This is a genomic window from Neisseria wadsworthii 9715 (genome assembly GCF_000227765.1).
In the GTDB taxonomy this organism is placed as follows: Bacteria; Pseudomonadota; Gammaproteobacteria; order Burkholderiales; family Neisseriaceae; genus Neisseria; species Neisseria wadsworthii.
Window position 1 is genome coordinate 366,091 of the sequence record NZ_JH165159.1, and the last position, 57,259, is coordinate 423,349.

The 57,259-nt window shown below is 51.4% G+C and carries 52 protein-coding genes and 1 CRISPR repeat array (1 of these 53 cut by a window edge); of the genes, 28 read left to right on the plus strand and 24 right to left on the minus strand.

What is annotated here, in order from left to right:
• Positions 1–36: 36 nt before the first annotated feature.
• Entirely contained in the window at positions 37–321 is a 285-nt protein-coding gene (locus HMPREF9370_RS01565; protein WP_040666768.1) for a hypothetical protein, read from the minus strand.
• 64 nt (positions 322–385) lie between these two features.
• Between HMPREF9370_RS01565 and HMPREF9370_RS01570 the strand changes: the two genes are divergently transcribed.
• The 4 genes from HMPREF9370_RS01570 (at position 386) to HMPREF9370_RS01585 (ending at position 7,134) form a co-directional block, all read left to right on the plus strand.
• Positions 386–1,921 carry a type I restriction-modification system subunit M gene (locus tag HMPREF9370_RS01570; protein ID WP_009115504.1) on the plus strand — a complete coding sequence of 512 codons (1,536 nt, stop codon included), beginning with the start codon at positions 386–388 and terminating at the stop codon, positions 1,919–1,921.
• Position 1,922: 1 nt separating this feature from the next.
• Positions 1,923–2,468 (plus strand): protein adenylyltransferase Fic, encoded by a 546-nt coding sequence (fic, locus tag HMPREF9370_RS01575; RefSeq protein WP_009115505.1) that lies wholly within the window; start codon positions 1,923–1,925, stop codon positions 2,466–2,468.
• 113 nt (positions 2,469–2,581) lie between these two features.
• Complete coding sequence (locus HMPREF9370_RS01580; protein ID WP_009115506.1) at positions 2,582–3,817, plus strand: restriction endonuclease subunit S; 1,236 nt, start codon at positions 2,582–2,584, stop codon at positions 3,815–3,817.
• 209 nt (positions 3,818–4,026) lie between these two features.
• Positions 4,027–7,134: a type I restriction endonuclease subunit R gene (locus tag HMPREF9370_RS01585; protein ID WP_009115507.1), complete on the plus strand. Its 3,108-nt coding sequence runs from the start codon at positions 4,027–4,029 to the stop codon at positions 7,132–7,134.
• A 73-nt stretch (positions 7,135–7,207) separates the two neighbouring features.
• Here HMPREF9370_RS01585 and HMPREF9370_RS01590 read toward each other — a convergent pair whose 3' ends face one another.
• From HMPREF9370_RS01590 to HMPREF9370_RS01605, 4 genes are all read right to left on the minus strand, one after another.
• Positions 7,208–7,492: a hypothetical protein gene (locus HMPREF9370_RS01590; protein WP_009115508.1), complete on the minus strand. Its 285-nt coding sequence runs from the start codon at positions 7,490–7,492 to the stop codon at positions 7,208–7,210.
• 101 nt (positions 7,493–7,593) lie between these two features.
• On the minus strand, positions 7,594–8,220 hold the full coding sequence (locus tag HMPREF9370_RS01595; RefSeq protein WP_009115509.1) for an FMN-dependent NADH-azoreductase: 627 nt from the start codon (positions 8,218–8,220) through the stop codon (positions 7,594–7,596).
• Between the two features lie 198 nt (positions 8,221–8,418).
• On the minus strand, positions 8,419–9,303 hold the full coding sequence (locus tag HMPREF9370_RS01600) for a polysaccharide deacetylase family protein (protein ID WP_009115510.1): 885 nt from the start codon (positions 9,301–9,303) through the stop codon (positions 8,419–8,421).
• 176 nt (positions 9,304–9,479) lie between these two features.
• Positions 9,480–10,847, minus strand: a complete 1,368-nt coding sequence (locus HMPREF9370_RS01605) for an amidase family protein (RefSeq protein ID WP_009115512.1) — start codon at positions 10,845–10,847, stop codon at positions 9,480–9,482.
• A gap of 277 nt (positions 10,848–11,124) precedes the next feature.
• On the opposite strand from HMPREF9370_RS01605, the gene HMPREF9370_RS01610 reads away from it, so the two are divergent.
• The 10 genes from HMPREF9370_RS01610 to HMPREF9370_RS01650 all read left to right on the plus strand — a co-directional run bounded on the left by HMPREF9370_RS01610 (position 11,125) and on the right by HMPREF9370_RS01650 (position 21,364).
• Entirely contained in the window at positions 11,125–12,180 is a 1,056-nt protein-coding gene (locus HMPREF9370_RS01610) for an NAD(P)H-dependent flavin oxidoreductase (protein WP_009115514.1), read from the plus strand.
• A gap of 191 nt (positions 12,181–12,371) precedes the next feature.
• Complete coding sequence (locus HMPREF9370_RS11915; RefSeq protein ID WP_156792951.1) at positions 12,372–12,539, plus strand: hypothetical protein; 168 nt, start codon at positions 12,372–12,374, stop codon at positions 12,537–12,539.
• Positions 12,540–12,868: 329 nt separating this feature from the next.
• Positions 12,869–13,498: a TetR/AcrR family transcriptional regulator gene (locus HMPREF9370_RS11535; protein WP_009115516.1), complete on the plus strand. Its 630-nt coding sequence runs from the start codon at positions 12,869–12,871 to the stop codon at positions 13,496–13,498.
• Positions 13,495–14,466: an HlyD family secretion protein gene (locus HMPREF9370_RS01620; protein ID WP_009115517.1), complete on the plus strand. Its 972-nt coding sequence runs from the start codon at positions 13,495–13,497 to the stop codon at positions 14,464–14,466. Before HMPREF9370_RS11535 ends, HMPREF9370_RS01620 begins: the two co-directional genes overlap by 4 nt.
• A gap of 54 nt (positions 14,467–14,520) precedes the next feature.
• Complete coding sequence (locus HMPREF9370_RS01625) at positions 14,521–14,865, plus strand: DUF4298 domain-containing protein (protein WP_009115518.1); 345 nt, start codon at positions 14,521–14,523, stop codon at positions 14,863–14,865.
• Between the two features lie 181 nt (positions 14,866–15,046).
• Entirely contained in the window at positions 15,047–17,266 is a 2,220-nt protein-coding gene (locus tag HMPREF9370_RS01630) for a TonB-dependent siderophore receptor (RefSeq protein WP_009115520.1), read from the plus strand.
• A 157-nt stretch (positions 17,267–17,423) separates the two neighbouring features.
• Positions 17,424–19,190: an ABC transporter ATP-binding protein/permease gene (locus HMPREF9370_RS01635; protein WP_009115522.1), complete on the plus strand. Its 1,767-nt coding sequence runs from the start codon at positions 17,424–17,426 to the stop codon at positions 19,188–19,190.
• A gap of 116 nt (positions 19,191–19,306) precedes the next feature.
• Positions 19,307–20,173 carry an ABC transporter six-transmembrane domain-containing protein gene (locus HMPREF9370_RS01640; protein ID WP_009115523.1) on the plus strand — a complete coding sequence of 289 codons (867 nt, stop codon included), beginning with the start codon at positions 19,307–19,309 and terminating at the stop codon, positions 20,171–20,173.
• 171 nt (positions 20,174–20,344) lie between these two features.
• Complete coding sequence (locus HMPREF9370_RS01645) at positions 20,345–20,665, plus strand: TfoX/Sxy family protein (protein WP_040666773.1); 321 nt, start codon at positions 20,345–20,347, stop codon at positions 20,663–20,665.
• 33 nt (positions 20,666–20,698) lie between these two features.
• Positions 20,699–21,364, plus strand: a complete 666-nt coding sequence (locus tag HMPREF9370_RS01650) for a glutathione S-transferase (RefSeq protein ID WP_009115525.1) — start codon at positions 20,699–20,701, stop codon at positions 21,362–21,364.
• 140 nt (positions 21,365–21,504) lie between these two features.
• Here HMPREF9370_RS01650 and HMPREF9370_RS01655 read toward each other — a convergent pair whose 3' ends face one another.
• From HMPREF9370_RS01655 to HMPREF9370_RS11925, 3 genes are all read right to left on the minus strand, one after another.
• Entirely contained in the window at positions 21,505–21,756 is a 252-nt protein-coding gene (locus tag HMPREF9370_RS01655) for a hypothetical protein (protein ID WP_040666775.1), read from the minus strand.
• A gap of 154 nt (positions 21,757–21,910) precedes the next feature.
• Positions 21,911–22,240, minus strand: a complete 330-nt coding sequence (locus HMPREF9370_RS11920) for a hypothetical protein (RefSeq protein ID WP_156792952.1) — start codon at positions 22,238–22,240, stop codon at positions 21,911–21,913.
• A complete protein-coding gene (locus HMPREF9370_RS11925) occupies positions 22,237–22,425 on the minus strand; it encodes a hypothetical protein (RefSeq protein WP_156792953.1) in 189 nt (62 codons plus the stop codon). Before HMPREF9370_RS11925 ends, HMPREF9370_RS11920 begins: the two co-directional genes overlap by 4 nt.
• Positions 22,426–22,484: 59 nt before the next feature.
• Here HMPREF9370_RS11925 and HMPREF9370_RS01660 point away from each other — a divergent pair, with 59 nt between their 5' ends.
• From HMPREF9370_RS01660 to HMPREF9370_RS01695, 8 genes are all read left to right on the plus strand, one after another.
• Entirely contained in the window at positions 22,485–23,330 is an 846-nt protein-coding gene (locus HMPREF9370_RS01660; protein ID WP_009115528.1) for a CPBP family intramembrane glutamic endopeptidase, read from the plus strand.
• Positions 23,331–23,382: 52 nt separating this feature from the next.
• The gene (locus HMPREF9370_RS01665) at positions 23,383–23,685 is read left to right on the plus strand and encodes a DUF6968 family protein (protein ID WP_009115529.1); all 303 of its coding nucleotides are present in this window, start codon (positions 23,383–23,385) and stop codon (positions 23,683–23,685) included.
• A 232-nt stretch (positions 23,686–23,917) separates the two neighbouring features.
• Complete coding sequence (locus HMPREF9370_RS01670) at positions 23,918–24,307, plus strand: VOC family protein (protein WP_009115530.1); 390 nt, start codon at positions 23,918–23,920, stop codon at positions 24,305–24,307.
• A gap of 88 nt (positions 24,308–24,395) precedes the next feature.
• A complete protein-coding gene (locus HMPREF9370_RS01675) occupies positions 24,396–27,527 on the plus strand; it encodes an ATP-binding cassette domain-containing protein (protein ID WP_040667325.1) in 3,132 nt (1,043 codons plus the stop codon).
• A 35-nt stretch (positions 27,528–27,562) separates the two neighbouring features.
• Complete coding sequence (locus HMPREF9370_RS01680) at positions 27,563–28,015, plus strand: methyltransferase family protein (RefSeq protein ID WP_009115532.1); 453 nt, start codon at positions 27,563–27,565, stop codon at positions 28,013–28,015.
• Between the two features lie 122 nt (positions 28,016–28,137).
• Positions 28,138–29,004 (plus strand): alpha/beta fold hydrolase, encoded by an 867-nt coding sequence (locus tag HMPREF9370_RS01685; protein ID WP_009115534.1) that lies wholly within the window; start codon positions 28,138–28,140, stop codon positions 29,002–29,004.
• A gap of 31 nt (positions 29,005–29,035) precedes the next feature.
• Positions 29,036–30,157, plus strand: coding sequence for an ABC transporter permease (locus HMPREF9370_RS01690; RefSeq protein ID WP_009115535.1), 1,122 nt, complete (start codon positions 29,036–29,038; stop codon positions 30,155–30,157).
• 64 nt (positions 30,158–30,221) lie between these two features.
• Positions 30,222–31,262 (plus strand): ACP S-malonyltransferase, encoded by a 1,041-nt coding sequence (locus tag HMPREF9370_RS01695; RefSeq protein ID WP_009115536.1) that lies wholly within the window; start codon positions 30,222–30,224, stop codon positions 31,260–31,262.
• A gap of 77 nt (positions 31,263–31,339) precedes the next feature.
• Here HMPREF9370_RS01695 and HMPREF9370_RS01700 read toward each other — a convergent pair whose 3' ends face one another.
• Entirely contained in the window at positions 31,340–31,960 is a 621-nt protein-coding gene (locus tag HMPREF9370_RS01700) for a LysE family translocator (protein WP_009115537.1), read from the minus strand.
• Positions 31,961–32,202: 242 nt separating this feature from the next.
• On the opposite strand from HMPREF9370_RS01700, the gene HMPREF9370_RS01705 reads away from it, so the two are divergent.
• Positions 32,203–32,955: a methylated-DNA--[protein]-cysteine S-methyltransferase gene (locus tag HMPREF9370_RS01705; protein ID WP_009115539.1), complete on the plus strand. Its 753-nt coding sequence runs from the start codon at positions 32,203–32,205 to the stop codon at positions 32,953–32,955.
• A 67-nt stretch (positions 32,956–33,022) separates the two neighbouring features.
• Positions 33,023–34,908: a CRISPR direct-repeat array (repeat unit 36 nt; unit sequence GTTGTAGCTTCCTCTCTCATCTCGTAGTGCTACAAT).
• Positions 34,909–34,971: 63 nt separating this feature from the next.
• Here HMPREF9370_RS01705 and cas2 read toward each other — a convergent pair.
• From cas2 to cas9, 3 genes are all read right to left on the minus strand, one after another.
• On the minus strand, positions 34,972–35,298 hold the full coding sequence (gene cas2, locus HMPREF9370_RS01710; protein WP_040666777.1) for a CRISPR-associated endonuclease Cas2: 327 nt from the start codon (positions 35,296–35,298) through the stop codon (positions 34,972–34,974).
• Positions 35,291–36,202, minus strand: coding sequence for a type II CRISPR-associated endonuclease Cas1 (gene cas1, locus HMPREF9370_RS01715; protein ID WP_009115544.1), 912 nt, complete (start codon positions 36,200–36,202; stop codon positions 35,291–35,293). The genes cas2 and cas1 overlap by 8 nt, the downstream gene beginning before the upstream one ends.
• A gap of 81 nt (positions 36,203–36,283) precedes the next feature.
• Complete coding sequence (gene cas9 / locus HMPREF9370_RS01720) at positions 36,284–39,577, minus strand: type II CRISPR RNA-guided endonuclease Cas9 (protein WP_009115545.1); 3,294 nt, start codon at positions 39,575–39,577, stop codon at positions 36,284–36,286.
• Between the two features lie 534 nt (positions 39,578–40,111).
• Between cas9 and HMPREF9370_RS01725 the strand changes: the two genes are divergently transcribed.
• The 3 genes from HMPREF9370_RS01725 to HMPREF9370_RS01735 all read left to right on the plus strand — a co-directional run bounded on the left by HMPREF9370_RS01725 (position 40,112) and on the right by HMPREF9370_RS01735 (position 42,719).
• Positions 40,112–40,456, plus strand: coding sequence for a VOC family protein (locus tag HMPREF9370_RS01725; protein WP_009115546.1), 345 nt, complete (start codon positions 40,112–40,114; stop codon positions 40,454–40,456).
• Between the two features lie 48 nt (positions 40,457–40,504).
• Entirely contained in the window at positions 40,505–41,158 is a 654-nt protein-coding gene (locus HMPREF9370_RS01730) for a DNA alkylation repair protein (RefSeq protein ID WP_009115547.1), read from the plus strand.
• A 103-nt stretch (positions 41,159–41,261) separates the two neighbouring features.
• Entirely contained in the window at positions 41,262–42,719 is a 1,458-nt protein-coding gene (locus HMPREF9370_RS01735; RefSeq protein WP_009115548.1) for an efflux transporter outer membrane subunit, read from the plus strand.
• Between the two features lie 256 nt (positions 42,720–42,975).
• Here the strand turns inward: HMPREF9370_RS01735 and HMPREF9370_RS01740 are convergent, their stop codons facing one another.
• The 6 genes from HMPREF9370_RS01740 to HMPREF9370_RS01765 form a co-directional block, all read right to left on the minus strand.
• Entirely contained in the window at positions 42,976–43,602 is a 627-nt protein-coding gene (locus HMPREF9370_RS01740) for an opacity family porin (protein WP_156792954.1), read from the minus strand.
• Between the two features lie 287 nt (positions 43,603–43,889).
• Positions 43,890–44,672, minus strand: coding sequence for an acetoin reductase (locus HMPREF9370_RS01745; RefSeq protein WP_009115550.1), 783 nt, complete (start codon positions 44,670–44,672; stop codon positions 43,890–43,892).
• Between the two features lie 87 nt (positions 44,673–44,759).
• Positions 44,760–45,077 carry a biotin/lipoyl-containing protein gene (locus tag HMPREF9370_RS01750; RefSeq protein ID WP_009115551.1) on the minus strand — a complete coding sequence of 106 codons (318 nt, stop codon included), beginning with the start codon at positions 45,075–45,077 and terminating at the stop codon, positions 44,760–44,762.
• Positions 45,078–45,187: 110 nt separating this feature from the next.
• Positions 45,188–46,207 carry an alpha-ketoacid dehydrogenase subunit beta gene (locus HMPREF9370_RS01755; protein ID WP_009115552.1) on the minus strand — a complete coding sequence of 340 codons (1,020 nt, stop codon included), beginning with the start codon at positions 46,205–46,207 and terminating at the stop codon, positions 45,188–45,190.
• A gap of 26 nt (positions 46,208–46,233) precedes the next feature.
• Entirely contained in the window at positions 46,234–47,214 is a 981-nt protein-coding gene (locus tag HMPREF9370_RS01760) for a thiamine pyrophosphate-dependent dehydrogenase E1 component subunit alpha (RefSeq protein WP_009115553.1), read from the minus strand.
• A gap of 201 nt (positions 47,215–47,415) precedes the next feature.
• Entirely contained in the window at positions 47,416–48,471 is a 1,056-nt protein-coding gene (locus HMPREF9370_RS01765) for an NAD(+)/NADH kinase (RefSeq protein ID WP_009115555.1), read from the minus strand.
• 324 nt (positions 48,472–48,795) lie between these two features.
• Between HMPREF9370_RS01765 and HMPREF9370_RS01770 the strand changes: the two genes are divergently transcribed.
• Complete coding sequence (locus tag HMPREF9370_RS01770; protein WP_009115556.1) at positions 48,796–50,067, plus strand: O-acetylhomoserine aminocarboxypropyltransferase/cysteine synthase family protein; 1,272 nt, start codon at positions 48,796–48,798, stop codon at positions 50,065–50,067.
• 122 nt (positions 50,068–50,189) lie between these two features.
• Here the strand turns inward: HMPREF9370_RS01770 and glmS are convergent, their stop codons facing one another.
• The 4 genes from glmS to HMPREF9370_RS01790 all read right to left on the minus strand — a co-directional run bounded on the left by glmS (position 50,190) and on the right by HMPREF9370_RS01790 (position 54,609).
• Positions 50,190–52,028: a glutamine--fructose-6-phosphate transaminase (isomerizing) gene (gene glmS / locus HMPREF9370_RS01775; RefSeq protein WP_009115557.1), complete on the minus strand. Its 1,839-nt coding sequence runs from the start codon at positions 52,026–52,028 to the stop codon at positions 50,190–50,192.
• A gap of 147 nt (positions 52,029–52,175) precedes the next feature.
• The gene (gene glmU / locus HMPREF9370_RS01780; protein WP_009115558.1) at positions 52,176–53,549 is read right to left on the minus strand and encodes a bifunctional UDP-N-acetylglucosamine diphosphorylase/glucosamine-1-phosphate N-acetyltransferase GlmU; all 1,374 of its coding nucleotides are present in this window, start codon (positions 53,547–53,549) and stop codon (positions 52,176–52,178) included.
• Positions 53,550–53,610: 61 nt separating this feature from the next.
• Entirely contained in the window at positions 53,611–53,862 is a 252-nt protein-coding gene (locus tag HMPREF9370_RS01785) for a hypothetical protein (protein WP_009115559.1), read from the minus strand.
• Positions 53,863–53,940: 78 nt separating this feature from the next.
• Positions 53,941–54,609, minus strand: coding sequence for a pyrimidine 5'-nucleotidase (locus tag HMPREF9370_RS01790; protein WP_370992368.1), 669 nt, complete (start codon positions 54,607–54,609; stop codon positions 53,941–53,943).
• 268 nt (positions 54,610–54,877) lie between these two features.
• On the opposite strand from HMPREF9370_RS01790, the gene HMPREF9370_RS01795 reads away from it, so the two are divergent.
• Complete coding sequence (locus tag HMPREF9370_RS01795) at positions 54,878–55,306, plus strand: TOBE domain-containing protein (protein ID WP_009115561.1); 429 nt, start codon at positions 54,878–54,880, stop codon at positions 55,304–55,306.
• Between the two features lie 209 nt (positions 55,307–55,515).
• Here the strand turns inward: HMPREF9370_RS01795 and HMPREF9370_RS11930 are convergent, their stop codons facing one another.
• Together HMPREF9370_RS11930 and metG are read right to left on the minus strand one after the other, a co-directional pair.
• The gene (locus tag HMPREF9370_RS11930; RefSeq protein WP_009115562.1) at positions 55,516–55,848 is read right to left on the minus strand and encodes a DUF3800 domain-containing protein; all 333 of its coding nucleotides are present in this window, start codon (positions 55,846–55,848) and stop codon (positions 55,516–55,518) included.
• 625 nt (positions 55,849–56,473) lie between these two features.
• On the minus strand, positions 56,474–57,259 hold the 3' end of the coding sequence (gene metG / locus HMPREF9370_RS01805; protein WP_009115564.1) for a methionine--tRNA ligase. The gene runs 1,287 nt beyond the window's last position; only the last 786 of its 2,073 coding nucleotides appear in the window; the start codon falls outside the window, past its right edge; the stop codon is at positions 56,474–56,476.

Consider the following 57,259-nt stretch of genomic DNA (forward strand, 5'->3'; position numbering starts at 1 on the left):
GGCATTCTCTTCATTCCGACTCCTTTGAAATCAGATTTACGATAAAGGATCAAACGGCCTGCCGCTGATGCTTTCCACCGCCGGCCAAATCTGGTTCAGATTTTCAGCCAATGCGGTTTTGCCCGTAGCGCCGTAAAGCTGGTATTGCACGCCCTGCCAATCGCTGACTTTAATATGGTGCGATTCAAGCAGGCGGTTGATGATGGCGATGCGCCGCGCCCGTAATTGGCGCCGTTGCGCGCTGACGCTGCTTTGGCCGCTACTTTCAAGGCGGGTGGCCCAGTGAGCTTCTTCGCCGAATATGCCGCATAGTCCGCACATTATTATTTCCAGGTATAATTTTGCCTCATTTGACACTATTCTTATTCTATAGGATCACATCACTATGACAAGCACTCAACAGCGAGCCGAATTGCAACGTAAAATTTGGCAGATTGCTAACGATGTACGAGGCTCCGTCGACGGTTGGGATTTCAAACAATACGTTTTAGGTACCCTATTTTACCGTTTTATCAGTGAAAACTTTGCTGCCTTTTTCAATGACGAAGATACCGACTATGCCACTCTGTCCGATAACGTTATCACAGATGAAATCAAAGAAGATGCAGTTAAAACAAAAGGTTATTTTATTTATCCCAGCCAACTTTTTCAAAATGTGGCGGCTAATGCCAATAACAATGAAAGCCTAAACACTGATTTGGCAAACATTTTTTCTGAAATTGAAAACTCAGCCAACGGCTATCCTTCCGAGCAAGACATCAAAGGTCTGTTTGCCGATTTTGACACCACCAGCAACCGTTTAGGCAATACCGTAGCAGAAAAAAACAAACGTTTGGCTGCTGTGCTTAAGGGCGTGGCAGAATTAAGTTTCGGCGATTTCCAAAACAACCAAATCGACCTTTTTGGTGATGCCTACGAATTTTTGATTTCAAATTACGCCGCCAATGCAGGGAAATCCGGCGGTGAGTTCTTTACCCCGCAACATGTATCCAAACTGATTGCCAAGTTAGCCACCCACGGGCAAAGCACCATCAACAAAATTTATGATCCGGCCTGCGGTTCCGGCTCTCTGTTGCTGCAAGCCAAAAAGCAGTTTGACGAGCATCTGATTGAAGAAGGTTTTTTCGGGCAGGAAATTAACCACACTACCTACAACCTCGCCCGTATGAACATGTTTTTGCACAACATCAATTACGACAAATTCCATATCGAATTGGGCGATACCCTGCTGAATCCCAAATTGAAAGACGACAAACCTTTTGATGCCATTGTTTCCAATCCCCCTTATTCCGTTAAATGGATAGGCAGCGACGACCCCACATTAATCAATGATGAACGCTTTGCTCCGGCCGGCATTTTACCGCCCAAATCCAAAGCCGATTTTGCCTTTATCTTACATGCCTTAAACTACTTATCCGGCAAAGGGCGCGCCGCCATTGTTTCGTTTCCCGGCATTTTTTACCGTGGCGGAGCAGAGCAGAAAATCCGCCAATATCTGGTAGACAACAACTACGTTGAAACTGTGATTGCTCTTGCACCCAACCTCTTTTACGGTACCTCCATCGCCGTAAATATCCTTGTGTTGTCCAAACATAAAAACGACCACAAAACCCAATTTATTGATGCCGGCAAACTGTTTAAAAAAGAAACCAATAACAATATTCTTACCGATGAACATATCGATCAAATCATCCAACTCTTTGCCGATAAAACCGATGTGCCGCATCGTGCCAAATCAGTAGACAACACTGCCATCGAAGACAACGACTACAATCTGGCCGTCAGCTCCTATGTGGAAGCGGAAGATACCCGCGAAGTGATTGATATTGCCGCGCTCAATGCCGAAATCAAAACCACCGTGGAAAAAATCGACCGCCTGCGTGCCGAAATTGATGCCGTTATCGCCAAGATTGAGGGATAAAATGAAACACATTGACCAACAAAGCCTGCAAAAAGCCTATCAATTGTTCGATAGCGGCGACATCAACAAAATAGAAGTCGGCACTACCGCAGGTTTGCAGGCCATACACCTTTATCTGTTTGGCGGACTTTATGAGTTTGCAGGAGAAATACGCGAGCAAAACATTTCAAAAGGCCATTTCCGCTTTGCCAACAGCCTTTACCTCAAAGAAGCATTGGCCAAAATCGAGCAAATGCCTGAAACCAATTTTGAGCAGATTATCGAAAAATACGTTGAAATGAACATCGCCCACCCGTTTTTAGAAGGCAACGGCCGCAGCACACGCATTTGGTTGGATATGATACTCAAAAAGAACCTCGGCAAAGTCGTGAATTGGCAGCATGTCGATAAAACGCTTTATCTGCAAGCGATGGAACGCAGCCCCGTAAACGATTTGGAAATCCGTTTCCTCTTGCAGGCTCATTTAACCGACGAAGTGGATAATCGCGAAATCATCTTCAAAGGTATAGAGCAATCCTATTACTACGAAGGCTATGAAAAGCCTTAACGCATAGAAATGCTTGTGTAAAGCAGCCATTTTTACCGGCATAGCTTAAGGCCGTCTGAAAAACGGCAAGACGACATTTAAATATCAGCAAAACAACAAATAGAAAGCAGCAGATGAACAAAAATCCGATATTGGAAAGAATGTTTCAGACGGCCTCTGTGGAGTGGAAGGCTTTGGGGGAGATTACAGAAATCCAGCGTGGAAAAAGATTAACAAAAAATCAACTTTCAGAAACAGGTAATTATCCTGTTTATCATGGAGGGTTGGAGCCTTTAGGGTATTACACATCATGTAATAGATCCGCGGATACTGTGATGATCATAAATGTTGGGGCCTCTGCTGGAACAGTTGGGTATTGTGATACAGATTTTTGGTCATCAGATGGCTGTTTTTGCATAAAACATACTGGATTATTTACGAATAAATACCTATATTATTTTTTAGTTGAACAAGAACATTTTTTACGTTCAAAAGTGAGGGTTGCTGGGATCCCAACACTAGACGCTAATGTTATCAATAAAATTCAAATCCCCATCCCACCACTAGAAGTACAACGTGAAATTGTCAGCTTGCTAGACAATTTCACGGAGCTTACAGCGGAGCTTACAGCGGAGCTTACAGCGGAGCTTACAGCGCGGAAAAAGCAATATGAGTATTACCGCAACCTTCTTTTAGATTTTAACAATGACTTCGGGGGGGGGATAGCTAAATACTATTCACTCAGCCTCAATAGCAATACCTCCACCTGTCAAGGCTTGAGGCCGTCTGAATTTCAGCGGGTGGAATGGAAAACGTTGGGGGAAGTGGCGGAGTATTCGACAAAGCGTATTAAAGCGAATAGCCTTGATGAAACGAATTATGTCGGGGTAGATAACTTATTGCAAAATAGAGAAGGAAAGGTGTCAGCAAATTATGCACCAAATACGGATAATCTTACCGGATTTATAAAAAATGATATTTTGATAGGAAATATCCGTCCATATTTGAAAAAAATTTGGCAGGCGAATTGTTCTGGTGGAGCAAGTGGTGATGTCTTAGTTATCCATGCAACCGATAAAACGGTTAATCCGCGCTATTTGTATCAAGTTTTAGCGGACGATAAATTCTTTGCCTACAATATGCAACATGCCAAAGGTGCAAAAATGCCACGTGGTAGCAAAGAGGCAATTTTAAGATATCGCTTCCCCATCCCCACACTCGAAATCCAAGATCAAATCGTTGCTATTTTGGATAAATTCGATGCTTTAACCCATTCCATTACCGAAGGTCTCCCACGAGAAATCGCCTTGCGCCAAAAACAATATGAATATTACCGTGAGCAATTACTCAGCTTTCCACCTGCCTCCTAAGTTTTTCAGACAGGCATGATGCCTGTCTGAAAACCGATCGGGCCGTCTGAAAATTCAGACGGCCTGAAGTTAAAACTAAGCTTATACGAAGGCTCCGATTAACTATAGTGTGTTCTCAAAATCTACAAAAGATCTTTCAAAAATCAACCGTTGATAATTGATTCAGGTAACTCAAAATCTACCGGAAACAAGCATACAAAGGAAATAATATGATTGAAACCAAACTCATTGCGGAAACCAACAATTTCATTATCTTAGATCAATATACCAAAATGGATCAGGTCGGCTCTTATCAAACCGAAGCGGATTTGGAACGTGAGTTGATCAGTGATTTGCAAAGTTTGGGTTATGAGTACCGTAAGGATTTAAACAGTGAGGCCAAATTGCAGGCTAATCTGCGTGAAGCTTTGCAAAAACTCAATAACGTGGTGTTTTCAGATGGCGAGTGGCAGAGGTTTTTTGATGATTATTTGGATAGGCCGTCTGAAAACATTGTTGATAAAACCTGTAAGATCCATCACGATTATATTTATGATTTTGTATTTGATGATGGGCATATCCAAAACATTTATCTTTTGGACAAGAAAAATATTGCCCGTAATCACGTTCAAATCATTAACCAATTTGAGCAAAAAGGTTCTCATGCCAACCGCTATGATGTAACCGTTTTGGTAAACGGTTTGCCTTTGGTGCAAATTGAATTGAAAAAGCGCGGCGTGGCGATTCGTGAAGCGTTTAATCAAGTACACCGCTACAGCAAGGAAAGCCTGAATAAAGAGCATTCGCTGTTTAAATATTTGCAGATTTTTGTGATTTCAAACGGTACGGATACGCGCTATTTTGCGAATACGACCAAGCGCGATAAAAACAGCTTTGATTTTACGATGAACTGGGCGAGAGCCGACAATACGCCGATTAAGGATTTAAAGGATTTTACGGCAACGTTTTTTCAGAAAAACACTTTATTGAAAGTGCTGCTGCATTATTCGGTGTTTGATGCCAATGATAACTTACTGATTATGCGGCCTTATCAAATTGCGGCTGCTGAACGTATTTTGTGGAAAATCCGCGGTTCTTACCAATCGAAAAATTGGGGCAATCGCGATGTTGTTGAAAAAAGCGGCGGTTTTATCTGGCACACCACGGGCTCGGGGAAAACCCTAACCAGTTTTAAGGCGGCACGTTTGGCAACGGAACTGGATTTTATTGATAAAGTGTTTTTCGTGGTTGACCGTAAAGACCTTGATTACCAAACCATGAAGGAATACCAGCGCTTTTCTCCGGACAGTGTAAACGGTTCGGAAAACACAGCCGGGCTTAAGCGTAATCTTGAAAAAGACGATAATAAAATCATCGTAACCACGATTCAGAAGCTCAATAATCTTATGAAAAGCGAGGATAATTTACCCGTTTATCAAAAGCAGGTTGTATTTATTTTTGATGAGTGCCACCGCTCGCAGTTTGGCGAGGCGCAAAAAAACCTCAAAAGAAAGTTTAAGAAATTTTATCAGTTTGGCTTTACCGGCACGCCGATTTTTGTTGATAACGCATTGGGTTCGGAAACCACGCAAAGCGTGTTTGGCCATCAGTTGCATTCTTATGTGATTACCGATGCCATCCGCGATGAAAAGGTATTGAAATTCAAGGTAGATTACAACGATGTGCGCCCGCAGTTTAAATCACTGGAAACAGAAACTGATGAGAAGAAGTTAAGCGCAGCCGAGAATAAGCAAGCCTTACTACACCCTGACCGCATCCGCGAAATTTCCCAATATATTTTGAATCATTTCAAACAGAAAACCCACCGCCTCAATGCCTCGGGCAAAGGATTTAATGCCATGTTTGCCGTAAGCAGCGTGGAGGCGGCTAAGCTTTATTATGAATCATTTAAAAATCTGCAAAAAGAGCACCCAAAGCCACTAACCATTGCAACGATTTTTTCTTTTACAGCCAACGAAGAGCAAGACGCAATAGGCGACATTCCGGATGAAAGTTTTGAACCTTCAGCCATGAATGCCAGCGCAAAAGAATTTTTAAGCTATGCAATTAATGATTATAACGCCACTTTCAAAACCAATTTCAGCGTAGAAAGCAAAGCGTTTCAAAACTACTACCGCGATCTTTCCTTGCGCGTTAAAAATCAGGAAGTAGATTTATTAATTGTGGTGGGCATGTTTCTAACAGGTTTCGATGCCCCTACGCTAAACACTTTGTTTGTAGATAAAAACCTGCGCTATCACGGTTTGCTACAAGCTTATTCACGCACCAACCGCATTTACGATGCCACCAAAACCTTTGGCAATATTGTTACCTTCCGTGATTTGGAACAAGCCACAATTGATGCGCTTACTTTGTTCGGTGACAAGCATACCAAAAACATGGTGCTGGAAAAAAGCTATCAGGAATATATGGAGGGCTACACAGATGCCGTTACCGGCGAGGCTTGCCGCGGTTATTTGGATGTTGTGGCCGAATTGCAAAAATGTTTTCCCAATCCCGATGAGATTGTTACCGAAAAAGACAAACGCGATTTTGTCAAACTGTTCGGCCAATATCTGCGGGTAGACAATGTTTTGCAAAACTATGATGAATATGCCGCTTTGCAAGCTTTTCAGCAATTGGATACCGATGATCAATCCGCCGTGGAGGCGTTTAAAGAAAAATATTATTTAACAGACGAAGATCTTCAGGCAATGGAAGCAGTGGAAATACCCAGTGCACGTGTGGTTCAGGATTATCGTTCTACTTATAACGATATTAGGGATTGGCTGCGCCGCGAGAAGTCCGGCAATGAGAAAGAGCTGTCTACGATTGATTGGGATGATGTGGTTTTCGAAGTCGATTTATTAAAATCGCAAGAAATCAACTTAGACTATATTCTAGAGCTGATTTTTGAACATAATAAAAAAATCAAGAATAAATCAGAGCTGGTTGAAGAGATCATCCGGATTATCCGAGCCAGCTTGGATAACCGTCCTAAAGAAACTTTAATAGTTGATTTTATTAACAAAACAAATTTAGATAATATTCCTGATAAAACCGGTATTATTGATGCTTTTTTCCAATTTGCACAATGCGAGCAACGTCGCGAAGCTGGCGAGTTAATTGCTTCTGAAAACTTAAATGAAGAAGCAGCGAAACGTTATATTACCGTTTCATTGAAGAGGGAATACGCAAGTGAAAATGGTGCTGATCTCAATGAGATTTTGCCGAAAATGAGCCCTTTGAACCCCCAATATCTTACTAAGAAACAAAGTGTTTTTCAGAAAATCAACGCATTTGTGGAAAAATTCAAAGGAGTTGGTGGGGATATTTGATGTAAATCAGAATGCCTGTCTGAAAACTTTTCAGACAGGCATTCTCTTCATTCCGACTCCTTTGAAATCAGATTTACGATAAAGGATCAAACGGCCTGTCGCTGATGCTTTCCACCGCCGGCCAAATCTGGCTCAGGTTTTCAGCCAATGCGGTTTTGCCCGTAGCGCCGCAAAGCTGGTATTGCACGCCCTGCCAATCGCTCACTTTGATATGGTGCGATTCAAGCAGGCGGTTGATGATGGCGATGCGCCGCGCCCGTAATTGGCGCCGGCGCACACTGTCGCTGCTTTGGCCGCTGCTTTCAAGGCGGGTGGCCCAGTGGGCTTCTTCGCCGAACATGCCGCATAGTCCGCACATAATGGAGCACCTTTCTAGCAATGGGTTGCTGATTATTTTGTTGGCGTTCGGATTGGGTTTTGAAACGTCTTTATCCAAAGTTTTCGGAAACCGGCTTCACCTTACTCTGCCATAAATGCTTCAAACTTCGCATCAATATCGGCACATGCCTGTTTCACGGCAGCTTCCAAGCCGATGTGTTCCATTGTGCCTTCGGCGCGCACTGCCTCTACGCTTGAAAATCCTAGAAATCCGCCCAGCAAAGCTTTCAGATAGGGAATGGTAAATTCCATCTGCGCATTACTGCCGCTGCTGAACACGCCGCCGCTGGCTTGCAATATCAAGGCTTTGTGCCCGCCCATCAAGCCTTGGAGAATTCCGTTTTCATATTTGAACGTTTGTTCCGGGATAACGATGTTGTCTATCCAGTCTTTCAGGCGCGCAGGGACGCTGAAGTTATACAGCGGCAGGGCAATAACCAGACGCGGCGCGGATTTGAACTGCGCCGTTACTGAGTTTATGCGTGCCAGCAATTGGGTTTGCGCCGCGTCAAGCTGCTCTTCGCCGAGTAGGGTTCGGGCAAACATATCCAGCACGGCTTTATCCACCGGCTGAATGTCGGCTTCGGCCAAATTAACCACTTCCACTTCTTCGACAGGCAGCTTGGCAAGCAGATGGCGCACCATTTGGTTGGTGGCGGAGAGGGTTGAGTGTGGGTCGGGATGGGCGTTGATAATCAGGGTTTTCATATATACCTCTTTCGATTATTGGTAAACGGCGGGCTTTCCGACCTTGTTCAGACAGGCATTATAAAGGCCGCGTTTGTCAGTAATTCGAATGCTTACATTGCAGCCGGTATGCTCTTCACTACACTTCAAAAGCCGCCTGAAAAGCCTATGGCGCAGGCAAGCTGCGGGCATAAGCTTTCAGACAGGCATTGGCTTCACTCACTTCCACTTGCGCGGATTGCGGGCGATGAAATCATCGGCAATCTGGTCGAACGTGCACCATTCTACGCCTTCGTGGCTGTTGATATGCTCAATCAGGCGCTCGTGCATCAGCAGCACTTGCGGGCGACCGGACACGTCGGGGTGGATGGTCATGGTAAACACGGCGTAATCGTTTTCGCGGTACACCCAGTCGAACTGGTCGCGCCATAACTGCTCAATGTCGCGCGGGTTCATGAAGCCGTGGCTGTTGGGCGATTTTTTGATAAACATCATCGGCGGCAAGTCGTCGAGATACCAGTTGGCGGGGATTTCCACCAGCGGCGTTTCTTTGCCGCGCACGAGCGGTTTCATCCAGTGGCTGGGGTGTTTGGAATAGTCGATTTTGGTCCAGCTGTCGCCCACGCGCACATAGTAAGGGTGGAAATCGTTGTGCATCAGCGAGTGGTCGTATTTGATGCCGCGCTCCAGCAAAAGCTCGTTGGTAACGGGGCTGAACTCCCACCACGGGGCAACGTAGCCGGTGGGGCGTTTTCCCGCCAACTCGGTAATCAGCTCCAAAGAGCGGTCGAGCACGGCGGTTTCCTGCTCGCGGGTCATGGCAATCGGGTTTTCGTGGCTGTAACCGTGCATGCCGATTTCGTGGCCGCGCCGCGCCACTTCTTTCATTTGTTCGGGGAAGGTTTCAACCGAATGGCCGGGAATAAACCATGTGGTTTTCAGCTTGTATTTGTCGAACAGGTCGAGCAGGCGGATGGAGCCGACTTCGCCTGCAAACAGGCCGCGCGAAATATCGTCGGGGCTGTCTTCGCCGCCGTAAGAGCCGAGCCAGCCGGCCACTGCGTCCACATCAATTCCGTAGGCTACCAAGATTTTCTTTGCCATCGTGTTTCTCCTTGCGTTTACTATGGTTCAGGCTTATGCCTGTCTGAAAAAGCAGGTTGATGTGTGCAGTTTTTTGATTTTTATAAGCTTTAGACAGTTTTTGCGGGCAGGCGTTCGCTTTCGTGGGCGGGATAACCAAACCATGCCTGTCTGAAAGCCGTTCAGACAGGCATTATTTATTCAAACCTTCGGCGGTTTAAAGCCGCATCGCCGGTCAGCAGGCCGGCAAAGGTTTTGCCCGCGTGCAACACATATTCGTCGCGCCCGCTTGCAGCCGAAACCAAAAGCGCGGCGGGCAGGCCGTTGCGGTTGAGGCCGGTGGGAACGGTGAAGCCAGGCATATCCAGAAAGCTGCCAGCCATGGTGTTGCGCAGGATTTTGCGGTTGGCTTCGGCAAAAAATTCCCGGTCGTTTTCCAAGCGGGCGAGCGGCGGCGCGTCGATGGCGGTGGTGGGCAGCAAAAGCAGCGCGCCCTGCAATTCTTCCGCCAGCTGCTTTTGCAGGCGGGCGCGCCAAGTGAGCAATTCAAACAGATGGTGTAGCGGGTAAATCCGGTTGCTCTGCAAACGCTGCGCCACCCGCTCATCCATGATGCCTGTCTGAAGGGGCGCGTTTTGATGCAGCTGCCATGCCTCGATGCCGACCAGCGTGCCGTATTCGTCGAACAGGGTTTCCAGCCGTTGCAGCGCACGCAGCGGCTTGCGGATAATGCCGACACCTGCCTGCGCCAGCCGGGCGATGCTTCGCTCGAAAGCCGCCAGAATCTGCGGCTCGGCATCCTCAGTAAACAAACCTTCGGGCACCACGGCTTTGAAATGCCTGTCTGAACAGCTTGCCGAATCAATATGAAACGCCTGCATCACGGTGCAGATGTCGGCGGTGGTGTGCGCCAGCGGGCCGATGCTGTCGAGCGTGGGCGAAAGCGTCCACACGCCGATGCGCGGCAGGCGGGCGGATGTGGGTTTAAACCCGGCCAGGCCGTTGAGTGCGGCGGGAATGCGCACGGAGCCGGACGTGTCGGTGCCCACGGCATAAGGCACAATGCCTGCCGCCACCGAAACCGCCGCCCCGCAAGACGAGCCGCCCGGCGCCAGCGGTTCGGCAGCGGGCCACACATTCGCAGGCGTGCCGAAATGCGGGTTCAGCCCCAAGCCGGAAAGGGCAAACTCGGTGAGGTTGGTGCGCCCGATGGAAACCGCGCCCACACTTTCCAGTAGCGACACAACGGCGGCATCTTGCGCGGCGGGCGGGTTATCCGCCGTGGTTAAGCTGCCGGCGCGGGTGATTTCGCCTGCTTGGTCGAACAAGTCTTTCCACGATACGGCAATGCCGTCGAGCGCGCCCAGCCGCTTGCCCGCCCGCAGCCGCGCGGCTGCCGCCTCGGCCGCCGGCCGGGCGCGGGTTTCGGTGAGGCGGATAAACACGGCGCGGTTGCCTGCTTCCCCGGCGCGGCTCAGGCCGGATTCAAGCAGGGAAACGGGGTCGGCTGCACCGGATTCGAATGCGGCGTGCCAATCGGCAAGGGTAAGCAGGGGCAGATTCATGGTTGTTTCCTCGCATTGCTTGGTTGCTTTATATAGTCAATCCACTTATATAATAACATCGTCATACTCGGGCTTGACCCGAGTATCTCCTAAAGTTACTGAAACTTAAGTTACTCGGGTTAAGCCCGAGTATGACGAATGTACTATTTTCAAGTTGATTAACTATAGTTAAGAGTATGGCTTGTGGCGGAAAAGTTCATCATCAGCAATGCCTGTCTGAAAAAACATTTCAGACAGGCATTGCTATAATCCCCATACGCAAACAAAGGAGAACATCATGCAGAACAATTCATACTTAAACGCTTTGGGCGCCGAGCTGCCAATTATTCAGGCGCCGATGGCGGGCGTGCAGGGCAGCGCGCTGGCGGTGGCGGTGTGCCGGGCGGGCGGTGTCGGGTCGTTGCCCGCCGCCATGCTCACGCCTGAAAAGCTGCGCGAAGAATTGGCGGCCATCCGCGATGCGGTAGGCGGCAAACCTTATAACGTCAACTTTTTCGCCCACCGCAACCCCGAAGTTTCCGAAGCGCAAAAAGCCGCATGGTTTGATGTGCTCAAGCCTTATTTTGAAGAGTTCGGCTTAACCCGGGCCGATATTCCGGCAGGCGGAGGGCGCAATCCGTTTGATGAAACCGCACTGGAAATAGTGCAGGCATTCAAGCCGCCGGTGGTAAGCTTCCATTTCGGCCTGCCTGAAAAGCCGCTGCTGGATGCGGTGAAAGCCACGGGCGCACAGGTTTGGTCGAGCGCCACCACAGTGGAAGAAGCACGCTGGCTGGAAGCAAACGGCGCCGATGCCGTGATTGCGCAAGGTTGGGAAGCGGGCGGCCACCGCGGCATGTTTTTAAGCCGCGACTTGGGCGCGCAATCGGGCACATTCGCCCTGCTGCCCAATATCGTGGCGGCGGTTAAGCTGCCGGTGATTGCCGCAGGCGGCATCAGCAACGCGCAAACCGTGCGCGCTGCGTTTGATTTGGGCGCAGACGCCGTGCAGCCCGGCACCGCGTTTCTGCTGGCCGACGAAGCCGACACCTCCGCCGCATACCGCGCCGCGCTGCAAAGCCCGCAGGCAGAGCATACGGTAATTACCAATCTGTTCAGCGGCGGCTTCGCCCGCGGCATAACCAACCAGTTTATCCGCGAAGCCGGGCCGATTAATGCCTCGGCCTTGCCGTTTCCCTTTTCCGGCGCAGCAGCCGGCGTGTTGAAAGCCGCGGCGGAGCGGGCGGGTTCGGATGAATTTTCTTCATTCTGGGCCGGGCAGAATGCGCGGTTCACCCAAGCAGGCAGCGCGGAGGAAATTTTGCGCAGCTTGGCCGAAGGGTTGGCCGGGTAAATTGTTGCTTAACTATAAAAACTTTCTTTTCAGACAGGCATATTTTATTTACAGAATTCCAAATGTTTACATTAATTTGATTTGGCTAGTGAATCATTAACATAGCTGTTCTGTCATAAATCAAAATGACATATAAATATGTTATTTTTATTCAAATGGATTTTTCCTGAAATAATTTAGAGGAGTTTATTATGAAACAATTAAATGAATCTGAACTGCATCAAGTTTCCGGAGGATGGATTGGTTCCTTGGTACGTATATTAGGCACCTTGGTAAAAGGTGCTGAAGCTATTGATGATGTAACAAGTCGGAGAGGATCTGTAAAGTGGCCTAAAAATTGGCCGCCTAAATTCCGTTAGTATTAAAGAAAGTAAAAGATTTGACTTAATCTTATAAATCATTAGGTATTCTTAATTTTCAATGCTGTCTGAAACTATTCTTTTTCAGGCAGCATTATGTTATCTAAAGTTATTGAAAGCTCCCCTAGGCTGCTTAACTTGAACGCCTGTTGAGCAGACGATATCGTGTTCCGCTACAAAATCACCGGCTATTACCGGCTGCCAAAAAATATTTGACCAAGCGCAAATGCCTGTCTGAAAAGCCCCAATGGGCTTCAGGCAGGCATTTGCATTTGGCATTTTTCTAAACTATACTGGACATTCGTCCAATATATAAATCAAACACTTCTATGAACCTTCCCGCCCGCGCCCAATTTATCGAAGCCGGTGTCCGCCTTTATCCGCAGCTGGGCTACCGCAAGCTTTCCGTGCGGCTTTTGGCGGCCGAAGCGGGGTTGAGCCCGGGGATGTTTCACCATTTGTTTGCCAGTAAAGATGCGTTTGTGGCCGAGCTTTTGCAGTCGCAATATGAACACACTTTCGGCTTGGTGGATTTTTTCTCCGAAAAAGATGCGGATGCGGTGCGGAAGCTGCACCATGTGATCCGCTTGCTCGCATTTTGCCTGCGGGATAATTTGGCTTGGGTTAACCGTATTTTTGCCGACAGCGCCGACGGCGTGAACATTGCGGAAACGTTTTTACGCCGCCGGTTTGATAATTACTCGGGCTGGCTTTACGCTCTTTTGAGCGACTGTTTCCCAGATATGCCGTTTCCCGAATTGGTGAAACGCATGTCGTATATCAGCGCATCGGTGGTGGCGCCGATGTTTCTAGGTATCCGTTTGAACCATATGGGCATGCTGCCCGAAGAAGTGCGCAGCCATATCTTTGCCGTGCTGGATGATGCTGCAATTGAAGAGCGCATCCGATGGACGTTTTCCGCGTTGTTTCCCAATCATTGTTTGCAGGAAAAATCATGAGAAAAATGATCATTGCCGTTGTAATAGCCGCGCTTGCTGCCGGCGGTTGGTATCTATACAGCCGACAAAGCCAAAGCGGCCTGCCCGAAGGTTTCGCCCAATCCAACGGCCGCTTGGAACTGAACCGCTTCGACATTGCCAGCCTGTATCCGGGGCGGGTGCAGGCGGTGCTGGTGGATGAGGGCAGCGAAGTGAAAGAGGGAGACGCGCTGGTCGAGCTTTCTTCCGTAACCAGCACCAGCCAGCTTGAGGCCGCCAAAGCCCAGAAACAGCGGGCGCAGGAAGCGGTGGCGCGGGCGGATGCCGAAATCAAGGCTTACGAGCAGCAGCAGAAAGTGGCGCAGATGGAGTTGGGCAATGCGCAGAATTTGAAACGCGACGAATTGGTGTCGTCGGCGGAAGTAACCAAGCGGCTGGCCGCGCGCGACGGTGCGGCGGCCTCCGTGCGTGCCGCCCGTGCCGCCCGCGCCGAAGCGATGGCGGCGGTGGCGGCGGCTCAGGCGCAGATTAATCAGGCGGCTTCGGCCAATGACGACATGACCATCCGCAGCCCGAAAACAGGGCGCGTGGAATACAAAATCGCCGAAGTGGGCAGCGTGATTGCCGCGGGCAGCAAAGTGGTGAGCCTGCTTGATCCGTTGGATGTGTCGATGAACATTTTTCTGCCCAACGCTCAGGTAGGCCGTCTGAAAGTGGGCGACGAGGCGCGGATTGTGCTGGATAGTGTGGAGGCCGTGTTCCCCGCCAAAATCAGCTTTATCGCCACCGAAGCCCAGTTCACGCCCAAATCGGTGGAAACCGCCAACGAGCGCGAAAAGCTGGTGTTTAAAGTCAAACTGAAACTCGCTCCCGAAACCGCTTCCCGCTACAACCGCCTGCTCAAAGGCGGCATGACGGGCAACGGCTATGTGCGCACCGATGCCGCGCAGGCGTGGCCGTCTGAATTGGCGGTGAAGTTGCCGCGTTAGCAGGCCGTCTGAAAACAGCCAATCAATCCGACTCAAACACCGAAAGGAAACTCCATGAACGACCTCCCGCCGCCAGCCGAAGCACAGGCGCGCCTCAACCATATTCAGAAACTTTACCGCGAATGGACGGAATTACTCCCCAAACTCGAAGCCGCCCACCAAGACTGGCTGCACGGCGAAGCCATCATGCGCGAGCTGGCGCAGTTTTATTTCGAAGGCGAATACAGCCGCTACCACCAAGCCCTCGAAGACGGGCTGGACGTGAACCTGCACACGCAGGGCGAATACAGCATCATGAGCGAAGACGCTTTGTGGAACGCCTTCACCGAACAGCAAAGCCTCGCTTGGCAGCGGCTGCGTTCGGCTGTGGCGGTGTTGGATAGGGATGGCGGTGATTAAGGCCGTCTGAACATACCATGCCTGTCTGAAAGCTGTTTCAGGCAGGTATTTTTACGCTGTGAACCATCACATAGACAACATAAAAATATTTTGAAATATAAATGATAATAATTTTTAAATGTATTAATATAATAAAATTTTTGAACCAATATTATTTTTACAGGTAACAGGATATTTTGAGATGAAAACATGTTTCACTTCAGTGGTTCTAATCGTAGCGGCAATGGGAGCCGGAGCGCCGGCATGGGCGGAAAATGAGCCTCCGTTGTCGGATTCGGCACAGCAATCTCCGCCGCTGCAAGAGGTTGAAATAGATACGGTAACCGTGCGCGGTAAACGCATTACCATGGAAAAAGGTTATAAAGCCGAACGCAGCAACATTACCGGTGTCAACACATCCATTCTTGACACGCCTTACAGCATTGATGTGGTCACTCAAGAGCAGTTGCAGGATAAACAGCCGCAAACTTTGGAAGAGTCGGTAAAAGGCATCAGCGGCCTTACGCAAGGCAACAATTTAGCGGGCACCTTGGATACGGTTATGCGCAGAGGTTACGGAAGCAACCGCGACGGCTCGATTATGCGTAACGGTTTGGCAAGCTCGATGGCGCGCAATTTCACGGCCAATGTAGAAAGAGTGGAAGTATTGAAAGGCCCGGCGTCAATGCTCTACGGAATGCAGAATCCCGGCGGCGTGATTAATGTGGTAACCAAAAAGCCTGACCACATGAAAAGCAGCACGACCGTCAATGCGGGATACGGCAGCCGTGCGGCAAGGAATATCGGTGTCGATACCACCGGGCCTATCGGCAACAGCGGCATTGCCTACCGTTTTGTTGCCGACTATCAAACCAAAAATTACTGGCGGAGTTTCGGTAGCAACACCGAATATGTCATCGCCCCTTCTTTGTCTTGGAAAAACGATAAAACTAAGGTTTCGGCGGGCTACGAATATCAGAATTACGAAGGCGTGTTCGACCGGGGTACTTTTTTAGACGTTAGTGGCACGGCCGCAAATAATCCCAATTATGGCAAGGCGTTGGACATCCCTTTAAAACGTCGTTTGGACGACCCGATTAACGTGACCAAAGGTTATTCGCACACTTTCCAATTAAGCGGCGAACACAAGCTGAATGCCGATTGGCGGTTGCAGGCAGAGTACGGGTTCAGCAAAAATCATTACAACGACTGGCAGGCACGCGTGATGAGCTATAACGCCGCTAAGCGGGAAGTTAGCCGCCGTATCGACGGGACAAGGCCTTCCGATGCAGTTACGCACAGCCTGAACCTCTCTGCCAACGGTCTGATAGACCAAGGCGAAAACATTACGCATAAATTGCGGGCATCTGTGCAATTGCAGGACTACAAACTGAAATTGGGCGATTTGCGCCGCAGTGCCGCCCGCCATACCATGAGCGTGGACAATCCTGTTTACGGGCAAAACTGGATTGAATCGACCAATCCGACGGCAGACGCGCGTACCAGCGATACGCTCGAGCATTACAAAACCGCCGCTTTGCTGTTGCAAGATTCCGCCTATATCGGCGAGCGTTGGATTGTTTCCGGCGGCGTGCGCGGACAGTGGCACAAAATAGAATCCGGGCAAGGCCGTCCGGCACGCTTCCGCAACCGCAGCAGCGGTTTCGACCTTCTGCCGCAAATCGGCGCGGTTTACCTGATTAACCCGAGATGGTCGGTTTACGGCAATTTCGGCACATCGGCCAAACCTAATGCTTCGCGCAACATCGACTACGGCGGCAAAAAAATCCCGCTGGAAAAAAGCCGCCAGTTTGAGGTCGGCAGCAAATACAACGGGGAAAACCTTAGCGCGAATCTGGCGTTATTCCATATCAAAAAAAGCAATGTTGCACGCCCCGTAACTTTGGACAACGGTGAAGTGGAAACGCGCGTTATCGAAAAAAACCGCTCGCAGGGTATGGAAGTGGATGTCAACGGCAAAATTACCGACAAATTGGGTATTTCCGCCAATTACACTTTCACAGACACAAAAGTGATTGAAGATAAAAACGAGCCGCTCAACGAAGGCACGCAATTCGGCAGCATTCCCAAACACACCGCCGGCCTGACGCTGTTTTACGACTTCGGCCGGGCGGCGGGCGGCAACTGGCGCGCAGGGGCGGGTTTGGACTACCGCGGCACATGGGGCTTTAATTATGTGCGGAACAACCAAGCCCAATGGTTCAAACTGCCTTCGGCAACCACATACAGCGCGTTTGTTTCTTATGACACAAAAGTCGGCGGCAAACCGTTGAATGTGCGTCTGACCGGTAAAAATCTGGGCAACAAGCAATACTTTGTGTCGCACACTACCGCCACCATGGAGCATTTGTCTATCGGTGAGCCGCGCACGGTAACTTTGGGCGCCAAATTAAGCTTCTGATACCTTGCCGCTGCCTTTGCATCTGTTTTTTCAAGAAGGCATCCCCCTATTTGGGTTTGCCCGTTTTAGGCGGCAACATCATTATTGATTATTGTTCATTTTATTTACCCTATGCCTGTCTGAATTTTTTCAGACAGGCATCCTATTACTGCTCATTATGGAAAAATGGCAAATCGAATTAAATGCCACGCCGCTCTGGTTTTTACAGACTTTTATAGGCGTATCTGTTTCTCTTGTTGCAATAGTTTATATTATCGGCAAAACCCGTTTCGGCAGACAGTTCCGGCAAATCCTTTCACCGTGCTTGGATAAAGCAGGCCATCTGAAAATTCTGCTGTTGCTGGCCGCTATGGTAATGCTGCTGCTGACCGAAATCCGCCTGAATGTTTTGAACACATTTTTTTACAACGGCTTATACAGCGCATTGCAAGACAAAAAAGCAGCAGCTTTCTGGTTTTTCGCTTTAATCAATGCCGGCGTGGTGATTATGCGCACGCTCAACGGCATTGTTAACGACTTTTTAGACCAGTCTCTTGCAATTAAATGGTCTGAAAAACTGAACGGTGTGCTGGTTTCACGCTGGTTTGCCGATAAGAATTATTACCGGCTGCATATGCTGCGCCATGAACCGGATAATATAGACCAACGCATCCAGCAAGATGCGCAGGAATTTATCGCCAATACCATCGAATTTATACGCGGGATGCTCAATTCCGTTTTGTCGGCCATTGAATTTACCGTCGTGCTATGGGGGTTGTCCGGCGTTTTATCCTTATTCGGCCTGAACATTCCGCGCGGCATTGTGTTTTTCGTGTTTATTTTTGTGCTGCTTTCCACTGCCGCAGCGATGTGGATAGGTAAGCCGCTCATCCGTTACCATTACGACAATGAAAAGCTCAACGGCGACTACCGTTATTCTCTTATCCGCATCCGGGATCACGCCGAAAGCATTGCCTTTTACCGGGGCGAATGGAAAGAACAACAGCAACTGGGCGACCGTTTCCGCGCCGTCATCCGCAACCGCTGGAAAATCACCCGGCAAAGCGTAGTCTTGGGCGGATTCAACGACCTCTTGACCCAAAGCATCCAATTGCTGCCTTTGATGCTGCAAGCCCCGCGCTTTTTTGCCGGACAAATCAAAATCGGCGATATGCACCAAACCGTGCAGGCATTCAACCGTCTGCAGCGCGCCTTGTCGTTTTTCCGTAATTTTTATGAATCTTTCACCGCCTACCGCGCCCGCTTGGAGCGTTTAAGCGGTTTTCTTTCCAACTTGCAAAACGCCGACTGCGGCTCAAACGGCATTGACGTTGTTTCAGACAGGCTTGAATTGGAGAATGTTGCCGTTTACCGCACCGATGGCACGGTATTGCTCAATCATGTCGCTTTAAAAGCGGAATGCGGAGACGCTTTGCTGATTCAAGGCCCGAGCGGCTGTGGCAAGACTACATTGATGCGTGTTTTGGCCGGACTGTGGCCATTCGGCAGCAGCGGTACGGTAAGAAGGCTGCCTCATCACGAAACCCTGTTTGTACCGCAGCGCCCTTATGTGCCGCAAGGCACGCTTTACGAAGCCATATGTTACCCTGATCTCAACCCTTCGCCCGAAGAACTGCGGCTGGTATTGGCAGACTGCCGCTTGCATTATCTCGCCGGATGTTTAGACAAAACCGACGACTGGCAGCACCGCCTTTCTCCGGGAGAGCTGCAACGTATCGCTTTCGCCCGTATTCTGCTGGCACGGCCCAAATTGATTTTGCTTGACGAAGCCACCTCCGCACTAGACGAAAGCACCGAAGCAGCACTTTACATGCTTATCCGCCAAAAGCTGCCCGACAGCATCATCGTCAGTATCGGCCACCGCAATACGCTCTATGCATTCCATAACAAAACCATGCAGATAAGCGGATCGATGGCCGTTTGAAAAGTGAAACCTCTTGGCGGGATGCCGCAGATGCGGCAAATACACTATAACGGCAACGCAGTTGAATTTTTTATAAACGGTATGACTGCACCGATGATGGGAAATGAAGTTTAACCATGTGGAATACTTTAAAAAATATCGGCACCGCACACCGCAAAAAGCTGCTGCTCACGTTCAGCATCGTGGCTTTGGAAAACCTGCTGTTTCTGATTTACCCCGTGTTCGGCGGTTTTGCCGTCAACGCGGTCATGCAGGGCAAGGTATGGCAGGCGCTGACTTACGCGCTTTTGGTGTTGTTGATGTGGCTGGTGGGCGCGGCACGGCGCAGCGCAGATACGCGTGTGTTTGCCCGCATTTACAGCGAAATCGCCGTACCTGTGATTGTGAAGCAGCGCATACAGGGGCAGACGCCGTCTGAAATCGCGGCGCGCGTAGCGTTGTCGAGGGAATTTGTCGATTTTTTTGAAATGCATCTGCCTACGGCGATCACGTCGCTGGTGTCGGTATTCGGCGCGGCTTTCATGCTTTTGATACTGGAATTTTGGGCCGGCGTGTTGAGCCTCTTGGTTTTGGCGGTATTTTTGATATTGCTGCCGGGCTTTTCCCGCGTGAGTGAAAAGCTGTATTTCAAACTCAACAACCGCTTGGAGCGTGATGTGGACATGATTCAATCCGCTCCCGAAGCCACGCTGCATAAGCATTTCGGCTTGGTTGCCCGCCTACGCATTTTGATTTCCAACCGCGAAGCATCGGGCTATCTGTGCGTCGGCATAGCAATGGCCTTGTTGTTCGGCTTTACTTTTGTGTGGATAACCTTAAACGGCTACGGCAGCGCAGGACATATCTATTCGCTCACCACTTATTTATGGATGTTTGCCATGAGTTTGGACGATGTGCCGAGGCTGGTAGAAAGTTATTCCAATCTGAAAGACATTGCCCGTCGCGTGGAAGTGGAAAACATTCATTCCAAGCAGGCCGTCTGAAAAAATGCCTGTCTGAAAAAGCATTTTAAAAAACAGCACGTCCGTCATACTCGGGCTTGACCCGAGTATCTCCCGAAGTGGTTGGAATTCAAGATAGTCAGGTCAAGCCCGAGTATGACGGTACGGTTACGACTAAAGTTGTTTGGTTACACATGGGAAAAAGAGGCGCATATGGCATCCGGCAAAGCATACTTGGATTTTATTTTGGAACAATTATCCGGCTTGGACGACATCACTTATCGAGCCATGATGGGCGAGTATATTCTCTACTATAAGCAGAAAATCGTCGGCGGCATCTACGATGATCGGTTGCTGGTTAAGCCCGTTCAGTCGGCAATCGACTATATGCCGAATGCGGCCTATGAATTGCCTTACGAAGGCGCAAAAGCAATGCTGCTTGTGAGCGAGGTGGATGACAAGGCGTTTTTAACAGGGCTGTTTGAGGCCATGTATGATGAATTGCCTGAAGCCAAGCCTAAGAAAAAGAAGTAAACCGTACAATCAGCGATAAACAGGAAATCCGCCATGATTACCCTTTACGCACTCAAACAATCGCGCGCCTACCGTATCGCATGGCTGCTCGAGTTGCTCGGCTTGGAGTACCGCGCGGAAGTGATCGCGCGCGATGCCGAAACCTCGCTTGCGCCCGACAGCCTGCGCCGTGTCCACCCGCTGGGCAAATCGCCCCTGATAGACGACAACGGCTTGGTGCTGGCCGAAAGCGGCGCGATTGTCGAATACCTGATCACACGCTACGGTCAGGAAACGGCCTTGAGGCCGTCTGAAAACAGCGCGGCTTATCCCGAATATCTGTTTTGGCTGCATTATGCGGAAGGTTCGCTGATGCCGCTGCTGGTAATGTCGCTGGTGTTCCGCAAAATTGAAGCGCGAAAAATGCCGTTTTTCGCCAAACCCGTTGCCCGCAAGATTACCGACGGCGTGCGTGCATCGTTTTTGAACCCGCAACTCAAACTGCATTTGGAATTTGTCGAAAGCAAGCTGGCCGGCCGCACTTGGCTGCTGGGCGAAGAAATCAGCGGTGCCGACATCATGATGAGCTTTCCCTTGCAAGCCGCCGTGTCGCGCACATCGCTGAACCTGCCGAATATCGCCGCCTATGTGCGCCGCATTGAAAACGACCCCGCCTACCAACGGGCGCAAGAGCGTATCGGGAAACTGGAATTGCTGTGATGCCGTGCCTGTTTGAAAATTTTTGTGCGTAGGGCGGGCATCCCTGCCCGCCATTCAGATTGGTTTGTTTGAATCACACGGCGGGCTAAGGATGCGCAATTATTTGAAGAGGCCGTCTGAAAAATGCCTGTCTGAAAACCTCAATTGCCGGTTTCATCTTCCTCAAACGGCGTTTTGCCCATCTCCTTGCGTGTCAGGTAAGTGGTAAACACAGGAAACAAAGCCGCTAGCACGCAAGAGCCGCCGATAACCAGCAGGGCAATGGCACCGAGCGGCTGATTGAGCAGCTCGTGCACCCAACCGCCCATGTCCAGCAAAGTCATCAGCCCGGGAATAATGGCAGACAGCCCGCAGATTAAGATAATGATAGAACCGATATGCAAACGGCGCATGGCGTGCTCCTTTCCGTTAACAGGGTGAAAAAGGAACAGAAACAGTTGCCGATAATCTAACACATTGTTTTTCATCATACCTATCGGCATTTTTTCTGGAGGTAATCAGAAAAGCAAATCTGCGGTGCAGAAAACTCAATGCGTAGGGCGGGCATCACTGCCCGCCATTCAGCCTCGCAAGTTTGAATTGCACGGCGGGCAAGGATGCCCGCCCTACGGGGGTGTTGGTTGTGATACTCGACGGCAGGCATGATGCGACGAATGTAGCGGCATGGATTCGTGATGATTTGAATAAGGCCGTCTGAAAAAACAATGCCTGTCTGAACACTATCATGCGTAGGGCGAGCATCCCTGCCCGCCATTCAGACTTGCAAGTTTGAATCATACGGCGGGCAAGGATGCCCGCCCTACGGGGTGTTGGTTGTGATGCCCGACGGCAGGCATGATGCGACGGAAGTAGCGGCACGGATTCGTGATGATTCAAATCAGGCCGTCTGAAAAAAATGCCTGACTGAAAATTTCCATGAGTAGGGCGGGCATCCCTGCCCGCCATTCAGACTTGCAAGTTTGAGTCATACGGCGGGCAAGGATGCCCGCCCTACGGGGATTGTTGATTGTGATGTCCGACGGCAGGCATGATGCGATGGAAGCAACGGCACGAATCTGCAATGATTTAAATCAGGCCGTCTGAAAAAACATACCTGCCCAAACAACAAGGAACTACCGCGATGAACCCACCCCAACACACTGTCAACCCAGCAGTTTACCGGCCCGTGTTGTTCTTCATTTGGTCGCTGCTGCTGCCGTGGGCGTTGTGGTTTGCCGCAGCTTACCTCAGCCACCAGCCCGACGGCGGGCACAAAGGTTTGCTCACGGCCTTGCTGTTGGCCGGTTTGCTCGCGCCGGTGTGTTTGGCGGCGGGTTTGTTGTGGTGGCAACCCTCGCTGCGGGCGGATGCCTTGTCGCGTTTGCGTTTGTCCGGCGCGCCCAAACGGTATTTGCTGGCGGCGGTGCTGTTGCCGCCGCTGTCGTTGGTATTGGCGCAAGGCCTGTCGCTGTTGTTCGGCTATCCCGCCGCGCAGTTCCATATTTCAGGCAGCCCTTCGTTTACTTCGGCGTTGATTTCGCCGTGGCTGGCTTTGGTGCTCGGGGCGGTGCTGGAAGAGCTGGCGTGGCACTCCTACGGCACGGACGCGCTGCTGTCGCGCTTCAGCCTGTTTGCCGCGTCGCTGGTTTTTACCGTGTACTGGGCGCTGTGGCATGTGCCGCTGGGCTTGGTGAAAGGCTATTACCACAGCGAACTGGTGGCGCAAGGCTGGCTTTACACCGCCAATTTTGTCGCCAGCATGGTGGTGTTTGTGCTGCTGATGAACTGGCTGTATCTGAAAAGCGGGCGGAGCATTGTGGTGGCGATGCTGTTTCATCTGGCCGCCAATCTCGGCAACGAGATATTCCACACACACCCCGACAGCAAAGTGATTCAGACAGGCATTCTGTTGTTGTTAACCGCATGGGTGCTGTGGAAAGAGCGGGCTTTGTTTTTCAGACGGCCTCAATTTAAACAGGCTACCTGAAAGGCCGTCTGAAAACATTGCAGACCGACCAATCAATAAGGAATAAAATATCATGACCGAAAAACTGAATATTGACACCGCCATTGCCTACCGTACGCTTGAATTGGCAGGCAACCCCAAAGAGCAAGTGAACATCTTCATCGGCAAACCCGAAAAACTGCACGAAGAAGAATGGGTGTGCCCCTACCGCATCGTCGGCGCGGGCAAAGACATCAATTTCCAAATCCACGCCCTAGACGGCATTCAAACCTTGCAACTTATCTGGAAAGTGATAGACGGTACACTTGCCGGAGAAAATTTGGCATTGTGCTGGCCGGGCGGTGATCCGTTTGCAGGCTTCGCCGAAGAGTATTGATGAAAGAAAAGGCCGTCTGAAAATAGATGGACGTAGGTCGGATTCTTGAATCCGACAGAATAGGGAAATGTACATAAAGGAACAATGTGTTAGTTGACCTTGAATGGTTTTGTCGGATACGAGTATCCGACCTACATTTGCTGCTGATTTTTGGGCAAAGGCATTGGCAGAGTGAAGTTGGTAGATTGGATTTTTGAATCTGACATGGTCTACTAAAAAAGGAGATAACGATATGACAAAACTTGACCCGATTATTGCAGTCAAAGATGTTGAAACCAGCTCAGCCTGGTACCGCACTATTTTTGATTTCAACAATATGCATGGCGGCGATCATTTTGCGGTGTTAACCACCCAAGAAAACGAAATTGTCCTTTGTCTGCATGCTTGGGAGTTGGACGGCCATCCGACCATGAACAATCCGAATATCACGATAGGAAACGGATTGCTGCTTTATTTTAGAACGGCTGATTGGCAAAAAATCAGGAAGAATCTTGAAAAAATCGGTTGGGCGATTGAAGAAGACATTCATCAAAACCCCAATTCCCATAAGCAGGAATTTTCTTTCCGTGATCCCGACGGTTATTTCATCACCGTAACGGAACCGCATGCTTACGAAGGATAAGCCGGTGTAGGTCGGATTCTTGAATCCGACATGGTTGCTTAGGCCGTTTAAATCCCACAATGCCTGTCTGAAAACAGAGTAACCCATGATGAATAACCCCGCCGTTTCCCTCCGCTCCGTTTCCCACCGCTACGGTAAAACCGTAACGGCGCTGGACGATGTGTCGCTGACTATCCCGCGCGGGGTAACCGTCGGCTTAATCGGCCCCGACGGGGTGGGTAAATCGACGCTGTTGTCGCTGATTGCCGGCGTTAAAATCATTCAGAGCGGCACGGTGGCGGTGTTCGGGCAGAATATGGCCGACAAAGCGGCACGGCAGGCGTTGTCGCACCGCATCGCCTTTATGCCGCAGGGTTTGGGGCGCAATCTGTATCCCACTTTGAGCGTGTATGAAAACGTCGATTTCCATGCGCGGCTGTTCGGGTTGAATGCCGCCGAACGCAAGGCGCGCATCAGCCGGCTGCTCGAAGCCACCGGTTTGGCGACGTTCCCCGACCGTGCGGCGGGCAAGCTCTCGGGCGGGATGAAGCAGAAGCTGAGTTTATGCTGCGCATTGGTGCATTCGCCCGATCTGCTGATTCTCGACGAGCCGACCACCGGTGTCGACCCGCTGTCGCGCCGCCAGTTTTGGGCGTTGGTGGACGAATTGCAGGCCGAAAGTGCGGGCATGACGGTAATCGTGGCCACTGCCTACATTGAAGAGGCCGAACGTTTCAGCCACCTGCTGGCGATGGACGACGGCAAACTGTTGGTGAACAAGTCCACCCGCGAGGTGATGCGCGACAGCGGTGCCGCTACGTTGGAAGCCGCCTATGTGCAGATGCTGCCGTCTGAAAAACAGCAGGGCTCGGGCGGGTTGGCGATGACCCCGTTTGTCGCCGATCCCGATGCCCCGCCCGCCATCGAAGCACACGGGCTGACCAAGCGTTTCGGCAGCTTTACCGCGGTCGATCGGGTGAGCTTCAAAATCGCGCAAGGTGAAATCTTCGGCTTTCTCGGCTCCAACGGCTGCGGCAAATCCACCACCATGAAAATGCTCACCGGCCTGCTGGAAGCCAGCGACGGTTCGGCCGAATTGCTGGGGCGGCCGATCGAAGCGGGCAATATCCAAACGCGGATGCGCGTCGGCTATATGTCGCAGGCGTTCTCGCTGTATGAAGAATTGAGCGTGATCGACAACCTCAAACTGCACGCCCGCCTCTACCAGATGGGTGCGGCCGGCGAACAGGCGGTGGCCGACGCGCTGGTGCAGTTCGACCTCAGCGATGCCGCCGACGCCAAACCCGCCTCGCTGCCGTTGGGCATCCGCCAACGCCTGCAACTGGCGGCGGCCTGCCTGCACAAACCCGAAGTGCTGATTCTCGACGAACCGACCTCCGGCGTCGATCCCGCCGCCCGCGACATGTTCTGGCGGCATCTGCTCAAACTCTCGCGCGAAGACAAAATCACCATATTTGTGTCGACCCACTTTATGAACGAGGCCGAACGCTGCGACCGCATTTCCTTCATGCACAAAGGCCGCGTGCTGGCGGTGGGCACGCCGGCGGAGCTGACCGCACGGCAAGCCGCGCCGAATCTGGAAGAGGCGTTTGTGCAGTATTTGTTGGACGACGAGGAGGGCGAAGGCCTGTCTGAAAGGCCGTCTGAAACGGCGGTTTCCGTGCAAGTAAACGCGCAAACAAATAATGCCGCCATGCCGCCGCAACAGGTTGCCGATGATTCGGAGAGGCCGTCTGAAACCGCAAGCGTCGCCCAACTGGCGGAGAGGATTGTTCGGTCGGATCAGGATTTGGATGTGCAGGCAGGGATAAGGCCGTCTGAAAATGTCCGCTCCGACAGCGACCTTGCTTCTTCACAAGTGAGTGAGGGTCAAACGGTTGTCTCACCCGAAACCTCAGCTTCTTCCGCCCCAGCCGAACCGTGTTCAGAAACCGGCAAGATGACAGAAAGAGAACAAGCCACCGATGTTTCAGACAGGCTACCTGAAACCGAAAGCGTGCCTCAAGTTGCCACAAGGAGTGCGCAGGAAAATCAGGTTTCGGATGCGCAAACAGGCAACAGGCCGTCTGAAAACACACCGCCGACCGACACCTTGAAATACTGGCTGGCAAGCGTGCGCACGTTTGCTTTGCGTGAAACCAAAGAATTGCTGCGCGACAAGGTGCGGCTGTTTTTCGCATTGGCGGGGCCGGTGATTTTGATGGTGGCTTTGTCGTGGAGCGTGTCGTTCGACGTGAAAGACCTCACGTTTACCGTGCTCGACCGCGACCAAACCACCGAAAGCCGCCGCCTCACCGAATATTTTTCCGGTTCGCGCTATTTTCAGCAACAGCCGCCGCTCTCGTCGCCAAGCGATATCGACACCGCCTTGCAGTCGGCGCAAACGCGCTTGGTAATTGAGATTCCCGAAGGCTTCGGGCGCGATATGCTGGCGGGCAGGCGGCCGGAGGCGGCGTTTTATGTCGACGGCGCGATGCCGTTCAACGCCAGCAACATCCAAGGCTATATCGGCGGCATTTTTGCACTGTACGGGCAGGATTTGGCGCGCGAAACGGGGCTGACGCTGCCGCCGCCCGCGGCCAAAATCGAGCAGCGGTTTATGTATAATCAGGATTTTGAAAGCATTTTCGCCATCGCGCCGGGCGTGTTGATGTTGGTGCTGATGCTGATTCCGGCAATGATGTCGGTGGTCGGGGTGGTGCGTGAACGCGAAATCGGTTCGATTTCCAATTTCTACACCTCGCCCGCCACCGTGCCGCAGTTTCTGCTCGGCAAGCAGCTGCCGTATATTGCGGTGGGCATGGTGAATTATGTGGTGCTCACGGCGATGATGGTGTTCGGCTTCGGCGTGCCGGTGAAAGGTTCGCTGCTGGTGCTGACGGCGGGCACGCTGATTCTGCTGTTCGTGTCCACCGCGCTGGGTTTGCTGGCTTCCACGGTTGTGCGCTCGCAAATGGCGGCCATCAGCCTCACCGCGATTGTGATTATGATCCCGACCTTCAACTATTCCGGCTTTCTGCACCCGCTCTCGTCGATGGAAGGCGGGGCGTACTGGATGGGCAAGCTGATGCCCGCGTCGTGGTATCTCAACATCAGCATCGGCAGCTTCGCCAAAGGCTTGGGCGGGCACGACCTGAGCCGCGAAATGCTGGTGCTGCTGGCGTTTTATGTGGTGTATTTCACTTCGGCCTGCTGGATTTTGAAGAAGCAGGAAAAATAATGCCTGTCTGAACGTATCGGGCAAAAGGAGGCGATATGGACAACCTGAAAATCCCGCCGGTGCTGCAATTGATTGCCTGCGCTGTATTGATGCGGCTGCTGGCAGACATACCTTTGGCGGCTTGGCAATGGCCGTCTGCCGGAGTTTGGGCCTTGCTGCCTGCGGCGGCAGGCTTGGCCGTCGGCGCGGCGGGCGTGGCGGCTTTAAGGCAGGCGCAAACCACGATAAACCCCGTTCATCTCGACAAAGCCTCCCGTTTGGTGAGCAGCGGCGTTTACCGTTTTACGCGCAACCCGATGTATTTGGGCTTATTGCTGATGCTCGCGGCTTGGGCGTTGTGGCTGGGGCATGTCCTGTCTTGGCTCGGGCTGCCGTTGTTTGTCGCAGGCATGAACCGCTTTCAAATCCGCCACGAAGAGCGCGTGCTGGCGCAAAAATTCGGTGCGCCTTATTTGGCCTATTGCCGTAGGGTTCGGCGTTGGGTTTGAGGGAATGCCTGTCTGAAAAGGCTATACAGCCATTCTATAAGCCGGCCCGAATATTGAGATACTGAATCCAAACGGGTTGGCTGAAAATATAAACGCGCTTCATATTTTGGAAAAGATGCATTATGAACACTATCGAAACACATACTTTCACCCTGTCTGACGACCTTTCGGTCGCCTGCCACACCGCAGGCCGGCCCCAAGAAGAAGCCTGGTTATTTCTGCACGGCGGCGGTTTGGATTCGGCTATGTTGTCGTGGCGCGAAATCATAACGCAGTGGCCGGGCAACGAATACCTGGTTGCCCCCGACCTGCCCGGCTACGGCCAAAGCAGCAAACCCGATATTGACTACACGCTGGATTTTTACACCGAGCTTCTCTACACGCTTTGGAAAACGCTGGGCCTGCAGCGTATCAACTTATGCGGCCTGTCGCTCGGCGGCAGCGTGGCTTTGCAGTTTGCTTTGCGCTACCCCCACCTGCTCAAGCGGCTGGTGTTGGTGGCACCGTGGGGCATCAGCACCGAGCTACCGTGGCCGCGGTTGGGCGGCTGGTATGCCCGCTCGCGCTGGAACCTGCCGGCCTACCGCCTATGCGCCAGCCGCCTGCTGACCCGCCGCCTGATTGCCGCCACACTATTCGGCGATGCCGGCAAAATCAGCACCGAACTGGTGGACGAAGTGCGCACTGCCGCCTTGGCAGAAGATGCCGGCAAAGCGTTCCAATCTTTCCAGCTCAGCGAAACCTACGGCGGCAAACCCACAGGCCGCCTGCTGCCGGAGCTGCCGAAAATCGACTGCCCCGTGCTGCTGGTTCACGGCAGCAAAGACCCGGCCGTGCCGCTGGCCGATGCCGAAGCGGCCGCCACCATCATGCCGCAGGCGCGGCTGGAAGTGTTTGAAGAGCACAAGCACTGGCCGCAAAAAGAAAGCCCCGAACGATTTTTGCAGACACTGGCCGAATTTACCGATGCAACCGCCGAATCGGTGTGAAATGCCTGTCTGAAACCCCCAAGGCAAGCCCATGCGCAGCATTAAAAACATCTTCTACTTAGCACAAAAAGAACTCCGCAGCCTGTTTTCCGACTTGGTGCTGATGGTGTTGATTGTGTTTATGTTTACGGTAACGGTTTTGTCCGCAGCTGAAATCGACCCCGGAGTGAGAAACGCTGCCGTGGCGGTGGTGGACGGCGACCGTTCGGCGCTTTCCTACCGCCTGCGCGATGCCGTGCGCGAGCCGTTTTTCCGGCCGCCGCAGGAAGTGGCGGCGGAAGCGGTGAATGAGGCGATGGACAAGGGCGGGTACATTTTTACTTTGGAAATTCCGCCGAACTTCGAGCGCGACGTGCTGATGGGGCGCAGCCCCGAATTGCTGCTGCAAGTGGACGCCACCGCCATGTCGCAGGCCGGTTTGGGCGCGGCTTATCTGACCCGCATTCTGGAGCGCGAAACGGCGGAGTTTGCACGGCAGCAGTCGGCGGAGAAATGGCTGCCCGTGAAGCCGGTGATCCGTTCGCACTTCAACGCCAATGCCGAAGGCAGCTATTACGGGCCGCCGATGGAGTTGGGCAATATGGTGATGGTGTTGGCGCTGATTTTGGTGGGCGCGGCGGTGATCCGCGAACGCGAACACGGCACCATCGAGCATCTGCTGGTGATGCCGGTAAACGCCGCCGAAATCATGCTGGCGAAAGTGCTGGCCAACAGTGCGGTGATTTTGCTGGTGAGTATGCTGTCGATGTGGTTGGTGGTAAAGGGGATACTCGGCGTGCCGGTTTACGGCTCCCTTCTGCTCTACGGCTTCGGCGTGGCCGTGTATCTGTTTTCTATTGCCGCGCTGGCAGTGATGCTTGCCACGATTGCGCCGAGCATGGCGCAGTTCGGACTCTTGATGATTCCGCTGTATATGGTGCTGCTGCTGTTTTCCGGCGTGGCCTCGCCGCGCAACAATATGCCCGCAGCGGCGCAATGGATCAGCGAATATTGGCCGAGCACGCAGTTTATCCGGTTTGCCCAAAGCGTGCTGTTTCGCAATGCCGGCTTGAGCATCGTGTGGCCGCAGCTTTTGGCAATGGCTTTGACCGGCCTGCTGTTTTTGGCATTTGCGCTGATGCGGTTTAGAAAAATGCTGGAGCAGCATGGCTGAGTGTTGAGGATGCGGTCAAAGGCCGCTGAGGCCGTCTGAAAACCATCATACAAGGAGTGAGACAATGGGTGAAACCGAACAAAAACGCCTGCTTGAGCGTGTACATGCCGAACCGTTTGCATTGTGTTTTTCCGGGCAAGGGTTTGATTGGATAAGTATGTTGCGAGAGGCTTTGGCCGAAGGTGCGCGGGAGGAAACCGGCAAGATTGCCGCTGCCGCCGCCCGCATGGTTGCGCCCGTGGCGGAGCAGCTTGCCGCCGCCCGCCCGCAGGGTTTTGAACCGATTGCGTGGGCAGACGGCAACAGCGAAATTGACTTGGTGCGTGCTGGCGTGAGCGTGCCCGGCATTTTCCTCTCGCAAATCGCCAATCTGCACACCTTGAAAGCACGCGGACTGGACATCGGCAAAGCGGCGGGCGTGATCGGGCATTCGCAAGGCATACTCGGGCGTTATCTGGTTAGCGAACCGCAGCGCGCCGCCGAAATTCTGGCATTGGCCGAACTGATCGGCGCGGCCGCTACTTTGCAAGGCAGAAAAACCGGCATGTACATGCACGACGGCGGCCATGCGATGGTGATGGTGCAGGGCGTGAGCCGAGCGCAGCTTGCCGACATGGTGGACAGCCTGTTCCCCGCCGCCCCAACCGATCCAGCCGCCTGCCCGTGCATCGGCCTGCGCAACAGCCAAGAAGCCTTTGTAGTAAGCGGGCAGCCGGAATCGGTGCAGCGCGTGTGTGAAGAACTTTCGACCACAATAAAAGATTCAGACGGCCTCACCCCCGAATCGCTGCTCGTGCCGCTTGAAGTGGAAGTCGGCTTCCACCATCCCGCGCTGGCACCCGCCGTGGCGCAAGTGGACGAATGGGCGGCGGCCTGCGGTTTGGACGCAGAACAGGCGCGCAGCATTGCGCAAACTGTGTTGGTCGATCCGGTCGATTGGGTGGAAGAATGCCGCCGCATGGCAGAGCTGGGCGTCCGCCGCATTTTGGAAATCGGCCCCTCCGGCGGCGTGGCCATGCTCACGCAGGCAGTATTGGACGGGGAAAATATCGAAGTGCTGGATGTGTCCGGCGCAGAAGGCAAGGCCGCGTTGTTTGGTGCGTGATAGACGTAGTTTTCAAGTTGATGAACAATGCGCCTTTTCAGACAGGCATTGTGCAAAGCTATGCCTGTCTGAAAACTTTACACAAAAAGGCTGATCAAGCCTTCCGCCCCGATATAAACCAGCAGCAAACCAAACACCAAAGCCATCACACGGCGGGCAATCGGCCGGGCCAGATAATTCCGCGCCACATGAGCCGCCTGTGTGTACACCAGCATGACCACCGCAACGGCCAGCAGAAACAAAGCGGAAAGCACCAAAAGCTGTGCCGTTTCGGAAAGCGGGGCGGAGGCGTCGATGAATTGGGGAAAATAAGCTAATAGAAAAATAATGGTTTTCGGGTTGATGATGGTAACGAAAAAGCCGGTTTTCCAGCCCGTGTTGCCGCCGCTTTCAACCAAACCGCCGCGGATACTGCGGATTTCATACAAAGAACGCGCGCCCAGATAAAGCAGATATAAAGCCGCCGCTGCGTTCATGGCAAACAAAATTTTGGGCGAAGCCGCCATCAGCCCGCCCAAACCCACGCAAACCGCTGCCAGCAACACCGCATCAGCCGCCAAAATGCCCAAAGTAACTGCCAAGCCTGCGCGCCAACCATCTTTTACCGCACCTTGAATCACCAACATCATCGCCGGCCCGGGCAAGGCGGCAATCAGGATGCTGGAGAGGAAAAAGTAGAATAAAGTGACTGTATTCATAAATGCTTCAAGCGCGTAGTAGGTTATGCATTCTTACTTACAGTGCCCTCTATGTAAAGGATAAGGTAATGAAATGGTTTATATTGTTGTTTCTATTATCATTGCTCACGCGATATTAGAGCTTGAAGCCGGCTTGGCGGTATAGATATTTGCGGCAGCTATTGCCTATATTTTTATGATGGGTTTGCAAGATAAATATCGGGTGGCGAATAATGCCTGTCTGAAAAAAGAAAGGAAACACAATGGATATCCGCCGGCTGCCCGATCCGCAAACCTTGCTTCCCGCACGGTGGCGGGCTTATGCCGCATGGCTGGCCGCACGGGAAAATCCGCCCGAATCCTACCGCGACCACCCGCTCGAATCGGCAGACGAACCGGTTATGCTGAAAAAAGATTTCGAGCGGCACGTCGGCATATCGCTCGGGCAGTACATCCGCCTGAAACGCATCACACACCTGCTGGCACAACGCAACAGCAAACACGACAACGAGCTGACGGTTTCTGTGCACGCCACCCCGTTAGGGCAGATGTTGGCCGTATTCAGCACACAAGGCTTGTGCCTGCTGGAGTTTCCCGAGCGCAAAATAATAGAGAGCGAACTCTTGGCCGTGCAAAAAGCATTTCAGGCGGATTTTGTGTGGCGCGACACAGCGCACAGCCAAACTTTACAGCAAGAGTTGAATCTGTATTTTGAAGGCCGTCTGAAAAACTTCGCCACGCCGCTCGACCCGGTCGGCACACTCTTTCAGCGGCAAGTTTGGCGCTCATTGCAAAGCATTCCCTACGGCGAAACCCGCAGCTACAAGCAGCAGGCGGAACGCATCGGCAAACCGCAGGCCGTGCGCGCCGTAGCCGCCGCCAACGGGCAGAACAAAATTTCCATCCTGATACCGTGCCACCGCGTGATCGGCAGCAACGGCGACTTAACCGGCTACGGCAGCGGCCTTGCGCGGAAGAAGGCGTTGTTGGAATTGGAAGGCGCAATGCCTGTCTGAAATAAAGATAAGATGGAAATTGATATGGTCGTGACGGTGAAAAGAAGAAAATAAAATTTCAAGTGTGGTTGTAGCTTCCTCTCTCATCTCGTAGTGCTACAATGAAATAAACTACGAGATAGGCGGCAAAATAGTTGTAGCTTCCTCTCTCATCTCGTAGTGCTACAATGAGAGGATGTCTGCTCGGCCGAGATGTCCTGTTGTAGCTTCCTCTCTCATCTCGTAGTGCTACAATTTGACATAGCCGCCCTCGTGGGAGAGGACGGTTGTAGCTTCCTCTCTCATCTCGTAGTGCTACAATCCTTCTGTATATACATCCACATCTTTTTTTGTTGTAGCTTCCTCTCTCATCTCGTAGTGCTACAATACCCAACATGGCGTACATCAGTAAGCCCTCGTTGTAGCTTCCTCTCTCATCTCGTAGTGCTACAATTCGGCAGACTGCACAGGCGTGGTGTAAAAAGTTGTAGCTTCCTCTCTCATCTCGTAGTGCTACAATGACAAAATGAAGCTGCCTCACGATGTGAAGGTTGTAGCTTCCTCTCTCATCTCGTAGTGCTACAATTTTGATAGCGATGCTGAAGCTTTTGTTTATAGTTGTAGCTTCCTCTCTCATCTCGTAGTGCTACAATCAGCCATTGTTTCCATTGTTTGGATTGCCAGTTGTAGCTTCCTCTCTCATCTCGTAGTGCTACAATTTCTCGCAACCCCTCCGTATCCACCAGCGGGTTGTAGCTTCCTCTCTCATCTCGTAGTGCTACAATTATAGCTTTTGACCGTACGCACCATGGCGCCGTTGTAGCTTCCTCTCTCATCTCGTAGTGCTACAATTCCCGAATACACCCATAGGACGCGCAGCGGGTTGTAGCTTCCTCTCTCATCTCGTAGTGCTACAATGGCACCGGTAAACATATGCGGCTCAAGCGAGTTGTAGCTTCCTCTCTCATCTCGTAGTGCTACAATAAATTCCCCATCATAATGTTCTTCACAATTGTTGTAGCTTCCTCTCTCATCTCGTAGTGCTACAATTGGCGGGTGCGCAAATGGCAGCCGGATTGCGTTGTAGCTTCCTCTCTCATCTCGTAGTGCTACAATTACGAAATGTTCGTATGCTTCGCTTTTTGCGTTGTAGCTTCCTCTCTCATCTCGTAGTGCTACAATCAAAGCGATGGAAGATAGAGGCGACACGGAGTTGTAGCTTCCTCTCTCATCTCGTAGTGCTACAATTTATCTGCCCGGCGGGAGTACGCTGAAAACGTTGTAGCTTCCTCTCTCATCTCGTAGTGCTACAATGGCAGGTGCTGTCGTAGTTCCTCCCCCTGCGTTGTAGCTTCCTCTCTCATCTCGTAGTGCTACAATAGCTTATCGTCGCTAAAGCCTATTGCCCGGGTTGTAGCTTCCTCTCTCATCTCGTAGTGCTACAATTATGTGGATGTTATTTACAGTGGCTGTGTCGTTGTAGCTTCCTCTCTCATCTCGTAGTGCTACAATTTGCGGGGGCTGCCTAAACGGATCGAAGGGGTTGTAGCTTCCTCTCTCATCTCGTAGTGCTACAATCCCTTGAACCCTTGCTCGACCGCGACTTGGGTTGTAGCTTCCTCTCTCATCTCGTAGTGCTACAATCGGTTTCCAAAGTGATGATTCAGCACCTGTGTTGTAGCTTCCTCTCTCATCTCGTAGTGCTACAATATTGAGAGCGTCTGCGATATTCGGGTTTTTGTTGTAGCTTCCTCTCTCATCTCGTAGTGCTACAATTAGCAACGTTATCAGGCTGGTCTACACATTGTTGTAGCTTCCTCTCTCATCTCGTAGTGCTACAATTTGAATTTGAAAATCCTGAATAACCGGAATGTTGTAGCTTCCTCTCTCATCTCGTAGTGCTACAATAGACCTGAAAACATTATATAGGCAGAAACAGTTGTAGCTTCCTCTCTCATCTCGTAGTGCTACAATACTTCAACAGGGAAGCCTTATAAAATAAGGCTTCCCTGTTTTATTTTGGTTAAAAAAACGACTTTAAAAAAGTAAAAGTTGGTCGGCATTGACCTTTTTTTCGCGGGGTTTTGGCTCTCCAATAAGCATAACCATGCTTGCATATTGTTTTTCTGTTACCTCCAAATAGCGGACTTGGCCTTCTTCGGGCAAATGTACTAACAGTCTTTTGTGGTGTTTCTGCAACGAGTCGCGTCCTTTTACAATGCGTGAATAAACCGATAATTGCAGCATGTGATAACCGTCTTTCTGTAGAAATTTACGGAATTGGTTGGCTGCTTTTCTTTTGGCAGCGGTGGTTACAGGCAAGTCAAAGAAAACGATTAAGCGCATAAATTTGGCCTCACTCATAATCATGTACCTTTAAGCGCAGCATTTGTGGCAGTTTTAAAAGTTTGGGTTTGTTTTGGCTGATGGCCGTCTGAAAAGATTGTATGGTGCGGTCTATGGCAGCCAATACACTATATTTGTTTCCGTCCAAAGCTGCTTGGCAGCATAACAAAGAGATTAGTTGTTGTTTGCTTGCGGGTGCCAGCTCCTCTGGCAGACTGTTGGAAAGCATCTTGTCGTAAACCCATAAATCCGCAATGGGACGATATGGTTCGATAAAGTCGTCGGCCAAATTGAAAGGATTGAGTTCGTTGCGGTGGTGCAGCCCAAGTGCAGGTAGAAAGCCGTATTGCACAAGTGCACGGGCAACGGCCGAACGCAGAATGCTGTAACCGTAATTCAAATGGGCATTTACGCTGTTTTCATGACTGCGGGCAAATTGTTCCCCGAACAGTACGCGGAAATACAAAGCGGCAGCTTGGCTTTCGGCGAAGTTTTTATCGCCGGATTTTACGCTGTCGGCCAAGGCATTCAGACGGCTTGCGGCAATATCGTGGCCGCTGTAATCGAGCAGCCAAGCCTGATTGCGGATTTTCTGTTTCACAATCTGTTGCCATAGCTGCTTTTTTTGCGGTTCTGTCATATTGATTTGTTGTTTGAGCACTTTCAGACTGCGGTGGTATTGTGCAAACGGCAGCCATTGGCCGCAGGGCAAAAATTGTTCGTCGCAGGTAAGCAGGGTGATGCCGTATTGTGCCAGTGCAGATAGCAAGGGTGCGGTTAGTACCACTTCCCGTGCTTCGACTACAATCACGGCGATGTCTTCCAGCGGTATAGGTATGGCTTCGTCCTGTTGAATCAGCAGGTGGCTTTGTTGTAGCGACAGGCGTGCAGGGCGGCTGATTAAAATGCTGCGCCAAGTCATTTGATTTTCTCCGTAAGTAGTCTTTTTTAAATGGGTTATACAGTAAAACGGCTACACCATTGAAGGTGCAGCCGCTAAGGGTTATTTTTTCTTTTTGCCATTCAATGCAGTGCGTTTTTCTGCTTTGCAAAGGCGGATTTCTTTACCCAAAGTATCGACCTGATATTTTTTTATGATCGGCTGATTTTGCGTACTGATCCGGAACTGTTGTTCTTTAGCACTTTTATCATGATATGCCAGCCAAAATCTGCCATCCGAGCTGTCACAATTAATATAGTAAGCCCGAAGTTCTTGATTTATGTCGTTAGGGTTTTGGATTTCAATAAGGTCATATTTATATAAACTAAAACAAAATTCATAATTGTCATCAATTTCATATCCTTTACAATCAACTGTCGGCAGCTCATTTTTTTCAACTTGCCAAGCATATACGGGAACAATGAAATATTGTCTTTTCCCTTTTTTATCTGTTTTTTGATAGACATCCGTCCGAACCATATCACCGTTAGTATCGGTAATGCCGTTACGTATTTTTAAACCATGTTTGGTATTTTCAATAATTCGAACAGCTTTGACCAATGACCCTTGCCCGCCATCTTTCGCAGGCTTGTAAAACGGTTTATCGGCAAACGCTTTAACGGGATCGTCTTTATGCGCCAGCAACCGTTCCCGCAAAGCTTGATATAAAGCAGGCTCGCGGTCGGGATAGCCGACGATATTTTCAATATCCTTCAGTTTTAACGCTGTGAGCGGCTTTCTCACCACGCTGATGTTTTCAGACAGGCGTTTGGCGGATTTGACGGTTTCAAGATGCCCTTGCCCCGTCATCTTGCGGTTGGGCGCGCGTGAGACAAATAAAGGCGATACAAAATCATGCAATGCTTCAGGCCGGCTGTTTAATTTCTCTGCCAGCTCTTCACGGGGAGAGTCGCTGAATACCCGTATCATCACTTCTTGGCGGAAGAAATCCCACGGCTGCGGAATGCGGGTTTTGACTTCGCCGGTTTCGCTATCCACGGTTTCCAAAGTTTCACGTCGCTGCATGGCTTTGGTGATTTTCTGCTGCATGGAAACGGTGGAGCAGGCGACCACGATGGCATCGAGTGCGTGGTGGCGGTCGTTGTCTTCCCTTACTTTTTTCAAGCCCCACAAACCGCGCAGCAGGGCAATAATCGATCCGCTTGGAGCAAAAACACGTTGGCGTTTTCTTTCTTTCCAATATGGATTCTCGCCAGCGACCTCTTCCATCAAAGCATTCGATGTCTCAGCTAGCCTTAAATTCGCCGTAATAAACTGACACATGAATTTTGAGATATAACGGGTATCGTTCAGGTTACGTTCCAAAAAGCCTTGTTCGGCTTTACTGTCCAATTTGGCCGTCTGAATACGCTGTTTTTTAACGTAAGGGAAATGACAACCCTGCACCCGTGCCTGAAACTCACGCCAACGTCTGCTGTTATTTGCACCATCCAACCATTCATAAGGTGTCTTATTACCTTTATTTTGATTAGATGATTTCAAAACCAAAACTTTATTATTCAAACTGTTATCCCATGTTCTACTCAAAGGTAAAGCATGATCTATTTCGACATAACCATCCTCAAACAATCTGTGCAGTTCAATAACATTCCCTGTATATAGACATTCCCCTTTTTCTTCTCTTAAATCGGAATACAGACATTTTCCATGTTGCTGCTCATATAACCTTAATTTCAAAATATCTTTAGGCGTTGGTTCAAAATTAAAATGCTTGCGTATATCACTAGCCAATCGATTTCTATCATTTTGATTTTCTTTATTTTTTCTGTCGATTTTATCTCTTTCTTGTTTGGATTTGCCCAACTCGCGTGCGGTTTCGATATGCACCCGCTGCGGCGAACCGTAGCGGCGGATAATCGCGTTAATCACTTTGCGTGCTTGCGTGAGTGTGCGCAGTACCACAGGATTGCGGATTTCGTCGGCGGGAATGGGTGGCAGCAGCACTTGATTTTTCGATTCTGCCAAGGCGCGGTGATCGCCGTAAACTTCTTTGCAGGCTTCGTCATAGCGTATGCCGCGTTCCATTAAAGGCAGAATATTCCTTAAGGCTTTCAGCGAAAGTTGGATAAACTTATCGAAGTTCAAACCTGCCAGCAGCGCGTCCAACACGTTTTCAGGTAGCCTTAAATCGGCCAAGGCTGCTTGAATATCCTCGTCGGTTTTATACAGTGAAAATGCCGTGCCGATTTTATCCAGTATTTCGGGATTGCGGATGCGGTTTTCCCATTCGCCTTTCAAACCTGCTTTGTCCAATATCGTGCGGATTTTGTGGTAGGCCTTCATTTCCATTAATGTGCCGTTTTCCGCCTTGAGGCCGTCTGAATCTTTTCCGTAACGCAGCCCTTTGAATACTGCGCTTTCAGGCAGATTCAATATTGAGCGCACCTGTTTATATGTTAGTTTGGCTTTTTTATACGGCTCGTCCAACAGCTTTTTGCGATCGCCTTCATCCAAAGCCCGCTCTTCGCCGTTGTACAGAATCCGCAGGTTGTTTAGTTTGGTCAGCCAAATAAACCGCTCGGCAGAATAAGTATTTTTAGCCGCTTTGTATTCGGAAGGCTCAAATGTGCATTTACCCAGCATTTTCAACACTGCTTCACCCTGTAAGGCACTGCGCTGCGTCATCAGTAATTCATCAACTTTGCTTTGCAACTCTGCCGAAGCAAACGGGTTTCCGAGCGCATATTGCCGCTCGAACAGCAAATGCAGCTCTTTCTGTAAATCCAAGCGGTTGAAAGTGTGGGTGTATTCGCCGCCTTTATTGCGCAAATGCCCCGATTGTTCCGCAAATAATTTAACCGCCAATTCGGCAGGCGTGCGGTATTGTTCGGAGCTTTCTGACAGCAGTTTGCTGTTTTCGGCCACGCCGGCAAGGAGACGGCCTAATTCTTTGTTTTCCGTTTGGGTTTCGCTTTTTCGTTGCGACAGATAACCGCGGTGTTTGACCAAATGCAGCAATACCGCCGCCCACTCTTGATTTGTCAGTTTTCGCTCCAAGCCCGCCACACGCAACTGCCAAGCATCAATCGGCAGATTAGGCAGGCCGTCTGAATTAAAGTCGGCAGCACTCAAAATACCTTCGCGCTTGAGCAGGCGGCGCAACCGCAGTAAACGGTGGGCGCGGCGGCGGATTAAGCGGCGCACACTGCGCGCCTGCCTGCGGGCCAAGGCTAAAGAATCGCCTGTTTTCGGCACTTCCGCCCGTTCAAACGTGCGTACCCCGCAATCCAGCAGGCCGACGGGATTTTCCGCTCCATCCACTAAGATCAAGGCCCAGCCTACTGAAGCAATACCCAAATCCAAACCCAAAATATAGCGTTGCGGCTGTTTTTTCATTTCTTCCCCTTTTCATCTTGATTTACAAAAAAATACATACGCTTATTTATAGTAAAGAAATAAATATTTGACAAGTGTTTTCATCATCATTAGAATCAAATTTATTGTTGCACTACGAGATGAGAGCCGTTGCTACAATAAGGCCGTCTGAAAAGACGTGCCGCGACGTAAAGATTCAGAAATGAGTTGAGCCCCTGTTTAAGTCCGCTTAAACAGGGGCATCGTCTTTATTAATATCTGAAAAAGCCTGTTATGGTGAATCAACTTAAAGATAAAAATAGTACGCTCGTCATACTCGGGGCAAGCCCGAGCAGGCCGTCTGAAAACAATCAACTGTTCCAAAGTCAGGAACCTTCCAATTGATATCAAAGGTGCGGTATTCTTAGATAACCAAACTCCCTAAGCCTAAAATATCCGAAATACCAAACTGTGGATCTTGATGTGGCAGTGGCGGAGTAAAAAACATTGTTGGAACGGCAAGGCGCAATGCCTGTCTGAAAAACAATCACAATCTTCTACACGCAGGAGAAAAGCATGAAACTGTTTAAAACCAACGATTTGGTTTCCGTTATCAATGTGGCGGATTATGAAACCGCGCTGGCGTGGTATCAAACATGGCTGAGTGAGCCGGACGAGGTGCCGATGGAAGGCATGGCGGAATGGCGTATTGCCGACCATGCTTGGCTGCAACTCGCCGGTGCGGAGACGGGCGGTAAGGCGGTGGTGGTTATCGGTGTGGACGACGTGGCCGCTTGCCGCGAAGCGCTTATTCGGGCAGGCATCGAGGCGGGGGAAATTGTCGATTGGGAAGTGGTGCTGGCTTGCGATGTGGCCGATCCGGAAGGCAACGGCATTTCTTTTGTGCAGCTTAAAGAATAATTTGCAGGCTCGAATGGCATTGTTGGCCGTCTGAAAAAGGTGCATACGATGAATTACGAAGAACTGCTCGCTATCCTTACCCGCGAAGCCGACCCCGAACGCGCCGTGCCGATGAAAGCCTATATGAAACACCGTTTCGACTATCTCGGCATCAGCAAGCCGCGTTTGGCTCAAATCTGCAAGCCGTTGTTTAAAAATGCGGCGGCAGAAGAAGTTGACTGGCGGTTTGTCGAACAATGTTGGGCTAATCCGCATCGCGAGCTGCAATACTGTGCGCTTGAGTATCTGAAAACCATGCAGAAAAAGCTCACGCCGCTAGACATTCCGCACCTGAAAAAGCTGATTACCGAAAAATCGTGGTGGGATACGGCGGACGTGCTCGACCGCATTGTCGGCGGCATCGCTTTGGTTTACCCCGAAACCAATGCCGTGCTGCTGGATTGGAGCAACAGCGGCAATATCTGGCTGCGGCGCGTCGCCATCGACCACCAGCTTTTGCGCAAAGACAAAACCGACACCGCGCTGCTGGAGCAAATTATCTGCAACAATCTGGAGCAAAAAGAATTTTTCATCAACAAAGCCATCGGTTGGGCGTTGCGCGATTACAGTAAAACCAACCCCGAATGGGTGCGGGCATTTATCGAACGGTACCGCAGCCGTATGGCGAAACTCAGTATCCGCGAGGCGGAGAAGTATGTGTAAGCCGCATGACCGAAACAATCTGCACAAACGTTTTAGCGAAACTCACAAAGTTTGCTTTCAGACGGCCTACATGCCTGTCTGAAAATAAAGATAAGGAAAAGCCATGAAACCCCGTTTGAACCCCGTTGCAAGCAGCCTGATGTTGGCACTGATGCTCGCCGCCTGTAAAAGCACCGTTGTGCCGCTCAAAAGCAAAATCGATATTCCGCAAGCCTTCAGCCAAGCGGAAGCGGCGCGCGGCAGCGCGGAAATCGGCCGCTGGTGGCAGCATTGGAACGACCCCGTACTCAGCCGCTTAATCGAACAAGGTTTGCAGCAAAACCACGATATCCAAATTGCCCGCAGCCGTTTGAACGAAGCGCGTGCCATTGAGCGCTTGGCCGATGCCGATAAAGGCCCGACGATCGGCGCGGGCGCGGAAGCATCACGCCTCAACGCCCGCATCAGCAACCCGCTGAGCGACGAAGCCCGCGCCGTGCTCGGAAGGATTCCGCAGGCTGCCGATTTGGCGGGAGAGCGTTTCACGTTGAAAGGCAACAGTCTTACGGGTGGCTTTTCCTCGTCGTGGGAGCCGGATATTTTCGGGCAGAAACGCAGCGATGCCGATGCCGCCGCTTATGCCGCACTCGGCAGGCAGGAAGAAGTGTACGGCACGCAAGTGCTGATCGGCGGCGCAATTGCCGAGCATTACCTGCAAGCCCGCGCCGCCCAAGCGCGTTTGAAATCGGTAAACCGCAATATCGCCACCGTCGAGCGGCTGGCGAAATATGTACAAGGCCGTTTCAAAGCAGGCCACGTTACCGCTTATGAAGTGGACGAAGTCGCCAGCAAGCTCACCGCCTTGCGCGCCAAACAAAGCACCATCGAATCGGAATACGCCGCCCATGTGCGCAGCATCGCCGTGCTTACCGGCCAAACCCCGCAAACATTTGCCCTGCCGGAAAGCAGCGTCAACATCTTAAGCGCGCAACCCGCCGCCCCGAGCGGCCAAACCCCGCAAGGCCTGCTTGAGCGCCGCCCCGACATCCGCGCCCATGCCGCGCAAGTGAACGCCTATGCCGCCAAGCTCGCCAGTGCCAAAGCCGACTTATTGCCGCGGTTTACCATCGAATTTTTGGGCAGAGGCACCATCAGTATCGACAGCGACAGCGATTTAAAAGGCTGGGGCAGCTTAATCAAAGCAGGCATCACAGTGCCGATTTTCACCAACGGGCGCATCAAAGCCAACATCGCCGCTGCCGATGCACGGCTTCAGACGGCCTTATTGCAATACGACCAAAACATCCTCAAAGCTCTCGGCGAAGTGGACAGCGCATATCAGGCACACGGCGCGCTTACCCGCCAAAACACCTTGCTCGTTACCGCACACAAACAGGCGGCAAAACAGGCGGGCGATGCCGAAAAACTGTTTAAATACGGCCAAAAAACACTCGATAACGCCCTCACCGCACGCCTGAACGAAGAAGCGATGCAGGAAAACCTGATTCAATCACAACTGGCGCGCGCGCGGATGCTGATTGGTTTGTATAAGGCGTTGGGCGGCGGTTGGCATGCCGATTAGAAGATAAAGAGGAAATGCCTGCCTGAAAAAGAAAAACGCGTTTTCAGACAGGCATATAGTTAAACCATTTGGATAATAGTACCGTCATACTCGGGCTTGACCCGAGTATCCCCAAATTTACTGAAACTCAAGATACTCGGGTCAAGCCCGAGTATGACGTGTGTGCTTTTTCTTAAGTTGATTGTCTATATGATGTAAAAAAAGCGTACCGCCGAAGCAGTACGCTTTTTATATGTCAGCCTTCAAAGGCTTTGCATCAGTTGAATGTGTAGCGCACACCGGCGGATACTTCATGCGCTTTCAGGTCTGAATCCAAACGGTTGTAGCGGTAGCCCACATCGGCGGCCAGATTGTTGCTGAATTTGTAGCCCACACCGGCCATTGCGCCGTAGCCTACTTTGGTTTTGCTTTCGGAAGTATGGGAGCGGGTGCCGGCTGAAACGCCATGCGATTCATACTTCAACCGGTTGGCCGACAAGCGTGCGCCAACGTAGGGTTGGAAGTTCGATTGCAGCGGAATATCGTAAATCACGGATGCGCCCATACCTCGGGCTTTTACTTTAACGTCCAGCTGCTCATCGCCTTTTTTGGCGCTGTCATTCATGTTTTTGTAGTGGGTATAATCACCGGCTACGCGCACGTCGCCGAAATCATAACCGGCGCTTACACGGGGCATAAAGCCTGAATCTTTGTAAGAGTTTTTCAAGCTTTTGAATGTGTCGCGCACTTTGAATTTTTCGTCATCATCTACTTTTATATTGGCCAAGCCGATATCGCCTTGAATGTAGGGGCCGGTTACTTCATCGGCCATTGCAGCGGTAGAAAACGATGCTCCCAAAGCTGCCACCATAAAGGCAGCCAAACGTGCAGATTGATGTTTCATGCGGAAACCTTTCTTGTCTTGAGTTGATTTGATTATGAGCGGATATGCCCATTTACCTGCTTCATCAAAATTGACACAGGTGCTTAAAATTGTAGCAAGCATGATGTTAAAGCAAACAGGCTTTGTGTAAGGTTGTTTTTTATTTGTGCCGAAATTGTTGCGGATTGTAAAAATAGCTCAATGAGTTTCAGATGCCTGCCTGAAACGTTAAATTGGGTTTCAGACAGGCATTCTTTACAACAATCTGGGATGATGCGCGTTTTGATTTCAGACGGCCTTTTCTGAGTTTAACGATACACCATACCGCCGTCGATAATCAGCGATTGCCCGGTCATATAATCGGAATCTTCCGAAGCGAGATAGTGTACTAATGCGGCCACGTCTTCCGGCTTTTGCGTGCGCCCCATCAGGATGCCGGTTGAGAATTTTTCAAATGCTTCTCCCGGTTTGAGGCCGAGGTATTTGCCCATTTCGGCGTCGATGCGGTCCCACATTTTGGTGCCTGCCACGCCGGGGCAGTAGCCGTTGACGGTAATTTTGTATTTGGCCAGTTCTTTGGCGGCGGCGATGGTGATTGCGCGTACGGCGAATTTGCTGGCGCAATATACGCCCAAAAGGTCGAATGATTCATGGCCGGCGATGCTGCAGGCGTTGATGATTTTGTATACGCGGTTGCCGCCTTGTTTTTTCATTTGTTCGGCGGCGGCCTGTGTACCGAAAATCACGCCTTTGACGTTGATGTCGAACACGCGGTCGATGTCGGCTTCGCCCACTTCTTCCAGCAGCATCACTTCTTCGATGCCTGCGTTGTTGATGAATACGTCTATGCTGCCGAAGGTATCGACAGCGTGTTTTACCAGGGCAAACTGGTCTTCGCGCTTGGCAACGTTGCCGACAAATGAGGCTGCGGGTTGGTTGCGGCTTTTAAATTCCTGCTCTGTTTGTGCGAGTGTGTCGGCGTTGATGTCGGATAGCACGATGTTGAAGCCGTCTTGTGCAAGGCGTTCGGCTATGCCTTTGCCCAAGCCGTCGGCGGAGCCGGTGATCACGGCGGTTTTTTGTCGGGACATGTTGTTTCTCCTTTGTTGGTTACACCTGTCTGAAAAATAGGGATGGTGTTTCAGACAGGCATGGTTATGGCTCGTTTTTAATTTAGTTTATTCATCCACTTCGTCGGCAGACGGCGGCACCCAGTTGGCGATAAAGGCGTCGATGTCGGCTTCGGAGGTGTCGGCATCGGCGAGGATGCCGATCAGGGTTTTGACCGGCAGGGTTTCGCCTGCACCGTGGAGGATGCGCCGCAATACGCCTGAGTCGGTGGCTTCGACGGCGTTGGTGAGTTTGTCGGTGTCGATGTTGAGGATTTCCATGCCGACGCTCACGGGTGTGCCGACTTCAATCAGCCATTCGTTGATGGTGCCTTCTTCCATGGTCAGACCCCATTTGGGGATGATGACGGGTTTGATGTTACTCATGGTTGTCTCCTTTGTTTATGGTAAATGCCGTCTGAACAAGATTTCAGCGGGTTCAGGTATGGCTTCGGCAGGGCGGGCATGTTTGCCCGCCGTTGCTTTGATCATGGTTTTCAGACGGCCTCAACCTTACCTAAGGTTTTGCGCACGGCGTCGGCGATTTGTTTGCCGCCGGGCAGATACAGTTTTTCCAATACGTTGGAGAACGGCACGGGCGTGTGCGGCGGCGACACCATTCGGATGCCTGCTTTGAGCGCGCCGAACATGTGCTGGCATACTTGGGCGGAAATGTCGGTGGCGATGTTGCAGCGCGGGCTGGCTTCGTCCACCACGACCAAGCGGCCGGTTTTTTCTACGGAATTCAACACGGTGTCGATGTCGAGCGGAGAGAGGGTACGCAGGTCGATGATTTCGACTTCAATGCCTTCTTTTTCCAACAGTTTGGCGGCATCCATGCTGCGCTGAACCATCATGCCGTAGGCGACGATGGTGGCATCTTTGCCCTCGCGCACGACGTTGGCTTGGCCGAAGGGGAGGGTATACAGCTCTTCCGGCACGTCGCCTTTTACGCCGTACAGGCTTTTGTGTTCGCAGAAAATCACGGGGTCGTTGTCGCGAATGGCCTGAACCAGCAAGCCTTTGGCGTCATAAGGATTGGACGGGCACACCACTTTCAAGCCCGGCACATGGGCAAACATGGGCGTGAGCATTTGGCTGTGCTGCGCCGCTGCGCTGAAGCCGCCGCCGACCATCGCGCGGATAACGACGGGGGTTTCTGCTTTGCCGCCGAACATATAGCGGAACTTGGCGGCTTGGTTGAGAATTTGGTCGAAACACACGCCCATAAAGTCGATAAACATCAATTCGGCAATCGGACGTAGGCCGCAAGTGGCGGCGCCGATGGCCGCGCCTATGTAGGCGGCTTCGGAAAGCGGCGTGTCCATCAGGCGGTCGCCGTGTTTGGCATACAGCCCTTTGGAGAGGCCGAGTACGCCGCCCCAAGCGTCGCGTTCGCCGCTGGCGCCTGCGCCGCCGATGATGTCTTCACCCATCATAATCACGGTGGGATCGCGGCTCATTTCCTGATCGATGGCTTCGTTAAGCGCTAATTTCATGGTTAATTGGCGGGACATGATCTGTTTCTCCTGTTTTTTGGTTTTTAATAGCTTACATAAACGTCAGTCAGCAAATCTTCCGGCGTCGGCACCGGCGCGGCTTTAGCTTCCTGTACCGAGCGTTCGATTAACTCGAGCACTTCTTTGTCGATGGCGTCCAATTCGGCATCGGTAATCACGCCGGCTTCGGTAACGCGTTGGCGGAAGATTTTCAGGCAGTCGTGGTGGGCGCGCAGGTTGTCGACTTCGCCTTTCGGGCGGTAGGTTTGCGCGTCGCCTTCAAAGTGGCCGAAGAAACGGTTGGTTTTGCATTCGAGCAATGCCGGGCCGCCGCCGTTGCGGGCGCGCCGGATCACTTCGCCGGCAGCTTCGTACACGGCGAAAAAGTCGTTGCCGTCCACTACCACGCCGGGGATGCCGAAACCGATGCCGCGGTCGGCGAAGCTGTTGGCGGCGGTGCCGTAATCGCGTGCGGTGGATTCGGCGTAGCCGTTGTTTTCAATCACAAAAATCACCGGCAGATTCCAAATGGCCGCTAAGTTCAGGCTTTCCAACACGGTGCCTTGGTTGGCCGCGCCGTCGCCGCAGAAGGTGATGGCCACGCCGCCTTTGCCCTGAAATTTGGCTGCCAACGCAGCACCGCAGGCCAGCGGCGCGCCCGCCCCGACAATGCCGTTCGCCCCCATCATGCCTTTTGACAAATCGGCGATGTGCATCGAGCCGCCTTTGCCGCGGCACACACCGTCGCGCTTGCCGTAGATTTCTTTCATCATGCCGATCACGTCCACACCTTTGGCGATGCAGTGGCCGTGCCCGCGGTGGGTGCTGGCGATGTGGTCGTTGTCGTTCAAGTGGAAAATCACGCCCACGCCGGTGGCTTCTTCGCCTGCGTAAAGATGTACGAAGCCGGGAATGTCGCCGCGCGAGAAGTCGATATGCAACCGCTCTTCAAATTCGCGTATCGTTTTCATGCGGCGGTAGACTTCGAGCAGTTGGTTTTTTTCTAAAGGCAGTTTGATGCTCATTGGGTTTCTCCTTATTCAACGGGTTTTAGGGCGGCGGGCAGGGATGCCCGCCCTACATATTGCGTTTTCAGACGGCCTTTTTGGTTTTGTTTTATGGGGTGTGCGGTTGTGTGCCGTAGGGCGGGCATCCTTGCCCGCCGTTTGACTGTTTTAAAATATACTGTTTCAGACGGCCTGCTATGCCTGTCTGAAAGCATTTATTTACCGTTGGCCGCGCCTTTGCGCGTTGACAAATTGCAATACCGCAGGCACATCCAACGTGTAAAACGCGCCTTCCTGCAAAGTGATGGCAATGCTTTCCTCTTCGCGGAACACGATTTCCCGTTCGCCGTCCAAGGCCACCAAGCCGGTTTGCCCGCTCAGGCGGTATTCGTCGCCCTCGAAAAAGCGGCGGTAAGAACCGATGTTGATGTATTCGATCATGCCCGGCGTGAGCACGGCCTGAACGGAAAATGCTTTATCCGCCGGCGCATGCGAACCGTAAGACGGCACCAGCTCCACCAGCAATCCGCCGGCTTCATAGCGGCCGACCGGCTCCAAAGCCGCCGCCACAGCCGACAGCCCCACCGCCTCAACCGAAGCCTGCGTAGTGATAAACGTGCGCAGCGTATCCGTTTCGCTGATGGCTTTCGAACCCAGAATGCCCTCGTTCAAAACAGCCGCGTCAATCAGCGCAATTTCATGCAGTATTTCCTTTCCTGCCGCGTCGTATTTGCGGATATGCAGGCATTTATTGGCGCGCAGAGAATGTTCGCGCGGCACGTTTTCAACCGCATACAAGCCCACCGCCCACGCCGTGATGGTTACTTCGCGCATCGGCGGAAACGCATTGTTGGTGCCGGTGGAAATGCCCGCGATGGGAATGTCGCCGCAGCCTTTCACCACCGCACGGTGCGTACCGTCGCCGCCCAACACCAAAATCGCCGACACACCTTCTTCACGCATCATCTCGGCCGCTGCCACCGAATCGCCGGTGTTGTTGTTCACCGCCATATCCAGCCAGCGCAGGCGCGGCAGCGGATATTCCAGCGCGCTGACCACGGCCAGCAGCCGCCGTTCCAGCAGCATGCGCAAGCCTTCCATTTCCGGCATCAGCAGCACCTCGTCCACACCGCACGCCGCCAGCGCAGACAAAATGCGGACCAACATATTCACACGCTCGCCCAGCGGCAGCCCCGACGCATGGGAAATAATGCGGCGTATATCGCGGGCGGAAACGGGGTTGGCAATAATGCCGACGCGAACGGTGGCAGACATGGTTTTTCTCCTTGCAGATCTTGTTTTTAAAATAAGCAAAGCAATTCATGTGCCTGTCTGAAAATTTAAAGATAACCAGATGATTTTTATGGAAAGATTTATTTGTTGGATTGTTCAGACGGCCCGATGTGACAGTAACATCAGGCCGGTGTGACAAGACAAATGTGACAGATGTGACGCTCAAGCATGACGCACATGCTATTGTGAAACGGATTTGCCGCATTGTTTTAGCAAAATTCTCAGGCTCGCTTTCAGACGGCCTTAACTATTTTTCATCATGTACAATAGCGGCTTTATGCACTCGCACAATACAACGGAGCAAATATGAAACTCGAAACCCAAGCCATTCACGTCGGCTACAAACCCGAACCCACCACCAAAGCCGCAGCCGTGCCGATTTATCAAACCACCAGCTACGCGTTTGACAACACCCAATACGGCGCCGATTTGTTTAACCTCAACGTGGCCGGCAACATCTACACCCGCATCATGAACCCCACCACCGCCGTTTTGGAAGAGCGTTTGGCCGCCATCGAAGGCGGCATCGCCGCATTGTGCGTGGCCAGCGGCATGGCGGCGATTACCTACGCCATTCAAACCATCGCCGAGGCGGGCGACAACATCATCGCCACCAAAACCCTCTACGGCGGCACCTTCAACCTGTTTGCCCACACCCTGCCCAAGCAAGGCATCGAAGTACGCTTTATCGACCCGGCCAAACCCGAAGAAATCGCCGCCAAAACCGATGCGCGCACCAAGCTCGTTTACTGCGAAAGCATCGGCAACCCCGCCATCAACGTGGTTGACCTGCGCGCCTTTGCCGAAGCCACCCACGCGCAAGGCTTGCCGCTGGTGGTGGACAACACCGTCGCCTCGCCCGCCCTGTGCCGCCCGATTGAACTCGGTGCCGACATCGTGGTGGAATCCCTCACTAAATACATCGGCGGCCACGGCACCAGCATCGGCGGCGCGATTATCGATGGCGGCAAATTCGATTGGACCAAAGGCGACCGCTTCAAAGTGCTGACCACGCCCGACGTGTCTTACCACGGCGTGAATTACAGCGAACACTTCGGTCCCGCCGCCTACATCGCCCGCGCCCGCGTGGTGCCGCTGCGCAATACCGGCGCCGCCATCAGCCCGATGAACGTATTCTTAATCCTGCAAGGCCTCGAAACCCTCGCCTTGCGTATGGAACGCCACAGCGATAACGCGCTCAAAGTGGCCGAGTTCCTGCAAAAACACCCGCAAGTCAACTGGGTGAACTACCCCGGCCTGCCCGACAGCCCCTACAAAGCCCTGATTGACCGCGACTTCGCCGGTAAAGCCTCCGGACTGCTCAGCTTCGGCATCAAAGGCGGCATTCAGGCAGGCGGCAAATTTATCGACGCCTTGCAACTGTTTACCCGCTTGGTCAACATCGGCGACGCCAAATCGCTCGCCACCCACCCCGCCAGCACCACCCACCGCCAATTGAACGCCGAAGAATTGGCACAGGCAGGCGTGAGCGAAGACATGGTCCGCCTCTCCATCGGCATCGAACATATTGATGACTTGCTGGCTGATTTGGAGCAGGCTTTGGCTGCTGCTGTTTAACTAAAGCAAGGCCTACCTACAACAATGCCTGTCTGAAAACTTTTCAGACAGGCATTGTTCGCAAGATGGTTTAATACAATAAACAAAAAAGCCGCATATGAAATGCGGCTTTTGTATTCGTATTACTCCACAGTTACCGATTTTGCCAGGTTGCGCGGTTTGTCCACATCGGTGCCGCGTGCCAAAGCCGCGTGGTAAGACAAGAGCTGTACCGGCACGGTGTGCACGATAGGCGACAGGGCGCCGACGTGGCGCGGTGTGCGGATGATGTGTACGCCTTCGCTTTCTTCGAAGTGGCTGTCCAGATCGGTGAATACAAACAATTCACCGCCGCGCGCGCCTACTTCCTGCATGTTGGCTTTCACTTTATCCAGCAGTTGGTCTTTCGGTGCAATCACCACCACCGGCATGTTTTCATCAACCAAAGCCAGTGGGCCGTGCTTCAATTCGCCGGCAGGATAAGCTTCCGCATGGATGTAGGTGATTTCTTTCAGCTTCAAAGCGCCTTCCAAGGCAATCGGGTAATGGATGCCTCGGCCAAGGAAGAGGGCGCTGTTTTTTTGAGCAAATTTTTGCGCCCAAGCAGCGATTTGCGGCTCCAGATTCAGCACATGTTGGATGCTGCCGGGTAGCTGGCGCAGCTCTTCGATGTAGTCGTGCGCCTGCTCTTCGCTGACCAAGCCGCGCATTTTGCCCAAGGTAACGGCCAAGCCGAACAAAACAACCAATTGGGTTGTGAACGCTTTGGTGGAAGCCACGCCGATTTCCGCACCGGCACGGGTGTAAAGCACCAACTCGCTTTCGCGCGGCAGAGCCGATTCCATCACGTTACAAATCGACAGGCTGTGCTTGTGCCCCAAAGATTGCGCATATTTCAATGCTTCCATGGTGTCGAGCGTTTCGCCGGATTGGGAAATGGTCACAACCAGCTGTTTCGGATTGGCGATCACATCGCGGTAGCGGTATTCACTGGCGATTTCCACATCGGTCGGCACTTTGGCGATGCTTTCCAGCCAGTATTTGGCGGTCAAGGCAGAGTAGTAGGACGTGCCGCAAGCGAGGATTTTGATGCTGTCGATTTCGTTGAACACTTCGCGCGCTTTGTCGCCGAAGTTTTCAGGCTCGAAGCCGCCGTCTAAAAACACTTCGGCTGTGTCGGAAACGGCTTTAGGCTGCTCGTGGATTTCTTTTTGCATAAAATGGCTGTACGGGCCAAGCTCCAGAGATGCCAGCGACAGCTCGGATACTTTCACTTCGCGCTTGGCTTCCTGGCCGTTTTTGTCGAGCAATTTGCTGATGCCTTGGGCGGTTAAGAGGCCGATATCGCCGTCTTCCAGATAGGCGATGTTGCGGGTAAATGCAATCACGGCGGATACGTCGGAAGCAATAAAGGTTTCGTTGTCGCCGAAAGCCACCAAAAGCGGGCAGCCCATGCGTGCAACCACCATTTTTTCAGGTTGGTCGTTAGCAATCACGCCAATGGCGTAGGCACCGTGGAAGCGGGCGCAGGCGGCTTGAACGGCGGCGAATAAATCGTGGCCGTTTTTGGTGTATTCATTGTGAACGCTGTGTGCAATCACTTCGGTATCGGTTTGAGAGTCGAACGTGTAACCTAAGTCTTGCAGGCGTTTGCGCTCTTCTTCGAAGTTTTCGATGATGCCGTTGTGAACCACGGCAATCAGGCCGCCTGAAATATGCGGGTGGGCATTGGGCTCGGTTACGCCGCCGTGTGTGGCCCAGCGTGTGTGGCCGATACCGATATGGCCGCTCACGCCTTCGGCTTTGGCAGCGTCTTCCATTAATTGAACGCGGCCTACGCGGCGCACACGGGTAATTTCGTTGCCGGTTTGAACGGCAATGCCGGAAGAGTCATAACCGCGGTATTCAAGGCGCTTTAAGCCGTCGGTCAGAAAATCTACTACGTTTTGATTGGCGCGGATGGCGCCGACAATACCACACATATTTTTGTATCCTTCTGTTTAAATTATGCTTTGGTAAGCTTTCTGCTGTGGATGATGCAAAGTTTCAATCATTGCCGATACACAGTTGGGTGTATGGTTTTCAGACAGGCATGATTAACGGGGGTATGCCTGTCTGAAAGCAGCGGCTTATTGTTCTTTCTTTTCTTTTACGGGGCGAACCCAGCCTTCAATCACGGTTTGACGGGCCCTCGCCAATACCAAGGTATGCTCCGGGCAGTCTTTGGTAATTACGCTGCCGGCGCCGGTGGTTGCACCGGTTTCAATGCTTACCGGAGCCACAATCATTGAGCCTGAACCGATAAACACGTCGTCACCGATGAAGGTTTTGTGCTTGTTGACGCCATCGTAATTGCAGGTAATGGTGCCTGCGCCGACATTGCTTTGGCTGCCGATTTCAGCGTCGCCCAAGTAAGTCAGGTGGTTGGCTTTGCTGCCTTTGCCCATTACGGTGTTTTTCACTTCTACAAAATTGCCGATATGCACTTCGTCGCCCAGTTTTGCATTCGGACGCAAGCGGGAGAACGGGCCGATTTTGGCATGTTCGCCCACTTCGCAACCGTCCAAATGCGAGAACGGGGAAATTTTGGAACCTGCGGCAATTTTGGCATTGCGGATAACGCAGTTCGCGCCGATTTCAACATTGTCGCCCAGCTCTACATCACCCTCGATAAGCACGTTAACGTCAATCACCACATCTTGCCCGTGAGTGAGTTTGCCGCGCAAATCAAAGCGTGCCGGGTCGCGAAGGGTGACACCGGCGGTGAGCAGCGCCTGCACCTGCTCGGTTTGGAAAATGCGCTCCAACTCGGCCAGCTGCAATTTATTGTTGACGCCGGCAGCCAAGTGGGAGGCGCGTACTTGAACGGGATGCACGGCTATGCCGTCGCGGTTGGCCAGGCCGATTAAGTCGGTAAGGTAGTATTCGCCCTGGGCGTTATTGCTCTGTAAGGCGTTGAGCCAGCCTTCCAGCTTGTGGTTGGGCAGTACCAAAATACCCGTGTTGATTTCCTGCACGGCTTTTTGCACATCATCGGCATCTTTTTCTTCCACGATGGCAACCACTTTGCCGTCTTCGCGGATGATACGGCCGTAGCCCGTAGGATTGTCGAGCACATCGGTTAACAGGCCCACTTCGTCGCCGGCGGCGCTGAGCAGCGCTTCCAATGTGGTTTTATCAATCAGCGGCACATCGCCGTATAAAACCAACGTTTTTCCGTCGGCAGGCAGGTGCGGCAAAACGACTTTTACGGCATGGCCTGTGCCTAATTGCTCGGTTTGCTCCACCCAAACCACATCACGCTTAACGCGCGCCAAAACTTGGTCTTTGCCATGGCCGATAACCACGGCAATGCTTTGCGGGTTGAGGCCGGCTGCCGTGTCGATCACACGCTCCACCATCGGCTGGCCGCCGATTTCATGCAGCACTTTGGGTTGTTTGGAATACATGCGCGTGCCTTTGCCGGCCGCGAGGATAACAATATGCAGATTATTTTTGTTCATAATGATTTATTGAATCGGATAGGATGATTTCCAGCCTTTTTTCGGCTTTCATTATTATTTGTTAGCGAGCGGGTTTTTCCCAATATGTACCCCGTGCTTCTTCATTCGAGCTGCTTTGGGGTTTAATAGCATGCTGTTCAGGGCGGAATTCGTTATTGCGCATATTGGGCGAATAAGTGCCGCTTTCGTAATACACGCGGGTTCCTTGAGGATATTTTTGACGCAGTGAGGTGCGGCCGTCTTCCGTTTGATAAGTTTCCCAAGTGCACCCTGTCAGAGCGAAGGCTAAAAGCAGGCAATAAATGTAACGCATGATGGCTCCTTAATTTCCCGAAATCGATTCATTCAAAGACAGAATTCTAACGGATTTGACAGTGTAGCAACAGCATAATTACGCAGCTTGGATACCTAAACCTTGGGTTGATGCCCACCTATCTAATGTAACCATATCGGATATGGCTGCATCGACAAACGGTAAATCATGGCTTTTGCTGCCGAACCATATGGTGGTCATGCCCAACTTTTTAGCTGCCAGCAGGTTTTCTGCGCTGTCGTCAATCATAATACAGTCGACAGGGCGGGCTTTCAGCAAACGACAAACGGTTAAATATGATTGGTCGGAGGGTTTGTAGAGCATGCCGAAATTATCGGTGCCGAACAGGGCTTCAAAATGGTTGAGAAGTTCCATTTTTTTAATGAGTGCCGCCACGTAAAATGATGGGCCGTTTGAAAAAACGGCTTTCCGTCCTTTAAGGTTTGCAAGCGTAGCGGCAGTATTTTCCATCGGCACCAAAGCTTCCAGCAGCTCAGGGAGCGGGTGACTACATTGGAGAAATTCGTATACGTCAATTTCAGGATGGTGTTTTTGCAAGCCTGCGAGCGTAGCGCCGTAGCGGTGCCAATAATCCTGCCGTACATGCGAGGCTTCTTCAGTAGAAAGCTTCAATTTCTGGGCTAGATAGTCGGTCATATAGCGGTTGATCAGTCCGAAGATTCCCGTATCTGCATGGTGCAAAGTGTTATCGAGGTCGAAAAGCCAAACAGGTTGTGATGGTACGATATTCATAATAAGGTTTCAGACAGGCATTCTTAAAGTTATGGCCGGCGGCATTATTTACTGTTTAAATAAAGTCTAATCAATAGGTGGATATTACTAATTATTTAGAACTATTTTCCTTTCTTTTAACTGGCAAATTAAATGGAAGAAAGGTATATTCCCCGCTAAGTCGGCAGCCGGTTTGATTTATGAAACCTAAATAATTCTATGGCTTTATGTTGTCGGCAATCATTAAAATCAATTCTCACAATAATCAAGAAAGGAATAGGCGATGCAGATTAGTGCACGTAATCAATTGTCAGGTACCGTAAAAAGCATCAGCAATGGGGCAGTAAACAGCGAAGTGGTGGTTTCATTGCCAAACGGCAGCGAAATCGTGGCTTCAATCACTTGCGAGAGTGTGAAAAATTTGGAGCTGGTTGAGGGTAAGCCTGTGGTGGCTTTGGTAAAGGCCGGCACGGTATTGATTGCCGCCGATTTACACAACATCAAACTTTCCGCACGCAACCAACTTGCCGGCACCATCAGCCACATCGAACGCGGCGCGGTTCACTCTTTGGTTGAATTGGACTTGGGTAATGGTTTGGGCTTGAGCGCCAGCATCACCGTAAAAAGCGCTGAGGAACTCAACCTGTGCGCAGGTCAGAAAGCTACGGCCGTGTTCAAAGCCGGCGCGGTTATTTTGGGCGTGGCGGCTTGATTGCTTAAAGGCTTGGTTATAAGTAGATAGGGAAACTAGAAAGATTTAAGGTAAACAACACTAAACTTACTTTTGATAGATTCTATAGCCATAGGATACAATAAAAAACTTGAATATATTCAGTTCTGCATTATATAATCCAAGTAAATGGACTGGGGGGATCCCCGATCGGCGTTGGGCTCTGGGCTTTCTCAGAGCCCTCCTGCTTTTTAAAACTTAGGAATAACCGTTAATCCGTGATTTAAATATTCCGCTTCATTTCCTAAAAAATCGCGCCCTGTTCTGGTAAAAAATTTTAACTTAAGGGATTCAAACGCCCTGTTTCCTCTGTAATGAAGTTTTGACTGGTCTAAAATGTGTCGGCCAATTGGTCTCGCGCATAAATCAGCAAATTGCAATCCCGTAGCATTTGTTTCTTTTTTCTTAATAAGAATTTCAAATGGTAGAGTTGTCTTAAGGCTATTATTTCCATCACAAATTCTCCTGAACTCTAACTCTAAATCTTTATCCTCTTTAGTTTCCTCTAGATTCAACAACCACAAAAGTTTTTTGGTTTTGGCAGGTTTTTTCGATCATTAGCTTATAAAGATTAACTAAACAAGGTTCTAAGGCTTTGTGATACAAGTTTTCTTTAGAGTGTTGCAATTCTTTTTCTTAATAGCAGTAGCAACCAAAATAAATTTGGTATCTTGCATAATTTTGTTTAATTTCAGCATAAACTGATCTTCCATCGCCCTATTCTTAAATTTAAAGGGTCCCTCCTTTTTTCGGATTTCTTTTTCGTGAAGAATAACTAAATCGTGTCCGAAAAATTCAAATTTTAAAGCTTAGATCTCAGGGACTAACTGTGAAGCATAAACATGCTTATAGAAAATACAGAAAGCCAATACGAAAATAGGAAAATCACTGGAGAAACCCGGTTTATCAAAATTTGCTGTACCGCTTTCATCAACATAAACAATAAATGGACTAAATTCCGGCGTATGCTCAATGTTGTGACTGACTGTCTCTACCAAATTCTAAATTAAGTTGCCCAAGCTTCTCTTGTTCGTTTGATTTCCCGTTAACTGTTGGTATCAGATTTGCCGCCATCCCCGTTTTACCCTTTCTGCTTGTTGTTTCTACGGAATAGAAATAAGCTGCTTGTTCAAGCAGCTTGTCACATTTTTAACCCACCTTATCCCCCGGCTGCGCACCTTCATGCACGTCCAGCAGCTTCAGTTTGCCGTCTGCCGTGGCGGCGGAGAGAATCATACCTTCGGATACGCCGAATTTGGCCATTTTGCGCGGGGCGAAGTTGGCGACGGCAATCACCATGCGGCCGTTGAGTTCGGCGGGATTGGGGTAGCTGGCGGCGATGCCTGAGAAGATGATGCGTTTTTCAAAACCAAAGTCGAGATCGAATTTGAGCAGTTTGGTGCTGCCTTCGACGGCTTCGCAGTTCAGCACTTTGGCGACGCGCATGTCGATTTTCATAAAGTCGTCGAAGCTCGCTTGTTCGGCGACGGGCGCGTATCGGCTGGTTTCGGTAGGTGCGGCAGCCTCTGCGGCTGCGGCAATGCTTTGTTTGTTGGCTTCGATTAAATCGTCCACTTGTTTTTGCTCCACTCGTTGCATTAAATGTTCGTATTTGTTGATGGCGTGGCCTTCGGGCAGCACGGTTGCGGCATCGGTCCAGCGCAGGCCGTCGAGATTGAGGAAGGCGGCGGTGCGCTCCGCTACTTTGGGCAGCACGGGCGCGAGGTAGATGCTGAGGATTTTGAAGGCGTTGATCAGCTCGCTGCATACTTCGTGCAGGCGCGCGTCTTGGCCTTCTTGTTTGGCCAATTCCCACGGTTTGTTGGCATCGACGTATTCGTTCACTGCGTCGGCCAGCGCCATGATTTCGCGCAGGGCTTTGGCGTATTCGCGGTTTTCAAAATCGGCGGCAATGTTGTCGCGCTCGGCGGCAAG

What these genes read in the sequence shown, in the direction of transcription:
- HMPREF9370_RS01565 (WP_040666768.1), bottom strand. Translation starts at nt 321, where the DNA reads ATGTGCGGACTATGCGGCATATTCGGCGAAGAAGCTCACTGGGCCACC.
- HMPREF9370_RS01570 (WP_009115504.1), top strand. Translation starts at nt 386, where the DNA reads ATGACAAGCACTCAACAGCGAGCCGAATTGCAACGTAAAATTTGGCAG.
- fic (WP_009115505.1), top strand. Translation starts at nt 1,923, where the DNA reads ATGAAACACATTGACCAACAAAGCCTGCAAAAAGCCTATCAATTGTTC.
- HMPREF9370_RS01580 (WP_009115506.1), top strand. Translation starts at nt 2,582, where the DNA reads ATGAACAAAAATCCGATATTGGAAAGAATGTTTCAGACGGCCTCTGTG.
- HMPREF9370_RS01585 (WP_009115507.1), top strand. Translation starts at nt 4,027, where the DNA reads ATGATTGAAACCAAACTCATTGCGGAAACCAACAATTTCATTATCTTA.
- HMPREF9370_RS01590 (WP_009115508.1), bottom strand. Translation starts at nt 7,492, where the DNA reads ATGTGCGGACTATGCGGCATGTTCGGCGAAGAAGCCCACTGGGCCACC.
- HMPREF9370_RS01595 (WP_009115509.1), bottom strand. Translation starts at nt 8,220, where the DNA reads ATGAAAACCCTGATTATCAACGCCCATCCCGACCCACACTCAACCCTC.
- HMPREF9370_RS01600 (WP_009115510.1), bottom strand. Translation starts at nt 9,303, where the DNA reads ATGGCAAAGAAAATCTTGGTAGCCTACGGAATTGATGTGGACGCAGTG.
- HMPREF9370_RS01605 (WP_009115512.1), bottom strand. Translation starts at nt 10,847, where the DNA reads ATGAATCTGCCCCTGCTTACCCTTGCCGATTGGCACGCCGCATTCGAA.
- HMPREF9370_RS01610 (WP_009115514.1), top strand. Translation starts at nt 11,125, where the DNA reads ATGCAGAACAATTCATACTTAAACGCTTTGGGCGCCGAGCTGCCAATT.
- HMPREF9370_RS11915 (WP_156792951.1), top strand. Translation starts at nt 12,372, where the DNA reads ATGAAACAATTAAATGAATCTGAACTGCATCAAGTTTCCGGAGGATGG.
- HMPREF9370_RS11535 (WP_009115516.1), top strand. Translation starts at nt 12,869, where the DNA reads ATGAACCTTCCCGCCCGCGCCCAATTTATCGAAGCCGGTGTCCGCCTT.
- HMPREF9370_RS01620 (WP_009115517.1), top strand. Translation starts at nt 13,495, where the DNA reads ATGAGAAAAATGATCATTGCCGTTGTAATAGCCGCGCTTGCTGCCGGC.
- HMPREF9370_RS01625 (WP_009115518.1), top strand. Translation starts at nt 14,521, where the DNA reads ATGAACGACCTCCCGCCGCCAGCCGAAGCACAGGCGCGCCTCAACCAT.
- HMPREF9370_RS01630 (WP_009115520.1), top strand. Translation starts at nt 15,047, where the DNA reads ATGAAAACATGTTTCACTTCAGTGGTTCTAATCGTAGCGGCAATGGGA.
- HMPREF9370_RS01635 (WP_009115522.1), top strand. Translation starts at nt 17,424, where the DNA reads ATGGAAAAATGGCAAATCGAATTAAATGCCACGCCGCTCTGGTTTTTA.
- HMPREF9370_RS01640 (WP_009115523.1), top strand. Translation starts at nt 19,307, where the DNA reads ATGTGGAATACTTTAAAAAATATCGGCACCGCACACCGCAAAAAGCTG.
- HMPREF9370_RS01645 (WP_040666773.1), top strand. Translation starts at nt 20,345, where the DNA reads ATGGCATCCGGCAAAGCATACTTGGATTTTATTTTGGAACAATTATCC.
- HMPREF9370_RS01650 (WP_009115525.1), top strand. Translation starts at nt 20,699, where the DNA reads ATGATTACCCTTTACGCACTCAAACAATCGCGCGCCTACCGTATCGCA.
- HMPREF9370_RS01655 (WP_040666775.1), bottom strand. Translation starts at nt 21,756, where the DNA reads ATGCGCCGTTTGCATATCGGTTCTATCATTATCTTAATCTGCGGGCTG.
- HMPREF9370_RS01660 (WP_009115528.1), top strand. Translation starts at nt 22,485, where the DNA reads ATGAACCCACCCCAACACACTGTCAACCCAGCAGTTTACCGGCCCGTG.
- HMPREF9370_RS01665 (WP_009115529.1), top strand. Translation starts at nt 23,383, where the DNA reads ATGACCGAAAAACTGAATATTGACACCGCCATTGCCTACCGTACGCTT.
- HMPREF9370_RS01670 (WP_009115530.1), top strand. Translation starts at nt 23,918, where the DNA reads ATGACAAAACTTGACCCGATTATTGCAGTCAAAGATGTTGAAACCAGC.
- HMPREF9370_RS01675 (WP_040667325.1), top strand. Translation starts at nt 24,396, where the DNA reads ATGAATAACCCCGCCGTTTCCCTCCGCTCCGTTTCCCACCGCTACGGT.
- HMPREF9370_RS01680 (WP_009115532.1), top strand. Translation starts at nt 27,563, where the DNA reads ATGGACAACCTGAAAATCCCGCCGGTGCTGCAATTGATTGCCTGCGCT.
- HMPREF9370_RS01685 (WP_009115534.1), top strand. Translation starts at nt 28,138, where the DNA reads ATGAACACTATCGAAACACATACTTTCACCCTGTCTGACGACCTTTCG.
- HMPREF9370_RS01690 (WP_009115535.1), top strand. Translation starts at nt 29,036, where the DNA reads ATGCGCAGCATTAAAAACATCTTCTACTTAGCACAAAAAGAACTCCGC.
- HMPREF9370_RS01695 (WP_009115536.1), top strand. Translation starts at nt 30,222, where the DNA reads ATGGGTGAAACCGAACAAAAACGCCTGCTTGAGCGTGTACATGCCGAA.
- HMPREF9370_RS01700 (WP_009115537.1), bottom strand. Translation starts at nt 31,960, where the DNA reads ATGAATACAGTCACTTTATTCTACTTTTTCCTCTCCAGCATCCTGATT.
- HMPREF9370_RS01705 (WP_009115539.1), top strand. Translation starts at nt 32,203, where the DNA reads ATGGATATCCGCCGGCTGCCCGATCCGCAAACCTTGCTTCCCGCACGG.
- cas2 (WP_040666777.1), bottom strand. Translation starts at nt 35,298, where the DNA reads ATGAGTGAGGCCAAATTTATGCGCTTAATCGTTTTCTTTGACTTGCCT.
- cas1 (WP_009115544.1), bottom strand. Translation starts at nt 36,202, where the DNA reads ATGACTTGGCGCAGCATTTTAATCAGCCGCCCTGCACGCCTGTCGCTA.
- cas9 (WP_009115545.1), bottom strand. Translation starts at nt 39,577, where the DNA reads ATGAAAAAACAGCCGCAACGCTATATTTTGGGTTTGGATTTGGGTATT.
- HMPREF9370_RS01725 (WP_009115546.1), top strand. Translation starts at nt 40,112, where the DNA reads ATGAAACTGTTTAAAACCAACGATTTGGTTTCCGTTATCAATGTGGCG.
- HMPREF9370_RS01730 (WP_009115547.1), top strand. Translation starts at nt 40,505, where the DNA reads ATGAATTACGAAGAACTGCTCGCTATCCTTACCCGCGAAGCCGACCCC.
- HMPREF9370_RS01735 (WP_009115548.1), top strand. Translation starts at nt 41,262, where the DNA reads ATGAAACCCCGTTTGAACCCCGTTGCAAGCAGCCTGATGTTGGCACTG.
- HMPREF9370_RS01740 (WP_156792954.1), bottom strand. Translation starts at nt 43,602, where the DNA reads ATGAAACATCAATCTGCACGTTTGGCTGCCTTTATGGTGGCAGCTTTG.
- HMPREF9370_RS01745 (WP_009115550.1), bottom strand. Translation starts at nt 44,672, where the DNA reads ATGTCCCGACAAAAAACCGCCGTGATCACCGGCTCCGCCGACGGCTTG.
- HMPREF9370_RS01750 (WP_009115551.1), bottom strand. Translation starts at nt 45,077, where the DNA reads ATGAGTAACATCAAACCCGTCATCATCCCCAAATGGGGTCTGACCATG.
- HMPREF9370_RS01755 (WP_009115552.1), bottom strand. Translation starts at nt 46,207, where the DNA reads ATGTCCCGCCAATTAACCATGAAATTAGCGCTTAACGAAGCCATCGAT.
- HMPREF9370_RS01760 (WP_009115553.1), bottom strand. Translation starts at nt 47,214, where the DNA reads ATGAGCATCAAACTGCCTTTAGAAAAAAACCAACTGCTCGAAGTCTAC.
- HMPREF9370_RS01765 (WP_009115555.1), bottom strand. Translation starts at nt 48,471, where the DNA reads ATGTCTGCCACCGTTCGCGTCGGCATTATTGCCAACCCCGTTTCCGCC.
- HMPREF9370_RS01770 (WP_009115556.1), top strand. Translation starts at nt 48,796, where the DNA reads ATGAAACTCGAAACCCAAGCCATTCACGTCGGCTACAAACCCGAACCC.
- glmS (WP_009115557.1), bottom strand. Translation starts at nt 52,028, where the DNA reads ATGTGTGGTATTGTCGGCGCCATCCGCGCCAATCAAAACGTAGTAGAT.
- glmU (WP_009115558.1), bottom strand. Translation starts at nt 53,549, where the DNA reads ATGAACAAAAATAATCTGCATATTGTTATCCTCGCGGCCGGCAAAGGC.
- HMPREF9370_RS01785 (WP_009115559.1), bottom strand. Translation starts at nt 53,862, where the DNA reads ATGCGTTACATTTATTGCCTGCTTTTAGCCTTCGCTCTGACAGGGTGC.
- HMPREF9370_RS01795 (WP_009115561.1), top strand. Translation starts at nt 54,878, where the DNA reads ATGCAGATTAGTGCACGTAATCAATTGTCAGGTACCGTAAAAAGCATC.